This window comes from Hyalangium sp., from assembly GCF_045802625.1.
GTDB lineage: Bacteria > Myxococcota > Myxococcia > Myxococcales > Myxococcaceae > Hyalangium.
In genome coordinates this window covers 55,493-110,705 of record NZ_JBJMQP010000147.1, presented here as the reverse complement: position 1 = coordinate 110,705, position 55,213 = coordinate 55,493, and the positions used below count along the sequence as shown (strand labels likewise).

The 55,213-nt window shown below is 69.2% G+C and carries 50 protein-coding genes and 1 pseudogene (2 of these 51 cut by a window edge); 29 read left to right on the top strand and 22 right to left on the bottom strand.

Translation table 11 applies throughout. The annotated features are described in order from the left end of the window. The 4 genes from ACJ8AT_RS27060 to ACJ8AT_RS27045 all read right to left on the bottom strand — a co-directional run. Positions 1 to 893: the 5' portion of a pilus assembly protein gene (locus ACJ8AT_RS27060; RefSeq protein ID WP_407740765.1), read on the bottom strand. The gene continues 79 nt to the left of window position 1, outside the view; the window shows 893 of its 972 coding nt (coding positions 1-893); the start codon lies at positions 891 to 893; its stop codon lies beyond the left edge, outside the window. 1 nt (position 894) lies between these two features. Next, positions 895 to 2,520, bottom strand: coding sequence for a pilus assembly protein (locus ACJ8AT_RS27055; protein ID WP_407740764.1), 1,626 nt, complete (start codon positions 2,518 to 2,520; stop codon positions 895 to 897). Continuing rightward, on the bottom strand, positions 2,517 to 3,296 hold the full coding sequence (locus ACJ8AT_RS27050) for a TadE/TadG family type IV pilus assembly protein (protein ID WP_407740763.1): 780 nt from the start codon (positions 3,294 to 3,296) through the stop codon (positions 2,517 to 2,519). The genes ACJ8AT_RS27055 and ACJ8AT_RS27050 overlap by 4 nt, the downstream gene beginning before the upstream one ends. Positions 3,297 to 3,419: 123 nt before the next feature. Then, positions 3,420 to 4,865 (bottom strand): sigma 54-interacting transcriptional regulator, encoded by a 1,446-nt coding sequence (locus ACJ8AT_RS27045; protein ID WP_407740762.1) that lies wholly within the window; start codon positions 4,863 to 4,865, stop codon positions 3,420 to 3,422. Between the two features lie 75 nt (positions 4,866 to 4,940). On the opposite strand from ACJ8AT_RS27045, the gene ACJ8AT_RS27040 reads away from it, so the two are divergent. Beyond that, positions 4,941 to 5,966: a RimK family alpha-L-glutamate ligase gene (locus ACJ8AT_RS27040; protein ID WP_407740761.1), complete on the top strand. Its 1,026-nt coding sequence runs from the start codon at positions 4,941 to 4,943 to the stop codon at positions 5,964 to 5,966. Between the two features lie 126 nt (positions 5,967 to 6,092). Further along, entirely contained in the window at positions 6,093 to 6,770 is a 678-nt protein-coding gene (locus ACJ8AT_RS27035) for a DsbA family protein (RefSeq protein WP_407740760.1), read from the top strand. Between the two features lie 39 nt (positions 6,771 to 6,809). On the opposite strand, the gene ACJ8AT_RS27030 is transcribed toward ACJ8AT_RS27035, so the two are convergent. Next, the gene (locus ACJ8AT_RS27030; protein WP_407740759.1) at positions 6,810 to 7,751 is read right to left on the bottom strand and encodes a B-box zinc finger protein; all 942 of its coding nucleotides are present in this window, start codon (positions 7,749 to 7,751) and stop codon (positions 6,810 to 6,812) included. Positions 7,752 to 8,009: 258 nt separating this feature from the next. On the opposite strand from ACJ8AT_RS27030, the gene ACJ8AT_RS27025 reads away from it, so the two are divergent. The 4 genes from ACJ8AT_RS27025 to ACJ8AT_RS27010 all read left to right on the top strand — a co-directional run bounded on the left by ACJ8AT_RS27025 (position 8,010) and on the right by ACJ8AT_RS27010 (position 12,296). Next, positions 8,010 to 9,314: a hypothetical protein gene (locus ACJ8AT_RS27025; RefSeq protein ID WP_407740758.1), complete on the top strand. Its 1,305-nt coding sequence runs from the start codon at positions 8,010 to 8,012 to the stop codon at positions 9,312 to 9,314. A 78-nt stretch (positions 9,315 to 9,392) separates the two neighbouring features. Then, entirely contained in the window at positions 9,393 to 10,250 is an 858-nt protein-coding gene (locus ACJ8AT_RS27020) for a carboxypeptidase regulatory-like domain-containing protein (RefSeq protein WP_407740757.1), read from the top strand. Between the two features lie 28 nt (positions 10,251 to 10,278). Further along, on the top strand, positions 10,279 to 11,370 hold the full coding sequence (locus ACJ8AT_RS27015) for an FAD-dependent oxidoreductase (RefSeq protein ID WP_407740756.1): 1,092 nt from the start codon (positions 10,279 to 10,281) through the stop codon (positions 11,368 to 11,370). Positions 11,371 to 11,558: 188 nt separating this feature from the next. After that, positions 11,559 to 12,296, top strand: coding sequence for a metallophosphoesterase (locus ACJ8AT_RS27010; RefSeq protein WP_407740755.1), 738 nt, complete (start codon positions 11,559 to 11,561; stop codon positions 12,294 to 12,296). Between the two features lie 51 nt (positions 12,297 to 12,347). Here the strand turns inward: ACJ8AT_RS27010 and ACJ8AT_RS27005 are convergent, their stop codons facing one another. Continuing rightward, positions 12,348 to 12,572, bottom strand: coding sequence for a hypothetical protein (locus ACJ8AT_RS27005; protein WP_407740754.1), 225 nt, complete (start codon positions 12,570 to 12,572; stop codon positions 12,348 to 12,350). A 108-nt stretch (positions 12,573 to 12,680) separates the two neighbouring features. Between ACJ8AT_RS27005 and ACJ8AT_RS27000 the strand changes: the two genes are divergently transcribed. Then, positions 12,681 to 13,634, top strand: coding sequence for a RimK family alpha-L-glutamate ligase (locus tag ACJ8AT_RS27000; RefSeq protein WP_407740753.1), 954 nt, complete (start codon positions 12,681 to 12,683; stop codon positions 13,632 to 13,634). A gap of 18 nt (positions 13,635 to 13,652) precedes the next feature. Here the strand turns inward: ACJ8AT_RS27000 and ACJ8AT_RS26995 are convergent, their stop codons facing one another. After that, on the bottom strand, positions 13,653 to 15,509 hold the full coding sequence (locus tag ACJ8AT_RS26995; RefSeq protein WP_407740752.1) for a potassium transporter Kup: 1,857 nt from the start codon (positions 15,507 to 15,509) through the stop codon (positions 13,653 to 13,655). A 279-nt stretch (positions 15,510 to 15,788) separates the two neighbouring features. Between ACJ8AT_RS26995 and ACJ8AT_RS26990 the strand changes: the two genes are divergently transcribed. Beyond that, a complete protein-coding gene (locus ACJ8AT_RS26990; protein ID WP_407740751.1) occupies positions 15,789 to 18,947 on the top strand; it encodes a GAF domain-containing protein in 3,159 nt (1,052 codons plus the stop codon). 161 nt (positions 18,948 to 19,108) lie between these two features. After that, positions 19,109 to 19,399: a DUF378 domain-containing protein gene (locus ACJ8AT_RS26985; protein ID WP_407740750.1), complete on the top strand. Its 291-nt coding sequence runs from the start codon at positions 19,109 to 19,111 to the stop codon at positions 19,397 to 19,399. A gap of 30 nt (positions 19,400 to 19,429) precedes the next feature. Here ACJ8AT_RS26985 and ACJ8AT_RS26980 read toward each other — a convergent pair whose 3' ends face one another. The 4 genes from ACJ8AT_RS26980 to ACJ8AT_RS26965 form a co-directional block, all read right to left on the bottom strand. Next, positions 19,430 to 19,966 (bottom strand): hypothetical protein, encoded by a 537-nt coding sequence (locus ACJ8AT_RS26980; protein WP_407740749.1) that lies wholly within the window; start codon positions 19,964 to 19,966, stop codon positions 19,430 to 19,432. 188 nt (positions 19,967 to 20,154) lie between these two features. Next, positions 20,155 to 20,391 carry a hypothetical protein gene (locus ACJ8AT_RS26975; RefSeq protein ID WP_407740748.1) on the bottom strand — a complete coding sequence of 79 codons (237 nt, stop codon included), beginning with the start codon at positions 20,389 to 20,391 and terminating at the stop codon, positions 20,155 to 20,157. A 191-nt stretch (positions 20,392 to 20,582) separates the two neighbouring features. Beyond that, a complete protein-coding gene (locus ACJ8AT_RS26970) occupies positions 20,583 to 21,002 on the bottom strand; it encodes a hypothetical protein (protein ID WP_407740747.1) in 420 nt (139 codons plus the stop codon). 41 nt (positions 21,003 to 21,043) lie between these two features. Further along, positions 21,044 to 21,673 carry a hypothetical protein gene (locus ACJ8AT_RS26965; protein WP_407740746.1) on the bottom strand — a complete coding sequence of 210 codons (630 nt, stop codon included), beginning with the start codon at positions 21,671 to 21,673 and terminating at the stop codon, positions 21,044 to 21,046. Positions 21,674 to 21,926: 253 nt separating this feature from the next. Between ACJ8AT_RS26965 and ACJ8AT_RS26960 the strand changes: the two genes are divergently transcribed. The 7 genes from ACJ8AT_RS26960 to ACJ8AT_RS26930 all read left to right on the top strand — a co-directional run bounded on the left by ACJ8AT_RS26960 (position 21,927) and on the right by ACJ8AT_RS26930 (position 29,590). Then, positions 21,927 to 22,892 carry an acyl-CoA desaturase gene (locus ACJ8AT_RS26960; protein ID WP_407740745.1) on the top strand — a complete coding sequence of 322 codons (966 nt, stop codon included), beginning with the start codon at positions 21,927 to 21,929 and terminating at the stop codon, positions 22,890 to 22,892. A gap of 80 nt (positions 22,893 to 22,972) precedes the next feature. Further along, on the top strand, positions 22,973 to 24,166 hold the full coding sequence (locus ACJ8AT_RS26955) for a hypothetical protein (RefSeq protein WP_407740744.1): 1,194 nt from the start codon (positions 22,973 to 22,975) through the stop codon (positions 24,164 to 24,166). Between the two features lie 77 nt (positions 24,167 to 24,243). Continuing rightward, entirely contained in the window at positions 24,244 to 25,269 is a 1,026-nt protein-coding gene (locus ACJ8AT_RS26950; protein WP_407740743.1) for a hypothetical protein, read from the top strand. Between the two features lie 180 nt (positions 25,270 to 25,449). Continuing rightward, positions 25,450 to 26,154 (top strand): response regulator, encoded by a 705-nt coding sequence (locus ACJ8AT_RS26945; protein WP_407740742.1) that lies wholly within the window; start codon positions 25,450 to 25,452, stop codon positions 26,152 to 26,154. Beyond that, a complete protein-coding gene (gene kaiC / locus ACJ8AT_RS26940; RefSeq protein ID WP_407740741.1) occupies positions 26,151 to 27,569 on the top strand; it encodes a circadian clock protein KaiC in 1,419 nt (472 codons plus the stop codon). Before ACJ8AT_RS26945 ends, kaiC begins: the two co-directional genes overlap by 4 nt. Positions 27,570 to 27,644: 75 nt before the next feature. Further along, positions 27,645 to 28,508, top strand: a complete 864-nt coding sequence (locus tag ACJ8AT_RS26935; RefSeq protein ID WP_407740740.1) for a hypothetical protein — start codon at positions 27,645 to 27,647, stop codon at positions 28,506 to 28,508. After that, the gene (locus ACJ8AT_RS26930) at positions 28,505 to 29,590 is read left to right on the top strand and encodes a hypothetical protein (protein WP_407740739.1); all 1,086 of its coding nucleotides are present in this window, start codon (positions 28,505 to 28,507) and stop codon (positions 29,588 to 29,590) included. The genes ACJ8AT_RS26935 and ACJ8AT_RS26930 overlap by 4 nt, the downstream gene beginning before the upstream one ends. A 9-nt stretch (positions 29,591 to 29,599) precedes the next feature. Here the strand turns inward: ACJ8AT_RS26930 and ACJ8AT_RS26925 are convergent, their stop codons facing one another. After that, positions 29,600 to 30,037: a group II truncated hemoglobin gene (locus tag ACJ8AT_RS26925; RefSeq protein ID WP_407740738.1), complete on the bottom strand. Its 438-nt coding sequence runs from the start codon at positions 30,035 to 30,037 to the stop codon at positions 29,600 to 29,602. A 37-nt stretch (positions 30,038 to 30,074) separates the two neighbouring features. After that, positions 30,075 to 30,965, bottom strand: coding sequence for a 5'-3' exonuclease H3TH domain-containing protein (locus tag ACJ8AT_RS26920; RefSeq protein ID WP_407740737.1), 891 nt, complete (start codon positions 30,963 to 30,965; stop codon positions 30,075 to 30,077). A 241-nt stretch (positions 30,966 to 31,206) separates the two neighbouring features. Between ACJ8AT_RS26920 and ACJ8AT_RS26915 the strand changes: the two genes are divergently transcribed. The 3 genes from ACJ8AT_RS26915 to ACJ8AT_RS26905 all read left to right on the top strand — a co-directional run bounded on the left by ACJ8AT_RS26915 (position 31,207) and on the right by ACJ8AT_RS26905 (position 33,392). After that, entirely contained in the window at positions 31,207 to 31,569 is a 363-nt protein-coding gene (locus ACJ8AT_RS26915) for a DUF4398 domain-containing protein (RefSeq protein WP_407740736.1), read from the top strand. A gap of 18 nt (positions 31,570 to 31,587) precedes the next feature. Continuing rightward, a complete protein-coding gene (locus tag ACJ8AT_RS26910; RefSeq protein ID WP_407740735.1) occupies positions 31,588 to 32,682 on the top strand; it encodes an OmpA family protein in 1,095 nt (364 codons plus the stop codon). A 113-nt stretch (positions 32,683 to 32,795) separates the two neighbouring features. Beyond that, the gene (locus tag ACJ8AT_RS26905; RefSeq protein ID WP_407740734.1) at positions 32,796 to 33,392 is read left to right on the top strand and encodes a GNAT family N-acetyltransferase; all 597 of its coding nucleotides are present in this window, start codon (positions 32,796 to 32,798) and stop codon (positions 33,390 to 33,392) included. Between the two features lie 37 nt (positions 33,393 to 33,429). Here ACJ8AT_RS26905 and ACJ8AT_RS26900 read toward each other — a convergent pair whose 3' ends face one another. After that, positions 33,430 to 35,505 carry a prolyl oligopeptidase family serine peptidase gene (locus tag ACJ8AT_RS26900; protein ID WP_407740733.1) on the bottom strand — a complete coding sequence of 692 codons (2,076 nt, stop codon included), beginning with the start codon at positions 35,503 to 35,505 and terminating at the stop codon, positions 33,430 to 33,432. Positions 35,506 to 35,655: 150 nt separating this feature from the next. Between ACJ8AT_RS26900 and ACJ8AT_RS26895 the strand changes: the two genes are divergently transcribed. Further along, the gene (locus ACJ8AT_RS26895; RefSeq protein ID WP_407740732.1) at positions 35,656 to 38,247 is read left to right on the top strand and encodes a PAS domain S-box protein; all 2,592 of its coding nucleotides are present in this window, start codon (positions 35,656 to 35,658) and stop codon (positions 38,245 to 38,247) included. Between the two features lie 33 nt (positions 38,248 to 38,280). Here the strand turns inward: ACJ8AT_RS26895 and ACJ8AT_RS26890 are convergent, their stop codons facing one another. The 4 genes from ACJ8AT_RS26890 to ACJ8AT_RS26875 form a co-directional block, all read right to left on the bottom strand. Continuing rightward, positions 38,281 to 38,775: an NADAR family protein gene (locus ACJ8AT_RS26890; protein WP_407740731.1), complete on the bottom strand. Its 495-nt coding sequence runs from the start codon at positions 38,773 to 38,775 to the stop codon at positions 38,281 to 38,283. Between the two features lie 82 nt (positions 38,776 to 38,857). Continuing rightward, positions 38,858 to 42,076 carry a type 2 lanthipeptide synthetase LanM family protein gene (locus tag ACJ8AT_RS26885; RefSeq protein ID WP_407740730.1) on the bottom strand — a complete coding sequence of 1,073 codons (3,219 nt, stop codon included), beginning with the start codon at positions 42,074 to 42,076 and terminating at the stop codon, positions 38,858 to 38,860. Between the two features lie 81 nt (positions 42,077 to 42,157). Further along, the gene (locus tag ACJ8AT_RS26880) at positions 42,158 to 42,403 is read right to left on the bottom strand and encodes a mersacidin/lichenicidin family type 2 lantibiotic (protein WP_407740729.1); all 246 of its coding nucleotides are present in this window, start codon (positions 42,401 to 42,403) and stop codon (positions 42,158 to 42,160) included. A gap of 110 nt (positions 42,404 to 42,513) precedes the next feature. Further along, positions 42,514 to 42,810, bottom strand: a complete 297-nt coding sequence (locus ACJ8AT_RS26875; protein ID WP_407740728.1) for a mersacidin/lichenicidin family type 2 lantibiotic — start codon at positions 42,808 to 42,810, stop codon at positions 42,514 to 42,516. Positions 42,811 to 42,969: 159 nt separating this feature from the next. On the opposite strand from ACJ8AT_RS26875, the gene ACJ8AT_RS26870 reads away from it, so the two are divergent. Continuing rightward, a complete protein-coding gene (locus ACJ8AT_RS26870; protein WP_407740727.1) occupies positions 42,970 to 43,260 on the top strand; it encodes a mersacidin/lichenicidin family type 2 lantibiotic in 291 nt (96 codons plus the stop codon). A gap of 127 nt (positions 43,261 to 43,387) precedes the next feature. Here ACJ8AT_RS26870 and ACJ8AT_RS26865 read toward each other — a convergent pair. Both ACJ8AT_RS26865 and ACJ8AT_RS26860 read right to left on the bottom strand, forming a co-directional pair. Beyond that, positions 43,388 to 43,657, bottom strand: a pseudogene (locus ACJ8AT_RS26865) (2-oxoadipate dioxygenase/decarboxylase family protein); the annotation flags it as partial. Between the two features lie 34 nt (positions 43,658 to 43,691). Beyond that, complete coding sequence (locus ACJ8AT_RS26860; RefSeq protein WP_407740726.1) at positions 43,692 to 44,153, bottom strand: macro domain-containing protein; 462 nt, start codon at positions 44,151 to 44,153, stop codon at positions 43,692 to 43,694. Between the two features lie 378 nt (positions 44,154 to 44,531). On the opposite strand from ACJ8AT_RS26860, the gene ACJ8AT_RS26855 reads away from it, so the two are divergent. The 6 genes from ACJ8AT_RS26855 to ACJ8AT_RS26830 all read left to right on the top strand — a co-directional run bounded on the left by ACJ8AT_RS26855 (position 44,532) and on the right by ACJ8AT_RS26830 (position 52,124). Continuing rightward, on the top strand, positions 44,532 to 44,807 hold the full coding sequence (locus ACJ8AT_RS26855) for a tetratricopeptide repeat protein (RefSeq protein WP_407740725.1): 276 nt from the start codon (positions 44,532 to 44,534) through the stop codon (positions 44,805 to 44,807). Between the two features lie 176 nt (positions 44,808 to 44,983). After that, positions 44,984 to 45,658: a TetR/AcrR family transcriptional regulator gene (locus ACJ8AT_RS26850; RefSeq protein ID WP_407740724.1), complete on the top strand. Its 675-nt coding sequence runs from the start codon at positions 44,984 to 44,986 to the stop codon at positions 45,656 to 45,658. Then, positions 45,655 to 46,917 carry a hydroxymethylglutaryl-CoA synthase family protein gene (locus ACJ8AT_RS26845; protein ID WP_407740723.1) on the top strand — a complete coding sequence of 421 codons (1,263 nt, stop codon included), beginning with the start codon at positions 45,655 to 45,657 and terminating at the stop codon, positions 46,915 to 46,917. The genes ACJ8AT_RS26850 and ACJ8AT_RS26845 overlap by 4 nt, the downstream gene beginning before the upstream one ends. A 118-nt stretch (positions 46,918 to 47,035) precedes the next feature. Next, positions 47,036 to 50,413 (top strand): CHAT domain-containing protein, encoded by a 3,378-nt coding sequence (locus ACJ8AT_RS26840; RefSeq protein WP_407740722.1) that lies wholly within the window; start codon positions 47,036 to 47,038, stop codon positions 50,411 to 50,413. Positions 50,414 to 50,458: 45 nt separating this feature from the next. Next, positions 50,459 to 51,385: an ABC transporter ATP-binding protein gene (locus ACJ8AT_RS26835; protein ID WP_407740721.1), complete on the top strand. Its 927-nt coding sequence runs from the start codon at positions 50,459 to 50,461 to the stop codon at positions 51,383 to 51,385. Continuing rightward, entirely contained in the window at positions 51,372 to 52,124 is a 753-nt protein-coding gene (locus ACJ8AT_RS26830) for an ABC transporter permease subunit (protein WP_407740720.1), read from the top strand. The genes ACJ8AT_RS26835 and ACJ8AT_RS26830 overlap by 14 nt, the downstream gene beginning before the upstream one ends. A 6-nt stretch (positions 52,125 to 52,130) precedes the next feature. On the opposite strand, the gene ACJ8AT_RS26825 is transcribed toward ACJ8AT_RS26830, so the two are convergent. Together ACJ8AT_RS26825 and ACJ8AT_RS26820 are read right to left on the bottom strand one after the other, a co-directional pair. Next, entirely contained in the window at positions 52,131 to 52,928 is a 798-nt protein-coding gene (locus tag ACJ8AT_RS26825; RefSeq protein ID WP_407740719.1) for a GNAT family N-acetyltransferase, read from the bottom strand. An 85-nt stretch (positions 52,929 to 53,013) separates the two neighbouring features. Next, the gene (locus tag ACJ8AT_RS26820; RefSeq protein WP_407740718.1) at positions 53,014 to 53,523 is read right to left on the bottom strand and encodes a hypothetical protein; all 510 of its coding nucleotides are present in this window, start codon (positions 53,521 to 53,523) and stop codon (positions 53,014 to 53,016) included. A gap of 279 nt (positions 53,524 to 53,802) precedes the next feature. Here ACJ8AT_RS26820 and ACJ8AT_RS26815 point away from each other — a divergent pair, with 279 nt between their 5' ends. Together ACJ8AT_RS26815 and ACJ8AT_RS26810 are read left to right on the top strand one after the other, a co-directional pair. Then, complete coding sequence (locus ACJ8AT_RS26815) at positions 53,803 to 54,708, top strand: alpha/beta hydrolase family protein (protein ID WP_407740717.1); 906 nt, start codon at positions 53,803 to 53,805, stop codon at positions 54,706 to 54,708. 91 nt (positions 54,709 to 54,799) lie between these two features. After that, a protein-coding gene (locus ACJ8AT_RS26810; RefSeq protein WP_407740716.1) for a hypothetical protein crosses the window boundary here: on the top strand, positions 54,800 to 55,213 show its beginning. Its footprint extends 687 nt past the window's final position; 414 of the gene's 1,101 nt are visible here — the first part of the coding sequence; it begins with the start codon at positions 54,800 to 54,802; its stop codon lies beyond the right edge, outside the window.

Here is a 55,213-nt window from a genome sequence, read left to right as displayed (position 1 = left end):
GGCACCAGGCCCGGAGAGGTGGGCCAGAGCTTCCAGCCCTCGCTGGGCAGCGGCTGGACCATGCCGGTCTCCTCGCCCATGGCGCTCATCCAGAAGGCGTTCTCTCCCCCGAAGAAGAAGGGAAAGGGCATCGCGCCGACGACGCTCTGCGCCAGGCTGCTGCCGGCCACGCCCAGGCCCAGGCCGGAGGTGAGGTGCACGCTGGCCGCCATCTCCCAGTACTTGGTGTTCAGGCACGGACCGGGGAAGTCGGGGATGAGCGGGCACATGCGGCTCTCCGTACTGCCAGACAGGCCCCAGTCATCCAGCATCGTCGTGAGCTGCCCCGGACAGCCTCCTCCCGAGGCGCGACCAATGCCGCACACGTGGATGGGCGTGGGCGTGTAGTGCTTCTTCTTGAAGAAGCCCTGGTTGGCGTCCTCCAGGAAGTCGGTGGGCACCCGCACGGCGGTGATGTCCGCCGAGGACAGGCACGTCATTCCCCCGTTGTCGCTGTAGGCCAGGTCGGTGAAGAAGCTGGGGCCAAAGCCAGGACCGCCGCCGGTGCGGCAGCTCACCGTCATGCCCGTGGCCCGGGTGAAGGCCTGGGTGAGCGTGCCGCTGCCGGTGCTCGAGCGGCGGCTGTCGAAGTCCTTGTACCGCTCGTCGGCCTTCTGCCCGGCCTGGCTGGCCGCGCTGGTGGCCGGGGAATCATCGTTCGGCCAGTCGTGCAGCTTGTAGCCGGTGGCATCCAACATCGCCGAGTGCGAGGCCTCGGTCACCTTCAGCGAGATGTAGCCCACCTCCGCGAAGTGGATGGCGAAGATCAGCACGGTGATGAGGATGAGGATGCCCAGGGACAGCTCCACCAGGGCCTGGCCTCGGGTGCGGCGCGAAGCAGGGGTGCGTGCCATCTCACGGCCCTCCCTTGTAGCCATGATCCTTCAGGGCCTGGAAGGCATCCCCGGCCCAGCCCGCGCCCGCGCTGCCGAGCGACTTCTTCACGTCATCCGGCCCGCTCTTGTCCACGTCGAAGGGCACCAGGGTTGCGCGCCAGTAGGGGTTGAGCAGGTTGGGCGGCTCCGTCCAGTGGCCATGGCGGTGGTAGTAGGCGATGCCGGTGGACAGGGCCGTCTGCTTGCTGATGTCCAGGTTGCCGTTCTGCGGCCCCAGCTGGATGCCTCGCGCGTCGAACTGCGAGTTGGCCGAGTCCGAGGTGTTGGTGAAGCGGAACTGGAAGAACAGCGCCCAGGGATCCGGGTTGCCGAGCCGCGCCGCATAGTCGCGTGTGATGACGGCGTGGTTCTTGGGCTGGCCCCAGAGGTTGCCGCCGCCCGTCACGAGGTTGGCGGGGTTGTAGTCCACGAACATGGGCCAGATGCCCGGGCAGTCCGCGACGCACGCCCCCAGGGTGTGGCGCTCCTGCTCCTCGGACTCGCCCCCGGGGCTCCAGATGTGCTCGTCCGTGTCGTCGCCGCTGTCGGTGGACTTCAGCGTGGAGCTGGCACCGGAGAAGCCCACGGTGGTGGGCGGGCAGGGGGACTCTCCGCGGTTGAAGGTGACGACGTTGCCCACGCCCTCGGGGTGATCGTCCGCCCAGGAGAACGCGCCGCTGGGGAACAGCTTCCCGTGGTTGGGAGAGCTGGCGAAGTAGGCGCTGCCCATATTCGTGACGACCACGGTGTCGCGCTGGGGAAGCTTCTTCTGGAGCTGCGCGGTGAGGACCTCCGCGCCCATGGTGCGCTGCGTGGTGAAGGAGAACCCGCGGCTGCCCATGGCGGCATAGATGTGGTGCGAGTTGAAGGGGTTGACCGGCAGCGCCGCTCCGCCCAGGCCGCTGAGGAAGGGCAGCCCCACCGCCTCATCCATGGACACCCCGTCCGCGCCGCCCGGCGCGCTCCACTCGCTGGGCCAGGCGCTGCCCGCCTTGGCCTTGTCCACGATGTCGTTGGCCACCGACTGCCCCCCCAGCTTGCTGCGGAGCCGGAAGTAGCGCTCGAGCTGCGCGCCGTAGAGCGTCACCGCCGCCAGCTGCAGGTTGCGCACCTGGTCGGCCGCGTTCTTGTCGAGGTTCTCCCAGTTGGACTTGAGCTGCTGCTGGTACTGGTCCAGCTTGTCCCGCGCGTCGGCGATGTCCTTGATGGCCTTGGTGGCGCACTTGCACTCGGCCGTGCAGGGCGAGTACGGGATGCAGCAGGCCAGCGCGATGAGATCATACGGGATCTGCGCGATCGTATAGGACGAGCGCGCCGCCTCGACCTGGGCCCGGTAGTAGCTGCTCCAGCTGATGAGGCTCTGGACAGCGGCCATGGACACCATCTTGCCGATCTGCCCGCGGCTCATCAGGGCCACTTCGTTGAAGACGCGGGCGGTGACGACGGCGTTGCTGTAGGCCGCCGCGTCCGCCACCGCGTCCAGCTCCATCTTCTCCTTCACCTTGGTGCTGATGGAGAGCGTCATCAGCACCAGCAGCGTCATGAGCAGCAGCGTGAGTGCGAAGAGCACCAGCGTCTGTCCGCGGTAACGAGCATCCGTCCTCATAGCGTCTCCGGAGCCGGGGGGCAGTTCTGGGTGGTGAAGTAGCGGTTCTGCGCGGGCGTCATCATCCGCAGCGAGGCCGAGGCGTGGATGGGGATGACGTACTGCTGGCTGGCCACCCGGCCGAGCAGCTCGCCCTGGATGGCGCTCTCCAGCGTCATGGTGTTCACGGAGCTGGCCGTCCAGTTCGCCTTCTGCGTCTCCATCAGCGGGTTCTGGGCCGTGTAGCTCATGTAACCCCAGTACGAGAGCATCATCCGGCTGATCACCCAGTTGGCGAAGGGGATCTTCAGCGGGAACCAGAACACCAGCCGCGTCTCCAGCCGCATCGCGTCGTTCTGGCCCGCGGAGCGGGGCTCGTCGAACTCCTTGTCCTCGTTGGGGACGATGCCCCTGAGCGGAGACTCGCGGATGATCCAGACGATGGAGCCGTTATGGCCCTCGTCCCAGCCGGCGTTGTACGCGTTGCCCTTGCGCAGCTCGAACGCCTGGCCGAGCTTGTCCGCCGGCGAGCCGCTCAGCCCGTTGCCCAGGTAGCTGTGGAAGGTGGGCAGCAGGGCCAGGATGGCGGCGTGCGTCATCGCCTGGCAGTCGCCATGGCGCACGCTGCCGGCCCGCGTGGCGCGGAAGGCCGCGTACTCCGCCATGACGCGCGCCTGCAGCATCAGGAAGAGCTGGAGAACGCCCAGGATGAGGAACACCGTCAGGGGCAGCGTCAGCGCGGCCTCCACCGCCGCCTGCCCAGCCTCGCGTCCTCGTCTGATCCTCAGGGTACTCATCGGCAAGCTAGGAGGTATCGGGTATTTCGCGGTTGCATGACCATCCGTCATCTTGACGCGCCAGGCCCGGGCGCTCCGGGCCCTGTCACATCCCTGTTACTTTCGGGCTTGGGGGCGCGAGGCTCAGCGCGGCTTCATGCCCTTGGCGTCCAGCTGGTACTTCTTCACCAGCCGCTCGATGGACTTGCGGTGAAGTCCGCTCTCACGCGCAGCGCGGGAGAGGTTGCCCTCGCAGCGGGCGAGCACGCTGGTGATGTACTCGCGCTCGAAGTTCTCCAGCAGCTGCTCCTTGGCGTCCTTGAAGGAGAGGTGCTCGTTGAAGGGCAGTGGCCCTTCGCGGGCCTGGCCTCTGACGCGGGGCGGCAGGTGGGCCGGGAGGATCTCCTCCCCTTCCGAGAAGGTGAGCACGTGTGAGAGCACGTTCACCAGCTCGCGCACGTTGCCCGGCCAGGTGTAGGCCATCAGCAGGCTGAGCGCCTCGGGCGAGAAGCGCTTGCGGCCGTGGCGCTCCACCAGCTCCGGCTCGGCCAGCGCGCGCTTGAGGATGTTGGGGATGTCGTCCCGGCGCTGGCGCAGCGGCGGCAGGTGGATGTGGATGACGGAGAGACGGAAGTACAGGTCCTCGCGGAAGTTGCCCGCGGCGATCTCCTTCACCAAATCCCGGTTGGTGGCGGCGACGACGCGGCAGTCGATCTCGATGACGTCATTGCCGCCCACGCGCCGCACCTCGCGGTTCTCCAGCACGCGCAAGAGCTTGGGCTGCAAGTCCAGCCGCAATTCGCCCAGCTCATCCAGGAAGATGGTGCCCCCGGCGGCGCGCTCGAAGGCGCCGGGCCGGCTGGCCACCGCGCCGGTGAAGGCGCCCTTCTCGTGGCCGAACAGCTCGCTCTCGATCAGGTTGGGGGGAATGGCGCCGCAGTCCAGCACCACCATGGGCCCGCGGCTGCGCATGGACAGCTCGTGGATGGCGCGCGCCACCAGCTCCTTGCCGGTGCCCGTCTCGCCCTGGATGATGACCGACACGTCCATGGGGGCGATGCGTTTGATGAGCCCGAAGATCTGCCGCATCTTCACGCTCTGGCCCACCATGCCGCACAGCTCGCCCTCGCGGTCGGGCTCGATCGTCACCTCCTCGTCAATGGGCGAGAAGGTGATGACGCTGGAGCCGGCGCGGATCTGCGAGCTGGGCGAGAGGTAGGCCCGCTCAATGCGGCGCCCGTCCAGGAAGGTGCCGTTGGTGGAGTTCAGGTCCACCAGCAGGTAGCCGCGGTCGGTGTACTGGATCTCGAAGTGGTGCCGGCTGGCGGCGCGATCCTCCACGAGCACCAGATCATTCTGCGGGTGGGAACCCACGCGCAGCCGCTCCTTGTCCGTCACCACCGAGCGCCCCTCGTCCGGCCCCGAGGCCACGGCGAGCTTGCACTTGTGGAGCTTGACCGTGGTGACGGTGTTCACCTGGCCTAGCACCAGCGTGTGTCCGGGGGACTCGCCGCGAGGATCGGTGCCGAACTCCGCGGCGGGTCCAGGATTGGTGCCTATCTCGTCCGGGTGGGGGGCCTTGGAACTCATTTTCGCGGAAGATAGCAAATCGAAGCGGCAGATCAGCTTGGTTGCTGGCTCTCGTGGTAGGCTCACCCCCCCTCCATGCCTCCCCGCAAGGCGAAGCCGAAGAAAGCGCGAGCCCCGGCCCAGCCCGCGGACCCCGCTGCTCCCCCCGTGGCTCCGGCGCGCCCCGCGCGGCGCCGCACGAAGAAGACCGTGGTCATCCTCTCGCGGAAGCGCTCGCTGTACTCCACCCGGCGGCTGGTGGAGGCCATCAAACACCGGGGGCACCGGCCGCTGGTGCTCGACACGCTGCGATGCAGCATGATCCTGGCCAAGGGCCACCCGGGGATGATGTATCGCGGCGTGGAGATTCGTGGCGTGGACGTGGTGATTCCGCGCATCGGCGCCTCCATCACCGGCTACGGGCTGGCGGTCGTCACGCACTTCGACATGATGGGCGTGCCGGTGGTGAACGCCGCGCAGTCCATCGCGCGCAGCCGGGACAAGCTGCGGTGCCTGCAGTACCTGTCACGCGCGGGCTTGGACATTCCACGCACAGTGATGGCGCACGACCGGAGCAACGTGCGCAAGCTCGTGGAGGAGGTGGGCGGGCTGCCCCTCATCATCAAGCTCATCCGTGGGACCCAGGGGGTCGGGGTGATGATTGCCCACACGCTCCCCGAGGTGCAGACCATCGTGGACACCTTCTGGGACCTGGGCCAGGAGATCGTCCTCCAGGAGTTCGTCGCCGAGAGCAAGGGCAAGGACGTGCGAGCCCTGGTGGTGGGCGAGCGGGTGGTGGGCGCCATGCGCCGGCAGGCGAAGAAGGAGGGCGAGTTCCGCTCCAACATCCACCGGGGCGGAGAGGGTCAGCCCATTGAACTGCCGCCCGCATATATAGATGCGGCGGTGACGGCGGCGCGCATCATCGGGCTGGGCATCGCCGGGGTGGACATGCTGGAGGGCAACGAGGGGCCGCGGCTGATGGAGATCAACTCCAGCCCGGGTTTCGAGGGCTTGGAGGCAGCCACCCGCCAGGACATCGCGGGGGAGATGATTGACTACGCGCTGGCCTTCGCGGACAGCAAGCAGGCAGCCAATGGGTCCCAGCGCCAGGTGAGCTGAGGCCGTGAAGGGGTGACGGGCATGCGAGCCCTCTACTTCGCGGATCCTGCGGGAATGAGCGTGGCGACCGAATGTCAGGAGGGGATTGTCGGCGGCGGATCGCCCCTCTAATCTGCGCTCTCCCGAATGAGAGCCCTGCTGCCCAAGCCGCTGCAGATCACCGTGTACCAGGATGTGTTGTGCGCCTGGTGCTATCTGTCCGACCTCCGCCTGGAGGTGCTCCGCAAGGAGTTTGGCGATGCCGTGCGCTGGCGCACGCGTCCCTACCCACTGCGTATCCACGATACGCCGCCCACGGAGCGCGAGCTGCGCGGGCTGTCCGAGGAGGTGCAGCGCGCCAAGGAGGAGCCAGAGCCCGTGGCGCGGGTGCTGACGCCGGAGCTGTGGCTGGGCGGGGATCCGCCCCGCTCGAGCATTCCGGCGCTGGCGGCGCTGGAGGCGGCGCGGCTCCAGGGCGCGCAGGCGCGGGCATACATGGCCAGGGCCATGCAGCGCGCGGCGCTGGAGCAGGGCGTGAACGTGGCGCGCACGGACGTGGTGTTCGAGCTGGCCAGCCGCGTGGGCCTGGCGATGAATGACTTCTCCGCGGCGTTCCACTCGGAGGAGACGCGGCGGCTCATCCTCGACGAGCACCGGCTGGCGGCGGGCCGTGGCGTGCGCGGCGTGCCGACGCTGGTCATCGCGGGCCGGTGGATGGTGTGCGGCCTGCGAGATGTGACCGAGTACCGCGAGCACATCCTCACCTGCATGGGGAAGCTGGCGGCGCCGCGCTCGGGAGGTTCCTCCGAGCGCATCGTCCACTGAGGGAGCGCGGCGCCCCCGCGGCGCCGGCTCAGCGCTGGCTCAGCTCTCTATCTCCGCGCCATTGCGCAGCGCGAGGTAGAGGCCGCCCATGAGCAGGTACGTCATCCCCATGGCGGGGAGGACGCCCACGCAGCACGCCAGCATACCCACCATCGCCACGAGGATTCCCACCAGGAAGACTCCGAAGATGGAGAGCCGCTCGCCGCGCGCGTACGCGTAGCAGTTGCGCAGCACCTGCATGGGCGAGGGCTCGTCGCTGTAGGCGATCTCCGCCTGGAGCAGGAAGAGCGGAATCAAGAAGTAGAGCAGCGGGATGAAGGCCAGCACACCCAGGCCCAGGGCCACGGGCAACAGCGATTCCCACGCCATTCCGGACGCCACCCGGGCGACGCCGATGATGCCGCCGATGACGCCAACGGGGATGGCGATCATCAGGACCACCAGCAGCATGGTGAGCAGGAAGGGCCCGACCTTGTGGAGCTGGCTGAAGAGCCGCCCGATGTCGAGCTTCTGTCCCTCGAGCAGATCGAACATGACCCGCATGAGGCCCAGGCCCAGCACGCCCTGCACCGCCTGCTGAATGATCATGGTGAGAATGGTGAGGACAATGGTGGTCACCTGGCTCTTCAGCGCAGCGCCCAGGAGCGGCAGCAGGTTGACGATGAACTGCACGATGAAGGCGACGCCGAAGAAGACGAGAATCGACACGCTGAGCATCAGCCACTCGCGCTTGAAGATCTCGAAGCAGTAGTCCCACAGCGCGCTGAAGCTCCAGTTGGCGCGGTTCAGCGGGAAGCCCTGCCCCAGGCCCAGGCGCTGCTGGCAGCTGGGGCAGAGCGTCTGCGCGCCCCCCTCGGCGCAGGTGGAGCACATGAAGCTGCCGCACCGCGTGCAGGTGCTCATCGCCGGCTGATCCGGATGCAGCGCGCACTGTGCGCCTGCCACTCCGGGGCCCATGCCGCCAAATCCCATGTCCGTCATCGTCTCTCCGTCGCCTGCCTGGCCGGGACCCCACCGAGGGCCACCCCAGCCTAAGCCTTTCATATTCCAGGGGGTTCTCATGCCTCCAAACGCCGGGCGGCCTCTCAGGGGGGCTCACGCGGGCCGTGTAGGTGCACGCGATACATAGACGGGAGGAGTTTTGGAGGGCTTGAATTTCTTTATGCTGTGCTCGTCTGCTCGAATGTCGTCGCAAGCCCCGAGCGGGCCGGTTTGTTGATGGCCCGGGAGAACCTTCACATGCGTCGCCTACTCGTACTTCTCACGCCGCTGGCCCTGGTCGCAGGCACCGGCTGCGTCGTCACGCCCTACCACGGTTATGCCCGCACCTATCGGACGGTCGAGGTGACGCAGTACCGCTTCTCGGGCCCCCACCCCATTGCGGGCGGTGGCTGGTGCCTCGAGGAGTACGATCACGTCCACGACTACGCGCCGGAGATGCAGTACTACACGTACACCAACGACGTGTACCGGTACCGCGGCCCCACGGTGATCTGGTACCAGGACTACCACCCCATCCCGGCGGGCGGGTACTGCAACATCCACGGCCGGCACTCGCACGATTACTACCCGCGGCAGTACGACGGGTGGACCTACTCGTGGGACCGCAGCCACGACGTCTACGTCTACAACAACCCGCGCTACACGCACGGCGCCTCGCCCGTTTCGGGGGGCTACACGGCGCCGCCCACCTACCCCGCGCCGCGTTCCAACTACCCGCCCCCGAACAGCGGCTACAGCACCGGTGGCAATAGCGGCGGCTGGGGCAATGGTGGCTACCACTCGCCTCCTCCGGGTGGCGTGGGCACTGGCCCGTCGACGCCTCCGCCTCCTCCGAGCGGCGGTTGGGGCAACCCTCCTCCTCCGAGCGGCGGTGGCAACCATGGCGGCGGCTGGGGCAACCCTCCTCCGAGCGGCGGCGGTAACAACGGCGGTGGCTGGGGCAACCGTCCTCCCCCGAGCGGCGGCGGTAACAACGGCGGTGGCTACCCGCCTCCTCCCCCGAGCGGCGGCGGTAACAACGGCGGTGGCTACCCGCCTCCTCCCCCGAGCGGCGGCGGCAATGGTGGCGGCTCGCACACTCCGGGCACCAACCCCGGCGGCAACGGTGGCGGCAGCAGCGGCGGCGGTAACAGCGGCGGTGGCTATCCTCCTCCACCTCCTCCTCCGAGCGGCGGCGGGAACAGCGGCGGGGGCTCTCCTCCTCCTCCTCCTCCGAGTGGTGGCGGCAACAACGGTGGCGGCAATGGCGGCGGCTGGGGCAGCCACGGTGGCGGCAATGGCGGTGGCAACAACGGCGGCGGCAATGGTGGCGGCAACGGTGGCGGCAACGGTGGCGGCAACCATGGTGGCGGCAATGGCGGTGGCAACAACGGCGGCGGCAATGGCGGCGGCTGGGGCAACCCGGGCGGCGGCAATGGCGGCGGCAACCACGGTGGCGGCTCGGGGAACCCGGGCAACGGCAACAATGGCGGCAACGGGAACCACACCGGCAGCTCCACTCCTCCTCCCCGCGGTGGTACGGGCTCCAACGTCCACTGGTAGTTGATCGTCCGCAACGGGACGGTCCGCCGCGGGGTGGATTGCCACTCCGCGGGTCCATGGAAATCTTGGCGAGCAGTCATGAAGTCTTCGTGCCTGCTCGCTTCGTTTGCCCTCCTCGGGCTGAATCTCGCCGCCTGTGGCTCCGGCTCCATGCCGGATCCGGGGGCGAACACCGAGGACGCCCAGATCGTCGATCTGGACAACCTTCAAATCACCGTGCGTGGCCGGGCGGAGGTGCTGCCCGAAGCCGTGCGGTTGCTGGCGGAACAAGGCCAGCCTCCTCCCTCACTCGCCGGAGTGCCGCTCGTCATCGAGGAGCCCCTGCGCGTGGGAGTGAACGATGCAAGCGCCACCTTCGGCGCTGGCAGCGTGGAGGAGGACAACGGGTTCTCCGTCTCGGATGTCGCGGTGAAGGACATCCACCTGAGCCTCGCGGCGGGCGTCGAGCAGGAGGGCTTCGCGCGAGCCTCCACCATCATCTTCGACACGGCCTTCACGGGCTCGCGGCCACGCACGGACGTCATCGACGCCCAGGTCTGGGCGCTGCCCATGGCCTTCCACAATGCGCTCACCCGCGCCGTGGGCGACGAGAATCTGCGCACGCTCACCGGGGGCCAGTTGCTGACGCTCCAGCAGGCCGGGTTCGTGCTGGGCCGTGTGGTGGATGCTCATGGCCAGCCCGTGGCGGGGGCGCGCGTGCGGCTCGATCGGGACGAGCTGGCCCATCGCATCTACTACCCCAGTGAGGACCTCTCCCAGGTGGGCCAGGAGGGCACCAGCGCCACCGGGCTCTTCCTCTATGTGCACTCGGGAGGAGACCTGGAGACGTTCCACGTGAGCGTCCAAGGCCGGGACGAGTACGTGTGGCGCAACGCAGGCGCCATGGCGGGGCATGGCCTGGTGCTCACCTTGTTCCCGGGCACTCGCGCTCCATAAGCCACTCGCGCGTGCTAGCAGGGCCTTCATGAAACGGCTGGTCCTCGTTGGACCCGGGCACGCCCATCTTCATGTGCTGGAGGCGCTGGCGCGTACGCCGCTGCCCGAGGTGGAGACGGTGCTGGTGTCGCTCGGGCCGAGGCAGCTCTACAGCGGCATGCTGCCGGGCTGGATCGCCGGGGACTATGCGCTGGAGCAGCTCTCCTTCGAGCTGGCGAGGCTCGCTCGAGCCGCCAAGGCGCGCCTGGAGCCCAGTGGCGCGGCGGCCTTGAGAGCGGACCGGCGCGAGCTCCAGCTCGGGGATGGCCAGGTGCTCGGCTACGACGTGGCGAGCTTCGACATCGGCTCGCTGCCCGCGGGCCCGGAGCTGCCCGGCGTGACGGAGCATGCCCGGGTCCTCAAGCCCCTGGACCGCGCGCTCACCGTGCTCCCCGAGGCGACACGGCAATCCGGCCCCCTGCTCGTGGTGGGAGGTGGAGCCGCGGGCGTGGAGCTGGCGCTCTGTCTCCAGGCTCGTACCGGGCGGCCTACCGTGCTCATTGAACGAGGAGAGGAAGTCCCTCGGGGCGCGCCTCGCTCCGCCCAACGTCTCATCCGCCGGCTGCTGGCGCGGCGTGGCATCAAGCTGCGGACGAAGGCGGCCCTCGCCTCCTTGTCTGCTGGCTCCGCGCGGCTGGAGTCCGGCGAGTCCCTCCCCTTCACCACCTGCGTGTGGGCCACGGGCGCCCGGGCTCCGGAGCTCTTCGCCAAGAGCGGAGCGGCGGTGGACGCGCAAGGCTACCTCGCGGTCGAGGACACGCTGCGCAGCCCTTCACACCCGGAGCTGTTCGCCACGGGCGACTGCGCGGGCTTCATCAGCGGCCAGCGCGTCCCGAAGGCCGGGGTGTACGCCGTGCGCCAGGGGCCCGTGCTCAGCGCCAACCTGCGCGCGGCTCTCACGGGTGGAGGCTCGCTGCGCTCCTACCACGCGCAGTCCGGCTTCCTCTCCCTCATGAACGCGGGGGATGGCACGGCTGTGGGCGCGTGGAAGGGGCTCGCCTTCCACGGTCGAGCCGTGTGGCGGCTCAAGGACGCCATTGATCGCCGCTTCATGGCGCGCTTCCAACGGCTGGCAGGTTAGCGCCCATCCGGGCTCCAGCGCGGCTCGCGCCGCATCGATGGCGCTGGAGGAATTCTGCGCGGGCTCGGAGGGCTCCGGGCTCTGCTGGGGGGGGCCACAGGCAGCCAGGGAGAGGGCCGCGGCAGCGGTCATGAGCGCTTGGCGCAACGTGTACAGACATCGGCAGCGGGCTTGGGTATGAGGGTGGCATGCGCCTCTTCGCCATCGGCGACACCCACCTGCCCTCGACCCGGAACAAGGACATGCACCGCTTCGGGTGGACGGACCACCCGCTGCCGCTGCAGCGCGCGTGGGACGAGAAGGTGCGCGCCGAGGACGTGATCATCGTCGCCGGAGACATCTCCTGGGCCACGCGGCCCACGGAGGTGATGGAGGACCTGAAGTGGCTGGACGAGCGCCCGGGCCGCAAGCTGCTGGTGCGCGGCAACCATGACTACTGGTGGGGAGACTCGGCGTCGAAGCTGCGCCGGCTGCTGGAGCCCTTCAAGACGCTGGAGAACTTCCTGCAGAACACCGCAGTGGTGATGGGGCCGTGGCTCATCGCGGGCTCGCGGCTGTGGACGGCGCCCGAGGCCCCGCCCATGCCCGGCGGCGAGATGGGAGACGAGCCCGGAGACGCGGCCTACGTGGAGCGTGAGGCCCGGCGGCTGGCCACCTCCATCGAGGACGCGCTGAAGAAGGAGAAGGAGAGCGCCACGCCGCTGACGCGCGTGGTGGCGGTGCACTTCCCTCCGCTGTACGCCAACGAGAAGGCCACCGCCTTCAGCGCGCCCATCGAGGCCTTCAAGCCCAAGGTGTGCGTCTACGGCCACCTGCACTCCACGGGCATCCCCGCGGGCTTCACCGGCGAGCGCGCCGGGGTGCGCTACGTATTGGCCTCGTGTGACGCCGCGAAGTTCTCGCCCGTGTTGCTCGACGAGCAGTGAGCCCCTGCTCGCCCACGGGGATACGGCCGTGCCGCCGAGCCCCGTTCCCGCTCAGGCGCCGCGGCTGCCGCTCTCCTCGCCCACCACCAGGGTGGTGACACTGCCCGGCCGGGAGGTGCCGCTCTCCTCGCCTACCGCCAGGGTCGTCACGGGGCGGGGCTTGGGCTTGCCCTTGCTCCCCCGCTCGGCCAAGTCCTCGGGATTCGGGGGTTTCTCGCCGAACAGCAGGGGCAGCTCGTACCGGATGAACGGCGAGCCTCTGCGGTGACCCGTCATGTTTCCTCCAGAAGTGCGGGGGCTGGGTTGCCACCCACCCATCTATACGCGGAAGGTGAGTCCTGCTTGCCTGGGGCGGAAGCCTTCAGCCCAGAGGGGGACAGCACCATGCGAATCGGCATCTTCGGCGATGGCGCGGATCCACAGTGCGCCGCGGTGGCGCGCGAGGCGGCGACGCTCGGCGCGGACTCGCTGTACGTGGACAGCCGCGCGCTGGACGAGGGCCAGCCGCTGTCGATGCTCGACGGGCAGACCTTCTACCTGGGCAAGCCCGTGGATGACGTGCGGGGCTTCTACGTGCGCTCGGTGCCCTCGCCCTACGTGCCGGCGATGAAGAAGGACGACTCGCTGGTGCTCTACGAGGACTGGTTCACCCACTTCACCCAGACGCGCGAGCGCGCCGCGTACTTCATGTCCTGGCTGCTGCAGCTGTCGCACCGGGGCGCCACGCTGCTCAACGGCCCGCACGTGGCGAGCGCCCTGCAATACAAGCCCTACCAGCTCCACGCGCTGCGCAGCCTGGGAGCGAAGGTGCCGCGCACGCTCATCTCGAATGATCCGGCGGCCATCCGCGCCTTCCACGCCGAGGTGAAGGACGTCATCTACAAGCCCGTGCTGGGCGGAGCCGTCACCCGGGCGCTGGACGCCGAGGCGCTGGAGCGGCTGGGCGCGGTGACGGCCTCGCCGGTCATCTTCCAGGAGCGTGTGCCGGGAGATGACCTGCGGGTGATGCTGGTGGGCGACGAGCTCGTCTCGTGCGTGGCCATCGAGACCCCTTCGCAGCACCTGGACTTCCGGGATGACCCTGTCTACAGCGGCGGAGGGGCGCAGTACCACGAGGTGATGCTGCCCGAGCCCATCCAGCGCTTCTGCCGCTCGGCGGCGAAGGCGTGCGGGCTGATCTTCGCGGGCATTGACATCAAGCAGCGCGGCAAGGACTTCGTGTTCCTGGAGCTGAACAGCTCGCCCATCTACATGGACGTGGAGCTGAAGCTCGGCCACCGCATCAGCCGAGCCATCGCGCGCCGGGTGGTGGAGGCAGCCGCCCGCGCAGCACGGTAGCCCCGCCAGGCCTGACGCCTACAGCTCCACCTGCGTGCCCAGCTCCACCACGCGGTTGGGCGGAATGCGGAAGAACGCCGTGGCGCTGCGCGCGTTGCGGCTCATCCACGAGAACAGCGCCTCGCGCCACACCGGCATCCCCGGCTTCTTCGCCGGAATCAGCGTCTCGCGCCCCAGGAAGAATGAGGTGCTCATCAGCTGGAACTGCAGCCCCTGCTCCCGCCCCCGCTTGAGGATGTCCGGGATGCTCGGGTTCTCCATGAAGCCGTAGCGCGCGATCACTCGCACGAAGCCCTGCTCCAGCGGGTTCACCTCCACCCGCTCGTCCCCCACCACGTGCGGCACATCCTCCGCGAGGATGGTCAGCAGCACCACCTGCTCGTGCAGCACCTTGTTGTGCTTCAGGTTGTGCAGCAGCGCCGGCGGCGAGCCCTCCGGGTTGCCCGTCATGAACACCGCCGTCCCTGGCACTCGCAACGGCGCGTGCTCGCCCTTGAAGCTCTCCAGCAAGTCCTTCAGGTCCATGCTCGCCGCGCGCAGCTTGGCCGCCAGGATTTCACGCCCGCGCTTCCACGTCGTCATCAGCGTGAAGATCGCCACGCCCAACGCCAGCGGGAACCAGCCGCCGTCGGCGATCTTCACCGCGTTGGCGCCAAAGAAGGACACATCCACCGCCAGCAGCAGCCCGGCCACCGGCAGCGCCACCGCCCGCCGCACGTTCCAGCGCTCGCGGAACACCACGTACGACAGCACCGTGGTGATGGCCATCGTCGCCGTCACCGCAATTCCGTACGCCGCCGCCAGCGCGCTCGAGGTGCGGAAGCCCAGCACCAGCAGCACCACGCCCACCAACAACATGAAGTTCAGGCCCGGCAGGTAGATCTGCCCCTTCTCCTCCGCCGAGGTGTGCACCACCTCCATGCGCGGGCAGTACCCCAGCTGCATCGCCTGGCGGGTGATGGAGAACGCGCCGGAGATGAGCGCCTGCGAGGCAATCACCGTGGCCACCGTCGACAGCACCACCAGCGGATAGAGCGCCCAGCCCGGCGCCAGCAGGTAGAAGGGGTTGCGCGCCCCTTCCGCGTCCCTCAACAGCAGCGCGCCCTGCCCCAGGTAGTTGAGCATCAACGCCGGCAGCACCAGCATGAACCACGCCGAGCGGATGGGCTTGTAGCCAAAGTGGCCCATGTCCGCGTAGAGCGCCTCGCCGCCCGTCACCACCAGGAACACCGCGCCCAGCACCAGGAAGCCCTGCCCCCCGTTGGCCATGAAGAAGCGCACGGCATATACCGGAGACAGCGCCCAGAGCACCGTGGGGTTGTGTACCAGCTCCGCCACGCCCAGCACCGCCAGCGTCAAGAACCACACGCACATGAGCGGCCCGAACACGATGCCGATGCCGCCCGTGCCGTGCCGCTGCACCAGGAAGAGCACCAGCAGCACCACCAGGGTGATGGGGATGATGAAGCTCTCGAAGACGGGCGTGGCCACGCTCAGGCCCTCCACCGCGCTCAGCACCGAGATGGCCGGCGTAATCAGTCCGTCTCCATACAGCAGCGCCGCGCCGAACAGCCCCAGCGTCAGCAGCACCGGCCGCGCCGGGTGCGGCGCCCGAGCTCCCCGAGGCCGGTGCATCACCAGCGCCATCAGCGCCAGGATGCCTCCCTCTCCCCGGTTGTCCGCCCGCATGACGAACAGCAGGTACTTCACCGAGACGATGGTGATGAGCGCCCAGAAGATGAGCGACAGCACCCCCATGACGTTGTCCGGCGTCGGGTGGATGCCATGGGGGCCACTGAAGCACTCTCGCAGCGCGTACAGCGGGCTGGTGCCGATGTCCCCGTAGACGACCCCCAGCGCTCCCAACGCCAGCATGGCGGTTCGCTTGAGGGGCTCAGCCCCCTGGGCAAGATGCGAGGAAGCTTCCGTGGTCGTGTTCACGGCCCCCGCTTTAGCCGAACCCGGGCCAGGAGCAACTCGGTCCCACACCGAACGGCTCCGCTTTCCAGCCCGAGTGGAAGTCGACACGTCGGTAGGTGTGCCTCCAAGTGCTCTCTTGTATGCCTGTCAACCTTTGTACGAAAGGAGGTTGATCACCTTTGCTCATTCCGTTGTTCACATGTGCGATCGCCGTTTTTCGGGGGCCTCATCGGAATGGTTTCGGCAAGCTCCAGTCCGACGCAGCGTTACCAGTCCAGTCCGCTAGGGCTGGAGGAGCGGCTTGCCCTGCTGGCCGAGGCCTCCAAGGTCCTCACGGACGCGAGCCTGGAGGCGCCCGTGGTGCTCGAGCGGATCTGCGCGCTCGTGGTGCCCCTGCTGGGGCAGGCGTGCGGCGTGCGCCTGCTGTCCGAGGATGGCCTGTGGCTGCACCCCATGGGCACGGCCCACGCGGACCCCACGACTCGGGAGCTGTTCCAGTCCCTCACCGCGGGGCCTCAGCGGGCGGATGAGGGGCTGTCCGCCCTGGTGGTGCGCAAGGGCGAGTCCCTGCTGCTCTCCTCGCTGCCCCCCGAGGTGCTGCGCCGGGCCGTGGCGCCCACCTTCCGGATGGCCGCCGAGCGCTTCCCGTTCAGTGACTTGCTCGTGCTGCCGCTGCGCGCGCGCGGGCGCATCCTCGGCACCCTGACGGTGGCGCGAGGCCTGGGCGCGCGTCCCTTCGAGGACACCGAGCGGATGCTGCTCCAGGAGGTGGCGGACCGCTCGGCGGTGGTGCTGGACGTGGCGCGCGCCTACGAGGCCGAGCGGCTGGCCCGCAAGCAAGCCGAGGTGGCCGCCAACCGCATCCTGCGCATGCAGCGCGCCACCGCGGCCCTGTCCGAGGCCGTCACCCCGGCGGATGTGGCCGGGGTGGCCATGCGCGAGGCCATGGACGCGCTGGGCGCCGAGCAAGGCATTGTCACCGTGCCGAGCGAGGCTCCGTCCTGGCTGGAGATCCTCGGCAGCCGCAACCTGCCGCAGGGCACCCTGGAGCACCTGTCCCGCTTTCCGAGCGACGCGCCCCTGCCCGCCGCGCAGAGCTACCGCGAGGCCACTCCCGTGTGGGTGCAGACCCGTGAGGAGCTCGTGACGCGCTACCCGGCGACCTTCCAGCGCGCGGACCTGGCCGTCCAGGCCGTGGCCTGCCTGCCGCTGCTGTCCCGGGGGCGGGCCGTGGGGGTGCTCGCCCTGGGCTTCCTGGCGCCGCGGACCTTCACCGGGGACGAGCGCGCCTTCCTGAAGGACTTGGTGGACCAGACGGCCCAGGCGCTGGAGCGTGCCCAGCTCTACACCGCCGAGCAGCACGCCCGCGCCAACGCCCAGCGCGCCGCCGAGCGCACCACCCGCCTCCAGGCCGTCACCGCCGAGCTGTCCCAGGCGCTCACCCCCACGCGCGTGGCGGAGATCGTCGTGGACCATGGCGTGGCGGCCGTGGGAGCGCACAGCGGAGGGCTGTGGCTCATCGAGCCGGATGGCGCCTACGCGCGGCTGGTCCGCACCTTCGGCTATCCGCAGGAGCTGGTGGAGCGCTTCCAGCGCCTGCCCCTGGTGATGGGCGCGCCGCTCATGGAGGCCCTGCGCGAGGGCCGTCCGGTGTGGATGGAGGCGCTCGAGGAGCAGCAGGGCTCCACGGGCTTTGCCCAGACGCCGTCCATGGCCTGCCTGCCGCTGAAGGCCGAGGGGCGCACGCTGGGAGCCCTGGTGCTGGGCTTCACCGAGCCTCGCCGCTTCGACGCGGACGAGCGCGCCTTCCTGGAGCTGCTCGTCCACCCCGCCGCGGAGGCGCTGGCGCGCGCCCGCCTGCTCGAGCAACAGCAGCAGGCCCAGGCCGCGGTGCGCGAGGCCCACCAGACGCTGTCCGCCATCATCCAGGCCTCGCCCGCCGCCATCCTGTTGATGGATCAGGACGGCACGGTGCGCCTGTGGAACTCCGCCGCCGAGCGCATCTTCGGATGGACGTCGGAGGAGGCCCTCGGCCGCTCCCTGCTCGCCGTCCCCCAGGACCAGCAGGCGGAGTTCCGTGAGAGCCTGGAGCGCGCGGCGCGGGGCGAGCCGCTCATGGGCCAGGAGACGCGGCGCCAGTGCAAGGACGGCCGGGTCATCGACGTGGCGCTGTGGGCCTCGGCGGTGCGCCACGCGAGCGGCCAGGTGCAGTGCGTCTACGTCGTCACCGACATCACCGAGCGCAAGCGCGCGGAGGACTCCCAGCGCTTCCTGGCCCGCGCGGGCAGTGAGCTGGCCAGCAGCCTGGATGACGAGGTGACGCTCGAGCGCGTGGCCCGGCTGGCCGTGCCCTCGTGGGCGGAGATCTGCTCCATCTATCTGCAGGAGGACGGGGAGCTGCGGTGCGTGGCCTCCGCGCACGGGGGCTCCAGGCCCGAGAGCTCGGGAGAGCCCGAGCTGGCCGCGGTGGCTCGCATCATCGCCTCCGGTGAGCCGGAGCTGCGCTCGGAGCTCAAGCCCCATCCCCAGGCCGCGCTGCGCGTGCCGCTGATGGTGCGCGGCCAGGCCCTGGGGGTGCTGTCGCTCAGCACCACGCGGCGCCTGTATGACGCGCAGGACCTGGCGCTCGCCCAGGAGCTGGCGCGGCAGGCGGCGCTCGCCATCGACAACGCCCGGCTCTACCGCGAGGCGCAGCAGGCCATCCGGCTGCGCGAGGAGTTCCTCTCCATCGCCAGCCACGAGCTGAAGACGCCCATCAGCGCGCTCCAGCTCCAGGTGCAGAGCCTGCAGGCCACGCTCGCCCGCTCGCCCACGGGCCCCACCCCGGAGCGGCTGCGCCGCGCCCTGGACACGGTGGACCGGCAGGTGCGGCGGCAGACGCAGCTGATCAACGACTTGTTGGATGTGTCGCGCATCTCCGCGGGCCGGCTGCAGCTCCAGCCGGAGCCCATGGAGCTGTCGGCGCTGGCGCGCGAGGTGGCCGAGCGCTTCGAGCCGGAGCTCTCCCGCGCGGGCTCGGCGCTCGGGCTCCAGCTCTCGGCGGGGACGACGGGGCAGTGGGACAAGCTGCGCCTGGATCAGGTGGTGACGAACCTGCTGTCCAACGCGGTGAAGTACGGCCGGGGAAACCCCATCCAGATGTTCACCGAGACGCTGGACGACCGGGTGAGGCTGTCCGTGAAGGACGGGGGCATCGGCATCGCACAGGAGGATCTCTCCCGCCTCTTCAACCGCTTCGAGCGGGCGGTGTCCGAGCGTAACTACGGCGGCTTCGGCCTGGGCCTGTGGATCTCCCGGCAGATTGTCGAGGCGATGGGCGGCCACATCCACGTGGCGAGCCAGCCAGGCGTGGGCTCGATCTTCACGGTGGAGCTGCCTCGCCAACACGGCTGAGGGAGCGCCGAGGGCTCCTCCGGCATGCGGCAGTCCGGCACAGCGGCCAAGCCGCGCCGGGCGGCACTTCACACCGTTGTCATGTCAGGAGGCATCCGGCCTCTGCCGGGCAATGCCGCCTGACAGTACTGCCTGATTGCTGGGCAAGCGGAGGCATGATCATGGAACGCATGAGCACGGAGCGCATGAGCGGCTTCATCAAGTTTCTGGCGGCGGTGGCCATCATCGGCGCCTTGAACTGGGGCCTCATCGGCTTCTTCAACTGGAATCTGGTCGACGCCATCTTCGGCGGTGGGGCCCGCGAGCAGACCTCGGCCCTGGCCCGCCTCATCTACGCCCTGGTGGGCCTGGCGGGCCTGGCGCTGGCCGTCGTCTTCCCGTGGCAGAGCCAGGTGACGGTGGGGACTCCGACGGGGATCGGCTTCCACCGGCGCGCGGACGTGAAGCCATAGCGGCCCCACGTCCACAGCGCTTCCCTCAGCTCAGCTCAGCGTCAGCAGCAGCAGGGTGGCCTGCTCCGCGGGGCTGAGCTGCTGGAAGACCTCGGGGAGCGACACCTCCGTGTCGCGCTGGTAGGCGCGGTCACAGCTGCGGCGGCCCACATAGGAGCCCTCGGAGTCGTTCTTCAGCCGGAAGGTGCAGTCGTGGATGTAGACGGTGAGCTCCGTGGGGCTGTAGGTCAGCTCCACCGGGCCTCCGCCGAAGCCACCCTCGGCCTTGACCGTCTTGCCCTCGGTCTTGATCTTCAGCTTGACCACGGCGCCGCCGATGGTGCCGTTGGCCTCGCCGTCCTTGAACGTGATGACCGTGGGGCTCTCACCGACGCGGCCCCGCATCTCCTTGGGAGAGTGGCTGAGCTGCATCGCCTGGGAGATGATGTCCTTGCCCGTGAGCTTCACATTGTAGGAAGCAGTGGGCAGGCTCACGGAGATGACCGCATCCTGCGGTTCCGCCAGGACCACTCCGCCCGCGAGCAGCCCGAGACCCAACGTCCAACGGAAGAAGCGTGAAGTTTTCATATACCCCGGAAGATAACCACCTTGGCTCCGGGGGCTCCATGCTTCCGCGCAGGCGCTCGCCGGGCGGCGCTCACCGGGAAACTATTTCTTGCCCGAACCACCGGAGGCTGGACAGGCCGCGGCCCGGGGGCGCTCGCTCAGAACTCCGGCGGCTTCTTGGGTGGGAAGCTCACCCACCCGGTGAGCGATCAGTGCACGTCCAGGATGCGCCCTTTCTCGTCAACGGCATAGACGGCGCCAGCGTCCAGCAGGGTCTCTTGGAGGTGGCATCGCGCCATCACGGGGAAGATGCTGACAAAGAAGATGCCCTCCTCGGACCTCAGCGCCACGACATCGTAGGTGCTTCTGCTCGACAGGCACTGCTCCAAGGGCTTGTAGCCCTCGGTGAGTTTGACCTTCGCGCCGGGCGGCAAGAAGTCATTCATGGCCACCTCAATCGCGGCCCTCATGGGTCCATCGATAGCAATCCCGTGTTCAAAAGAATCAGGGAATTTTACTTTCGCGGCCTCTTCTGGAGGCGCCCGCTCTGCTTTCGGAAGTTTATAATATCCTAGCAACGAACACCCGCTCAGCAAGCTCAAGCATACCAGCGCAAACCCAATTCTCATGATCCAGGCTAATCCTTGATGCGCAGGATACGCCAGCCTTTCACATCAATCGCGTATGTTGCTTCCATATCGAGGAGGATCCCGTTCATCCTGCAAGCCTCGGGACTTAGAGTGAGGCGAACAAAGATAATACCCTCGGGTCCAGGCGCCGCGAACACGTCGTAGGACTCGCGCGAGTGCAGGCACATATCTTCGGGGCTTGCATCGCGCGGCAGTTTCAATTCTCGGGGAAGGAAATCATCCATGGCGAGCTGAATTGCAGCAGCCATCGGCCCACGGATGACTTGCTGGCCCTCTTCCGGAAGTGCCATCGGGATTTTGATTTGAGCTGCCTCTTCCGGTGGAGCACGAACTGGGCGAAAAGGCCGCTGGAAGAGCGCGCAAGCGGGTAACATCAGGCAAGCCAGCAGCAACAGTTTGCGGTTCATGGAATTCTCCTGCTTCTGCGAGGACGACCGCGGATTGCAAATCATCTTTCGACAGGCGTCATGATTCCATCGGCCTTGTGCTCAGGCTTGATGACCCCGACGAGTCTCCAGCTTTTCCCCTCCCTCGCGTAGACTTCGCCTGGCCGATCCTCCTTCTTATACGGAATCAGCTTCAACACCCGACATTCCGTATCAAACTGGACGCGGATACTGTAGAGCTGATTTGCTGCCTTCATGTCCCACTGCGACATCTCGGAACCCGCCCAAGGATGACCGTGAAAGTCAGCAACAAACTCAGGCTGGCCTCGCGAGTCGACAACCTGATTGGGCACCTGACACTGCTTGCGCCTGGACTGATGAAGCCTCACATCTTTTCCCAGCGGAGAAGCATGGCTGGCGTAATAGGTTCCGTCCTCAAGAGAGTAGATGATGCCACAATACTCTGCGCCATAATCGCCGAATGTTGCTCTGGGCAATGCCATCACGGCTGGACAGAGCTGATCAATGACCTCATCAATATCTTTGGAGGGCTTCACCGCACCCCAAGGACCCCGCACCCAGACCCCGCCGTCTTTTTCGCCATAGTTTTCGTTTGTGGCGATTATCTCCGATTGGCTCGTACACCCGGCCAGCCACAGCCATATCAGGGATACACTATGGCAAAATCGCATAAAACATCTCCTCACATAAAACGCGACATGCTCCACCGAGCATGCATACCCCCGAAGAACTGAGCTGGCCTCTGGAGTGGCATCTAACAGTTTCGGGGCGCTTACCGTCAAGGCAGGTATTTCTTGGCTTTCAGGCGCGCTGGCGACCGTCTCCCGCGTTGACAGTCCACCGTCGACACCGTGGACAGTAGAGCCGCTCCCGGGCCGCAAGTGCCCGGAATGACGGCGCCCATCCGCTGGCAGGGCGCTTGCGATGGCCTCCACTCGAAAGGAGCTGGAGGCCATGGGCGATGCGAGGCGCGCAGCAGGGGGCGAGACGCGGCTGAACCAGAGCAAGGTGCTGCGCTGGGCGTTGATCCACACGGGAGCGCTCGTGGGCGGCACGCTCTTCTTCTCGTGGAGCGCGGTGGCCGTGGCCACGGGGCTGCTCGCGGTGACGATGTGCCTGGGCGTCTCGGTGGGCTTCCACCGCGGCCTCATCCACCGCGGCTTCCAGACGTCTCGCGCGGTGGAGGCGGTGCTCGCCGTGGTGGGCTCGCTCGCGGGCCTGGGCGGCATCCTCGGCATGAGCCGCATGCACCACCGGCGCGACTACCACCAGAACCAGCCGGACTGCCCCGCCTACTTCGGCTATCAGGTCAGCTTCCCCCAGGCGATGGCGTACGCGCTCTTCTTCGACGACCACGCGCCGGATCCCTCCCTCTATCCGCCGGTGGATCCCCGCGTGGCCGAGCGTCCGCTCTTCCAGCTCCTGGAGCGCGCGGGGCTGTGGCTCCAGGTGCCGCTGGCCCTCGCGCTGTACGCGGTGGGCGGCCCGGCCTGCGTCGCGTGGGGCCTCTTCGTCCGGCTGGCGCTCACGCAGGATGGCTTCTGGGCCATCCACTACGTGAGCCACGTCTCGGGCGAGCAGCCCTATGAGCTGCCCGGCGCCGCGGAGCAGGGGCGCAACACGGGGTGGCTCGCGCTGCTGAGCATGGGCGAGTCCTGGCACAACACCCACCACGCCTACCCCCGCTCGGCGCAGATGGGCATAGGCTGGAGGCAGCCGGATCCGGGCTTCTGGGCCGTGCGCATCCTGGAGTGGCTGGGGCTCGTGTGGGACGTGAAGACGGTGGCGGACCTGCCCCTGCGCCAGGGGGCGAGGCCCACACCCCCTCCGCGCCCGCGAAAGGCCCACCGCACTGCTGTGCACCGGCATGCACAGCCCATGCGGCTCTGATCCGCTCTGACGCATGGCACCATGAGCGGCGCCTTCCTCGGCACTGAGGATGCGGAGAAGATAGGGCCACTGGAGCCCTCATGCGTGCCACTGTCGTCCTGCTGTGCCTTGCTTCCGCGGTCGCGACTGCCCAGCCCTCCCAAGCCCCCGCGGCCCCGCCCGAACAGCTCCTCACGCCTCCGCCGATGACCGCCGCGCCTCGGGAGGAGCCGCCTCCGTCCCAGGCGCCCTCCCGCCCCGAGGACGAGTTCATCACGCCCACCTTCCACTCCGCGCCCGCCGCCGAGCCACCTCCTCCACCGCGCGCCGCCTCCACGCCTCCGAGCCCACCGCCCCCGCCGCGCGCCGCCCCCGCGCCGAGCCCGCCCGAGTGGACGCCGCCTCCCCGTGCCACCGGCCCCGCCGAGTCCCCCGCGGAGCGCGCCCTGCGCTACAGCCGCTACTCCGCCGGCGCGGGCGGCCCGACGCTCGTCCTCACCGAGGGCCTGGCCGGCCTCGTCACCGGCGCGATGCTGGGCTCCGCGTTCGACATCGCCCGCGACGTGCGGAGCAGCGATGGCTACACGGGCGCCATCGTCGGCGGGCTCGCGCTCGGCACCGTCGCCACCCTGTACCAGTACTTCGTCCCCGTGGGCCGCCGCGAGGGCATGCTCGCCGCGGGCGCGGCCACGGCGGGGCTGATGGCCAGCCTCACCCTGGCCAACTCGCGCAACCTGAACGACAAGGACCGCGCGATGCTCGCCTTCGCCTCCACCCAGGTGAGCATCCTCAGCGTGCTGGTGCTCACCTCCGGCGGCGGAGACGTGAGCGCCGGAGACGCGGGGCTGGTGGGCTCCATGTCCCTCTACGGCTTCGTCTTCGCGGGGCTCATCGAGTACATCCACGCCAAGCAGACCCAGCAGCGCTACGACTACGTCCCCGTCCTCATGGCGCCCGCCGCCGGCATGGCCCTGGGGGGCCTGCTCGCCATCCCCCTGGAGCTGTCCTCCTCGAGCGCCTTCGAGCTCACCCTGTATCCGCTCGGCGCGGGCCTGACGGCGCTCTTGCTCGGCGCGCGGCTGGCCGATGAAGTCGTCGTCGCCAAGACGGTGCTCGGGACCGTCGCCGGCACGTACTTCCTCATCGCCGTGGCCAACGCCCTCACTCATGATCCCAACGAGCCCCAGGAGCGCTCCGCCAGCACCGTCCAGGCCGTGCCTGTTCCGGTGGTGCTGGCCGCGGGCCGTCACAACACCGGGCTCGCGGTAGGCCCCGGGCTGTCGATCCAATTCTGACCCGCCGTACAAATGAGTGTTGTTGGATACTGAAAACAGGAAAGATGGGAATCCATCCGCTTCGAGGAACACCCCCTATGAGGTCGATCGCCATCCTGCTGAGCCTTGTCGCCACCGTGGCCCGCGCCCAGCAGCCCGACGCCCCCACCGCTCCGCCGCCTCCGCCGACGCTCTCGCCCGCGCCGCCTCCGCCGAGCTCGGCCACGCCGGGCGCCACGGGCCCCTCCGAGTCTCCGGGCGAGCGCGCGGTGCGCTACAGCCGCTTCTCGGCGGGCCCGGGCGGGCCGCTGCTCGGCTTCACCGAGGTCATCAGCGGCATCGTCAGCGGTGCGATGATCGGGCACAGCTACGACGCTGATCACCCGGACGAGCATCGCGGTAGCAGGGCCTACACAGGCGCGATGGTGACGGGCCTCATGCTGGGCACCGCCGCCACGCTCTACCAGTACTACGTCCCCGTCGAGCGCAACGAGTCATTCCTTATCTCCGGCGCGGCCACCGCGGGCTTCACCGCGGGCCTGGCCGTCGGCCTCAACGCGGACATGTCCACGCGCAACACCGCGTGGCTGACCCTGGCCACCACGCAGCTGGGCGTGGTCAGCGTGCTGGCGCTCACCTCCGGCCCGGGCGATGTGAGCACCGGGGATGCGGCGCTCGTGGGCATGATGTCTCTCTACGCGTTCACCCTCACCGGCCTCACCCAGGCCATCATCGACGCCTCGGGCAGCGGCGACGTGAACCTGACGCCCACGTTCGTCGCCCCCGCGGCGGGCATGGCCCTGGGCGCCCTGCTCGCTTCCCAGCTGGACGTGGATCCCGGGCGCGTGGTGAAGCTCACGCTGGTGCCGCTCGGCGTGGGCGCGAGCATGCTCTGGCTCGGCTCCGTCCTCGCTGACGGCACCACCGTGCCGCTCACGGCGATGGCGGGCATCGTCACCTCGTTCGCCCTCACGCTCCTGCTGACCTCGGATCCGGGCGTGCCCACCGAGCGAGACAACGTGCGCCGGGCCGACTTCCAGGCCGTGCCCGTACCGGTAGTGCTGGCCACGGGCCACGACAAGAGTTCCCTGGCCGCCGGCCCGGGCCTCTTCGTGCGCTTCTAGACACGGCCACCGCACAGTTGGGCTCCCAACGACGACCACGCCTGGTACTTCAGTGCTATGCCCGTGCCCGGTTCAAAGGTATGGGGCCCCCAGGTGTCAACTGATCCTCAGAAACCTGAAGCCGGAGCAACCTCCCTCTCCTCCGCTTCAGCCAAGAGCGCTCTCGAAGCCTCTCTTGGGTTGCAGATCCTCTACGTCGAGGATGATCCGGACATCCAGGAGGCTCTCCAGGAGGTGCTGGAGGCCGCCGGGTACCGCGTCACGGTGGCGTCCACCGCCACGGAGGGCCTGGCCTTCCTGCGCTCGCAGAGGTTCCACCTCGTCATCACCGACTACAACCTGCCGGACCTCAACGGCGGACGGATGCTCACCCAGGCCGCCGAGGCGGGCATCCTCAAGTGCGAGTCGCTGATCCTCACGGGCGCCTCGCGGCTGGACGATGTCACCGCCTACCGTGTCATCCGCAAGCCGGTGGACGTGGACAAGCTCCTGGCCAAGCTGAGTGAGATTCTCGCCCCGGTGCGAGACGAGGAGCTCGCCAAGGCCAAGGCCCACCTCGAAGTCACCTTGGACCGGCACAGTCAGTTGGAAAGCGCGAAGCGAATCGGCTTCATCCTCTACATCAGCGAGGCCTCCACCGCCTCGCTCAGAGCCCTCAGAAACCTCCAGAAGCTCCTGGAAGGGTATGAAGCCACGCAGATCGACTTGCGCGTGGTGGACCTGTCCAAGGAGAAGCCGGCCTCGTTCGACGAGGACCGGATTACGTTCACGCCCACGCTCGTGAAGCGCAACCCCGAGCCGCGCGTGTACCTGCTGGGCACGCTGGAGCACGTCCAGGCCGTGGCTGATCTGCTCAGCGACGCGAAAGTCGAGCACAAGAAATGAGTCCAGTGGTGAAGGTGCCCACCGGGGTGCCTGGGTTGGATCGGGTGACGTACGGCGGGCTCCCCAAGGGACGCACCACGCTGATCACCGGCAAGAGCGGCGCGGCCAAGAGCATCCTGGCCCTGCAGCTGGCCAGCAACTTCGCCCGCTCGGGCCTGAAGACGGTGGTGCTCGCCGTCGAGGAGGCGCCCGAGGATCTGATCGACTCCGGCGACAGCCTGGGCTTCGAGACCTCGGCCCTGGTGGCCCGGGGCATGCTGCGCTTCGCGGACCTGACCCGGACGCCGGACACCACCACCATCGTCACGGGCGACTACGACGTGGGGGCCATGGTCCACCGCGTGGAGATGGTGGCCAAGGAGCTCGGGGCCCAGGCGCTCGTGCTCGACTCGGCCACGGCGCTGTTCAGCCCCCGCCCGTCCGAGGAGCGGCTGCGCAGCCAGTTCTTCCACCTGGTGGATGCGTTCCGCAAGCATGCGTTGACGGCGGTCGTTACGGCCGAGGCGCCGGATGACTACGGCCCGCGCACGACGCTGGGGGTGGAGGACTTCGTCTGCGACGCGGTGCTCGTGCTGCGCAACCTCATCGACAATGAGCGCCGGCGCAGGACCATCGAGGTCCACAAGTACCGGCGCAGCGCCCACCAGAAGGGCGAGTACCCGTGCACCATCACCAACAAGGGGCTCATTGTCTTCCCCTTCGGCACCCAGCCCTCCCGCGAGTCCGCGGAGACCAGCCGGTTCTCCAGCGGCTTCGAGGGGCTGGACTCGATGATGAGCGGCGGCTGGCTCCGGGACTCCATCATCATGGCGCGAGGCCCGGCCGGCAGCGGGAAGACGACGCTGGCGGGCATGTACGCACGCGCCGGAGCGCTGCGCGGCGAGCGCGTGGCGTACTACGGCTTCGAGGAGACGCGGCCCATGCTGCTGCGCAACTTCGCGAGCATCGGCCTGCCCATGGATGAGCTCGTGCAGCAGGGGCAGCTCCTGCTGGAGTGCCGCTACCCGGAGGCCACCAGCCCGGAGGATCTGCTGGTGGAGCTGCGCCGGAGCCTGGAGGAGTTCAAGCCCTCGCTCATCGTCCTGGACAGCATCTCCTCCGTCTCGCACTCCACCTCGCCGCGAGGCTTCCGCCAGTTCATGGTCGGCTTTGCCTCGCTGGTGCGCGATCACTGCCGGAGCGCGCTGCTGACCCAGGTGGTCAGCGACATGAACGAGGACAAGATCGTCGTCCCGTTCCTCTCGACGATCGCGGATGCCATCATCGCGCTGGACTACCAGCGGCATGGCAAGAAGCTCGAGCGGACCATCAGCGTGACGAAGATGCGCGGCGCGGCCCACTCGGACGATGCCTTCCGGCTGTTGATCCAGCACGGCGGGCTCGGCGTTCAGGAGCTGGACGGACCGGACACCTGAGCGGCTCCGCGCGCCGCGCGCTTGTCGGGGACGGAACGTGAGGCTAGATGGGGGGCTCAGTTTCAAGGAGAGCCCATGCCGTCGCTCGCGGTGTCCCTGTTGCTCGTCTCGAGTCTCTGCGCCCTGGAGGCCCGGGCGGAGACACCCTCGGAGATCCTCCACGTCGCCGCTCCGGGGCTCACCGGCGTGGGCATGACGGAGGCGACCGCCGCCTTCTACTCGGAGCACCTGGCGCAGCAGCTCTCCTTCGCGGGGGCGCGAGTGGTGACGCAGAAGGAGCTGCAGGCCCTGATCGGGCTCAACCGGCAGCAGCAGCTGATGGGCTGCGCGGAGGGCAACACCGGGTGCGTCCTGGAGCTCTCGAAGGCGCTGGGGGTGGACGCGATGCTGATAGGGGACGTGGCGCTGGTGGACGGCAAGCGGTTCCAGGTGACGCTGAAGCTCATCTCCGCGAAGGACGCCTCCGTGCTGGCGGCGCACTCGGCCCGCGTGGACGGAGAGGAGGCGTTGCTGGACGAGCTGACGAACGCCGCGCGGCGCATGGCCCCGGAGGCCGCGACGAAGCTCGGGCGGCGGCTGGAGCCCTCGCTCCATGAAGCCGCGGCAGGCGGGCAAGGCACGGTCCGCCGCTGGGCCTGGGTGCCCGTGGCGGCAGGCGCGGTGGCGGTAGGCTTCGGCGCGTTCGCCTATAACCGGGCGGCCCAGCGCCATGATGACCTGACCCAGACACAGGGGCTGGGTCGCGGGACGGCGAAGGATCTGCGGGACTCGGGCAAGAGTTGGCAGACAGCCTCGCGCGTGGGGTTGGGGCTGGGCGTGGCGGGGCTGCTCACCGGCGCAACGATGTACCTGCTGGGCGGCCCGTCGGCGCCCGTCACCCCTGTTGCCATGGTGGGGCGCGAGCACCTCACCGTGGGCTTCACTGGAGTCCTGCCATGAGCGCCTCTCGCCTCGTTCCCTGCCTCGGCTTCGCGCTGGCGCTCGTGTTGCTGGGCACGGGCTGCTTCGACTTCGACAAGGACTTCAAGGACTGCGTGGCGGACGGCGGCAACTGCGCCACGGATGACGGAGTGCCGGACTCGGGTACGCCGGACGGGGGCCCCTGCCTGAACCGGCTGTGCCTCATGGGCACCTACAAGACGCCGGGCAGCACCGCGCTCTTCTCGGTCTGGGGCGCGGAGCCGGACAAGGTCTGGTTCGTCGGCCAGTTCATGCACTCGGCCTACTGGAACGGCAGCCAGTTCACCCATGGGAAGATCGGCCCTGCCGATTACGACTATTACTTGTACAAGCTCTGGGGCACGTCGTCCTCGGACGTCTGGGCCGTGGGGAACGCGGGCACCATCCTGCGCTTCAACGGATCGCAGTGGGAGGACCAGAACGCGGGACCGGATCTGGGACAACTCCGTGGAGCCTGGAGCCCCGCGCCCAACCAGATCCTCATCGCCGGCCCCGAGCTGTACCAGTGGGACGCGGGGGTCGGTGAGGGAACCGCCCTCACGAGCGACGCCATCAGCTACTGGGGGATGTGGGGCGTCGCGTCGGGGCAGGCCTGGGCGGTGGGCTACGATCCGAACTCCACGGGCGCCATCTCCGAGCGCGCCCCCAATGGGAGCTGGTCCACGCCAACGCTCTACCCCAGCCTGAAGAGCTTCAACGCCATCCACGGCACGAGCGCGGACAACGTCTGGGTCGTGGGAGACTCGAACAGCCTGCTGCACCGGACGGATGCGGGCTGGCAGACGGAGACCCTGCCCGTGTCCGCCACCACGTACAACTTCTTCAGCGTCTGGGCCGCGCCGGAAGGTGACGTGTACATGACGACCGACTCACCCACGGTCGTCCGCCATGAGCGCGATGGCGGTTGGAGCACGTTCACGCCCTCCGGAGCCGACGGTGTCGACCTGCGTGGGGTCTACGGCTTCCCCAACGGGGACCTCTGGTTCTCGGGAGGGGCCTACGACGAGGCCAACGACGAGTGGGACGGCGGCTACGCCTTGCGCTACCACCGCCAAGAGTGAGCTGGCGCGTCAGCCCTCGGTGTTGCGCATGAAGTCGGCGGTCTGCGCGAAGCGCTCCTCGAGGAAGCGCCGCAGGCCGCCGGTGACGCCCCGGGCGTCCATGGCCTTGTGCATGCACCGCAGCCATGCATCGCGCATGGCGATGTCCACCGGCACGTGGCCGTGGCGCATGCGCAGGCGCGGGTGGCCGTGGCGCTCGACGTAGTGCTGCGGGCCGCCGAGCCAGCCAATGAGGAACAGGCCGAAGCGCTCGCGCGTGCCCCGGCTCACCTTGCCATCCTCCAGCACGTGCAGCCCGGCGAGCGCCGGCTCGCTCGCGTCCATCACGTCGTAGAAGGTCCCCACGAGCGCGCGCACCGCCTCCTCGCCCCCGAGCCGCTGGAAGGGGGTGTCCTCCAGCGAGGGGATCCAGTCATCGGCGGGGGGCGTCTTGAGCTGAGTGGACATGGCAGTGTTCAACCCGGGGCGAGCGAGCGTCATTCTCTCAGAGAGCCGCCGCGCCGGCCCATCTCTTGGGACGGGACTTGAGCGTCGTCACGCCCAGCCTGTCACACAGGGCCTCGAAGGGCGCGCGAGGAACCCCGGCCCACGCGAGCTGTCCCAGGGACTCCTTCAGCGGCGCATCCGTCACCAGGGTGGCGAGCTTCCGGTAGAGCAACGCGTCCTCACGGTGCTCGCGCAGCGTGGCCCCCAGCTTCTCCGCGCCCCGGGGGCGCACCGTCCACTTGGACGGATCCTCGGGGATGGCCTCCAGATGGATATACGCGGAGAGCAGCGCCGCGGCGCCCTTCTCACCGAAGCCGGGCAGCCCGGGAATGCCGTCCGCGTCGTCTCCCATCAGCGCGAGCAGATCCGGCACGCTCGCGGGGAGGACGCCGAGCTTGGCGCGCACCCCGTCCTCATCCAGCTCCTTCTGTTGGCGCCGATCCACCTGCACCACCTTCTTGCCTCGCACGCACTGGCCCAGGTCCTTGTCCGGGGTGAGCAGCCGCACCTGCTCCACCTCGTGGGCCCAGCGCGCGGCGGCGGTGGCCAGCGCGTCATCGGCCTCGTGGTCCTTCATGGACCAGACGGTGACGCCGAGCGCGCGCACGGCCTCCTCGACGAGATCAAACTGCGCATGCAGCTCGGCGGGCACGCCCTCGTCGGACTTGTAGCCGGCGAAGAGCGCGTTGCGGAACGAGCGGATGGGGTTGTCGAAGGCGACGGCGATGTGCGTCACCGCCTCGTCCGGCTCGTGCAGCAGCGCGAGCAGCGAGGACATGACCCCCACCGTGGCCTTCACATCCTGCCCGCCCGGAGCGTTGTGGCCCGGACGGGGCGAGTAGTGGGCGCGGTACAGCTCATACGTCCCATCAACGAGGTGCAGGCGCATATGCCCGAGGTGTACCGCTCCCGGTGCTCCGCCGCTACCTCAGCGCTTCTGGACGAGCCCCCCATGTCCAGCGCGCCGGGGTTGTTGTCTGGGGACTTGTGAACTGGGAGCAGGAGGCGGCCGCCCGGAGAGCAGGCGTCCTCACGCGAGTCGGATTGCCGGCCTGCCCTGGCGTACACACTCTGCCCGAGGCGGTGGGGAGCCTGGGGGGTCCGTCCACCGCATGGCTCGGAGGTGGACGATGCGCAAGATGCTCATGGCCGCGGCCCTGGCGCTGATGGCCTCCGGGTGTGCCGCGAAGCGGATCTCCGCCGATGTGCCCTCGGAGCACCTGGCCGAGTCCCAGACCGCGGTCCGCGCGGCGGAAGAGGTGGGCGCGGCGCGGGTGCCCGAGGCCGCGACGTACCTGGGCTACGCCCAGCAGCAAGTGGCCACAGGCCAACAGCTGCTGGCCGAGGGCCGGTACGAGGCCGCTGATCTCCAGCTCCAGCAGGCGGCGGCGGATGCGCAGTTGGCGCTGGCGCTGGCTCGGGCGGTGCCGATGCAGAACGAGGCGCGGCGGATGTTGGAGCAGGTTGAGGCGCTGCGCAGCAGCCCGCGGTAGGCCAAGAGGAGACGCGCCATGCACCGGTGGAAGCAACGCGTGTGGAGCTGGGCGGGGATCGCCGCCCTGATGGCAGGGTGTGCCGCGCATGTCCCGCCATCCCGGGAGTTGGTCGAGGCCCGTGCGGCCTATCAGCAAGCCTCGACGAACCCCACGGTCCAGAAGGAGAGCCCGAGATATCTGACCGAGGCGTGGCAGGCGCTGCTGGAGGCCGAGCGCGCGTACGACAATGACAACGCCTCGGCCCGGGCGCGCTCGCTGGCATACGTGGCGCTGCGCAAGGCGCAGATCGCCGAGGCGCACGCGAGCATGGTGGTGGCCGAGCGGCAGCGGGCCGTGGCCGCCCAGGCGCTCCAGTCGGAGCAGGCGGCCCAGCGCCAGCGGGCGATGGCGGAGCTGAACGCGGCGCAGCAGCAGCTCGCGGAAGCGCGGCGCATGAGGGACGAGGCAGCGCAGCTGGCCGAAGCGCGGCGGCTCCAGGCGGAGACGGCCCAGCTCCAGGCCCAGGCCCAGCGCCGGCAGGAGGAGACGGAGCGGCTGGCGCGCGAGGATCAGCAGCGGCGTGAGGCGGAGGCCCAGGCGCAGCAGCTGGCCCAGGCGCAGGCCCAGGCCCAGGCGGAGCGCCAGGCGCGGGAGGAGGCGGAGCGCCGGGCCAACGAGGCGATCGCCGGGCTGCAGCGCTCAGGGGTGGGAGTGCGCGAGGACGTGCGAGGCACGGTGCTGACGCTCTCGGGGAGCGTGCTCTTCGCCTCGGGCCAGTCGGACCTGCTGCCCTCCGCGCGCAACCGGCTCGGGGATGTGGCGGAGGCGCTGAAGCAGTCGGACAACCGGCTCACCATCGAGGGGCACACGGACTCGAAGGGACCGGATGAGTACAACGAGGAGCTCTCGCTGCGGCGCGCGGAGCAGGTGCGAGACTTCCTGGTGGCGCAAGGCGTCTCGCCGGATCGCATCTCGGTGCGAGGCATGGGCAAGGACAGCCCGGTGGCCAGCAACGCCACGGCCGAGGGCCGTGCGAACAACCGCCGGGTGGAGATCGTCCTCCAGCGCCCGCCCGCCGAGGACAACCGCACGGGCGTGGGCGGCAGCGGCCAGAAGAACGGCTCCCACTGAGTCCGCAAGGGGTATCCGCTCCTCGGCACGGATCAGGCGGGGTGGTATGCGAGCGCGGCGCCGCAGAAGAATGGGCCTCGTGCCGGTCCCCGCGCTACGCTGATCCGCCCGACATGTCGTCCGAACCGACCCCAGTCCTCCTGACCACAGACCGGCTGCATCTGACGATGCTGCCCGCCGATGCCGCCGGGCGCGTGCTGGCCTACCACCAGGTCAACTCGGAGCACCTCGGCCCCGTCTCTCCGGCGCGCCCGCCTACCTTCTTCACGCTGATGTACTGGAGGACGCGGCTGGCACAGGACCGGGAGGACTTCCGGCATGACGTGGGGCTGCGGCTCTTCCTGCTGCCGCGCGAGCAGCCGCTGACGGCGGCGCCAGTGATTGGCACGGTGAGCTTCACCAACATCCGCCGCGGGCCGCTCCAGGCGTGCGATCTGGGCTACGGGCTGGACTTCCGCTACCAGGGCAGGGGGCTGATGACGGAGGCCCTGCGAGCCGCCTGCACCTACGCCTTCAACGCCATGGGGCTGCACCGCATCCAGGCCAACCACCTGCCGGAGAACCTGCGCAGCGCGGCGGTGTTGCGCCGGCTGGGCTTCGCGGTGGAGGGCTACGCGCGAGACTTCCTGATGATCAACGGGCACTGGAGGGACCATGTCCTCACGGCGCTCGTCGCGCCGCAGGAGCCCGTCGATCCGGCGGCCTCGTGAGCCAGTCTTCACCGGGCCGCCCAGAAGCCGCCGGAGCTCACCGCTTCGGGACCTCCAACTTCGGAGCCGGCGCGGGCGCCAGGTACGTGTCGAACCACGCCACCGTGCGCCGGAGCCGATCCCGGGTGTGCTCGGGCTTGCGGAAGCCGTGGCCCTCGTCCGGGTAGATGACCATCTGCGTCTTCACCCCGAGCGCCTTGAGCGCCTTGTAGAACTCGCGGCCCTGCGTCACGGGGACCTCCGCGTCCCGCTCGCCATGCACCACCAGCGTGGGCGTGCGCACCTGCTTGATGAAGCTCATCGGCGAGCTGCGCGCGTAGATGGCCGGATCCTCGTACACGGAGGCGCCGAAGAACGGAGGCAGCCACTCGTCGATGCGGTTCGTCCCGTAGTAGCTCTGCCAGTTGGAGATGCCCGCTCCCGCCACCGCCGCTCGGAAGCGCTGCGTCTGCGTCACCGCCCACATCGCCATATAGCCGCCATAGCTCCAGCCCGTGATGCCCAGGCGGTTCGGATCCACCGGCTCGCTGGCGAGCACCGCGTCCACCCCCGCCAGGATGTCCCTCAGGTCGCCGTACCCGAAGTCCCGCCGGTTGGCCTGCACGAAGGCCTCGCCCTGGCCGAAGCTGCCGCGCGGGTTGGGCATGAAGACGTAGTAGCCCTGGCTCGCCAGTATCAAGGCCTGCGCCTGGAATGACTGGGACATGCCGGACGAGGGCCCTCCGTGCGCCACGGTGATCATCGGCGCGCGAGTCCCCGGCGGCACGAACGCGGGTGCCAGCAGCCAGCCCTGGACCTCCCACTCGTCGCTCTTCCACGTGAGGTTGCGCGCGGGCCCGGCGGGGCTCCTCACCGCCTCGTTGCGATGGGTGAGCGCCGTCCACTTCCCGATGGGCCCCGCGTACACCTCGGGCGGCTGGGTGAAGGACTCGCGCACGACGGCGCTCGTCACTCCGTCGCGCGCCAGCGACAGGCCCATGTCGTATCCATTGGTGCTGAAGCGCCCCGGTCCGCGCGTCAGCTCCGTGAGGGTGCCCCGCTCCGGCTCCACCTCCGCCACCACCCCGTCGCTCCCGGCAAGCCCGCTGAAGAGGAGCCGCTTCGGGGCCGGCCAGAACAAGTGCGTGGGAGACAGCTTCACGCCGGGCGTCACATTGCGCGCCTCGCCGCCCCGAGCAGGCACGACGAACACCTCTCCCCCGTTGGCGCCCCAGTCGCTCATCAGCCCCTCGATGAAGGCCACGGAATTTCCGTCCGGGCTCCAGGTGGGCTCGATGACCTGGAGGCCCGGCTTGTGGAGCACCTTCGCCGCGCCCGTATCCGCGGCCACCGTGTAGAGCTGCGCCACCCACCAGTGCGCGTCCCCGGGGGGCGGCGCGGCGGTCACGGCGAAGCGCTGGCTGTCCGGACTCCACGCGTACTCGTAGACGAAGAGCTCCGCGGGAGAGACGACCCGGTAGCGCCCGTCCGCCGCGCCCACCACGGCGATCCGCCTCACCGCGGCGTCCTCCCCCAACACGCCCGTCTCGCGAGCGGCGGGTCCTCTCGGCCCCTTGGCGTCCTGGGAGCCCTCGATGACGAGCAGCGAGATCCACCGGCCATCCGGCGACCACCGGGGGCTGCTCACCTGCCCGGAGATCGCGGTGAGCTTGCGCGCCTTGCGGCTCGTCACGTCCGCGACATAGAGCTGCGGCTGATCCTCCTTCTCCGCGTCGGAGAGGAACGCGAGCTGCCGCCCATCCGGGCTCCACGCGAGCTGCTCCTCCGTATGCAGGCTCGCACCCGTGGAGGCCGTGATGCGCAGGGGCTCGGCTCCGGGCCTGGAGCGCTCCACCACCTGGATGATCTGCTGGGGAGGACGGGACTCATCCTCACTCGGGACGGTCTCGACCCAGGCCACGCGCGCCCCGTCCGGCGAGATGAGCACCTCGGGGAAGCGCACGACGTGACTGAGCGCGTCGATCACGGCATCCACGGCTGGCCGGGCAGGAACCTCGGCCCGCGCGGGGGCGGCCGCCACGGGACGACGTGCCTCTCCCCCCGCCTGCTGTCCGAGCGAGGGAGACGTCCCCAATATCAGCACCACTCCTGCCATCCATGACAGCCACCGCATCTCGGGCCTCCTGTTCGAGGCCGGTGAGCCTAGCTGAAGGTTCAGCCCTATCCCGTCCAGTCCTGGTTCTTTCCTCGGATTTCACTCCATGTGATCCAGGTGGGAAGGACGTTCTTGAGCTAAAGTCACGGCTCCCGCCGGGACTCTTCAATGCCCCCCCCCTCTCCCCAGGCCAATGCCCAGGCGCAGGACCCGTCCTCGACGCGCCCTCCGTCCGCCTCCGCGCTCCCCCTGGAAGAGCAGCTCGAGTCCACCCGGCGCATGCTCAAGGCGCTCGCCCAGGTGCAGGCGGACTTCATCACCCACGGAGAGCTTCAGCCCATCTTCGAGCAGCTCCTGGGGCTGATGGTCGAGGTGACGCGGAGTGAACGGGGCGCCCTCCTGGAGGCCGCCGCCTCCCCCGAGGGCCCGCCGCGGCTCCAGCTCCACGCCTCCTTCTCCTGGCCGGACGCGGCGCAAGAGCTCCCAACGCTCGTGGGCTCCTCGCTCACCACGGGAGAGCTGGTGCTGCTCCCACGCCCCGGCGAGTCCCTCCCGAGTGAGAAGCCGCACGCGTCCGTCCCAAGGCCCTTCATCGGCCTGCCCTTCAAGCTCCAGGGCGCGGTGGTGGGCTGGGTGGGGCTCGGCCTGCGGCCTGGGGGCTATGACGCGTCGTTCCTCGAGTTCCTGCAGCCCGTGCTCACCACCTGCGGCACCCTGCTCTACGCGGCCCGGGACGCCGAGCGCCGCCGCCTGGGCAAGCAAGCCCTGCTGGCCCAGCAGGCGCAGATGCAGAAGCTGGCCCTGGTGGCCGCCCGCACCGACAACGCGGTGATCATCACCGACGCGTTGGGGCGTATCGAATGGGTGAACGAGGGCTACACCCGCATCACCGGCTTCTCCCTGGAGGAGTCCGTGGGCCGCAAGCCAGCCGAGCTGCTCCAAGGGCCGGACACGGACCGCAAGAGCATCGAGGCCATGGGCCGGGCCCTGAGCCGGGGAGAGGGCATCACCGTCGAGCTGATCAACTACGGCAAGTCCGGCCGGCCCTACTGGAACCTCATCGAGATCCAGCCGGTGCACGATGCGCAGGGACGGCTCGTCCAGTTCGTCGCCATCGAGAGCGATGTCACCGCGCGCAAGCGGCTGGAGCAGCAGGTGGCCGAGAGCGCGGAGCGGCTCCGGCTGGCCCTGGAGAGCGCCGAGGATGGACTGTGGGACTGGGACCTGCGCACGGACGAAGTCACCGTCAACCCCCGCTGGTTGACCATGCTGGGCTACGAGCCCACGACGAAGTGCACCGTCGAGTTCTGGAGGCAGCTCTGCCACCCCGACGAGTCCGCCGAGATCCAACGGCGGCTGGCCGAGCACATGGAGGGGCGCACCCCCATGTACGAGCTCGAGCACCGGCTGCGGCACAAGAACGGGAACTGGGTCTGGGTGCTGGGCCGGGCCAAGGTGGTGGCGCGGGACGAGCAAGGCCGCCCCCTGCGCATCGTGGGCACCAACTCGGACATCAGCTCGCGCAAGCGCGCCGAGGAGCAGCTCCAGGCCTTCATCCAGGGCATCCCGGACATGATCTTCCGGGTGCGCGTGGACGGCGTCTGCCTGGGCTTCAAGCCCTCGGCGATTGAGCCCATCTTCACCACCCCCGAGGAGATCACCGGCCAGAACTTCTACGCGATGCCCCTGCCGGAGAGCCTGGTGGCCAACCTCCGGGCGGCGCTCCATCGCGTCACCCACGACAGCGCCCTGGAGATCTTCGAGTTCTCCATGGAGATGCCCTTCGGGCTCCACCAGTACGAGGCGCGAGTTGTCCCCAGCGGCCCGGACGAGGGCCTGTGCATCGTGCGCAACATCACCGCGCGCAAGCTGCTCGAGGACCAGCGGCGCCGCCAGCAGGAGCAGCTCGAGGAGCGGGTGCTCCAGGCAACGCGGGAGCTGGAGTCGCGCCAGGCGCAGCTCATCCAGTCGGAGAAGCTGGCCTCGCTCGGGCAGATGGCGGCCAGCATCGCCCACGAGATCAACAACCCGGTGGGCTACGTCTCCAGCAACGTCGCCACGCTGGGCGGCTACATCTCCGTCCTGCGGCGGCTGCTGGAGCTCTACCTGCAGGCGGAGGAGGAGCTGGGCGCCGAGATCCCCGAGACGGTGGCCGCCCTGCTGGAGCGGGCCAAGATCCTTCGCGAGCAGGAGCGCCTGGAGGAGCTGCTCCAGGACATGGATGACCTGCTGTCGGACACGCGCGAGGGCACCGCGCGCATCCGCGAGTTCATCCAGGATCTCAAGACGTTCGTGCGCGAGGAGGCCGGCACGCCCCAGCAGGCGGACCTCAACAAGCTGCTGCAGGTGACGCTGCGCATGCTGCGCCACGAGCTCAAGCACAAGTGCCAGATGCGCCTGGACTTCGGGCCCATGCCGCTCATGAAGTGCTTCCCCACGCAGCTCAACCAGGTCTTCATGAACCTGCTGCTCAACGCCGCACAGGCCATCGAGCCGCGCGGGGAGATCCACATCATCACGCGGCGCGAGGGCAACGAGGCCGTGGTGCGGATCCGCGACACGGGGCGCGGCATGGAGCCGGAGACGCTCCAGAAGCTCTTCACGCCCTTCTTCACCACCAAGCCCCCCGGCCAGGGCACGGGCCTGGGCCTGTCCATCTGCTACGCCATCGTCAACCGCCACAAGGGCCGCATCGAGGTGGACAGCGAGCTGGGCAAGGGCACCACCTTCGCGGTGCGCCTGCCCCTCATCGAAGAGTGAGGCGAGGAGTGAGGCGAGCGAGGCCCGGGAGCCTCACCCGCGGCTCTTGAGCAGGTCCTCGCGCAAGCGCGTGAGCACCTTCCCCAGCAGGTTCAGCCCCCGCCAGTTCGCCGGATTCTGGATGCGCGGATCCTCCTCGCCGAGCCCCACGCCCCAGATGCGGTCCAAGGGGCTGGCCTCCACCAGCTCCGTGCCCACCGTGGCCAGCAGCGCCTCGAGCAGCTCGGGGTTCTGGGTGAACTTGGCGTGGTTGCCCTCGTAGACGATCCGCTCGCGCTCGCGGTTCCACAGCCCCTCCTCGAAGCCCCGCACCTTGCGGCCCAGCGCCTTGTGCGTCTTGGGAGCGGCGGAGGCCAGGATGCGCTCGGCCACCTCCAGGTCTCCGAAGAGCACCGCCTTGCCGTGCATCATGTACTGCTCGGCGCAGACGAACTGCTTGCCCGCCACCACGAACCGCGCGGGGTGCCACTGCGAGAAGGGAGACTCCTGCTGCCAGAAGAACGTGAACCTGCGCTGCTCGTCAGCCATGGATCTGCTCCCGGGTTGGTGTAAAGAGGACACCAACGACGGGAACTTTAGCTGGAACTGACGGACGGAGACATGCCCGCCCCTAGCGGGGAGCCTCCAGCGAGAGGACGCTGGGGATCTGCTCCGGCGCGGAGAGCCTCAGCAGTCCGTAGCCGATGCCCGCCAGCCCCATGAGCAGGCCCGGGCTCTCACTGCCTCGGGGCAGTCCGCAGCGCCAGCCGCCCTCGTGGGCCTCCTGGAGGACGACGGTCGCCCGCTGGAGCGCCGCCTTCGTCCAGCGAGGCTCGCCCAGCACCGTGCCCGCCATGTGCAGCACCTCCAGGTTGCCCAGGTCTCCATGGCACAGGCAGTGGTTGCCGCCGAAGCCGCAGCGCAGCGTCGTGTCGAGCGCCGTCGCGAGCTCCTGCCGCACCTCCGCGCCTTCCAGGTACCGCAGCGAGAGCAGCCGCCCGAGCGCGACGCCCGTGGCGCCGTGGCACCACATGGCCATGAAGTGGCTGTCCGTGGTGCCCGGGACACGCAGGTCCTTCCAGTTGCCGCGCTCCGGGACGAAGAGGGAGCGCTCGTAGGCGAGCCCCTGGCGAGCCACCTCCGCGTAGCGCGGATTGCCCGTGGCCTCGCTCAGCTCCAGCAGCGCCCAGCAGATGCCGGCCGCGCCGTGAGAGAAACCCGCCAGGGGTACCGTGCCCACCTCTCCCTTCCAGCCGACCGCGCTCTGCGAGACTGGCGCCGCCGTGGCCACCAGCCGGTCTCCGCACCGCCGAGCCACCTCCAGCAGCCGGGTGTTGCCCGTCTTGCGGTACAGGCCCACCAACGCCGCCGCGAGCCCTCCCACCCCGCTCAGCAGATCCAACCGGGCGTCACTGTCGATGAGCGCCTCCAGCGCGGGCAGCCCGGCCAGCAGCTCCTCCATCAAGGCCGGCTCGTTCCAGAGCGAAGCCAGATGGCTCAGCACGTACACGGGGGCGCCATGGCCAACGAACACGCCCACGCCTGTGCCGCCGCCCTCGCCCAGCCTGCGCCACTCCTCCCTCACCGGATCGAGGGTCGCGCGCGCGAGCTCCTCGAAGTCGGCGCGTCCCGTCCTCTTCGCGAGGTACGCGAAGAACAGCGCCAGCCCTCCCATCCCCTCGTAGAGATCCATGCCGATGGGCGACAGGCTCCAGCGCCACTGCTGCAGGTCCTCCAGGTTCAGGCCGATCCAGCACGCGTCCTTGCTCCCGCGGATGGCCTTGGCCATGAGGTCCTCTCCGATGGCGACGGCCCCCGCCAGACACTCCTCGGGGGTCGCGGCGGGAAGGGACTCCTCCCACTCCAGGGAGGAAGCCGTGCGGACAGGCGCCTTTCCCTTGTCGAGCGACACCATCGCCTTGCGGATGAAGGACACCTGGAGGGCGCAGTCCCGCTCGCTCATCCGCTCGAGCCGCTGGAGCACATCGCCCAGGCTGTCATGGGTGAAGTAGTCCGGGATGCACTCGCCGGTGCTGCTCCACAGGTGGCGCTGCCCCGGGCGCGCCGTGAAGAAGGGGATGTCTCCCAGGCGGAGATCCGCGTGCTCGAACGGCAGCAGCCTGCGCAGCGCGGGCAACTGCGTCACCTCCGCCCACAGGTGATCGAGCACCTTGTCGCGCTCCAACCCATCGCGGAGGAAGTCCGGGTGGTGGCTCTCCTGAAGCAGCATCCCGTAGCGCTGGGTGGCCCGGGCGATGAAGCGGACCTCCATGTCGGCGAAGGCGCGCAGGCGGGGCTCCAGGGCCTCTCGCCGGCTCTCCAGCAGCGCGTACGTCTCCTCGAAGCCCTGGACGAGCTCCTCGGTGAACTCGGCGGGATCCACCGGCGCATCTCCCAGCCGAGGGCGGTTGTTCGAGCCGGACATCAACCCCTGGCGGCGCACCACTCGCATGGTGTCGCTCCCCAGGTCCTCCACCATGGGCATGCGCTGGGGGGTGAGCTGTCCGGCCTCTCCTCCCAGCCCGCTCATGTCGAGCCCGGCCTTGCCCTCGCGGCCGAAGAGGAAGATGGGCAGCATGCCCACGGAGACGATGGATTGATCCAGCAGCGCCCAGGCCTTCGTGCGGGCTCGCTCAGCGCGCTCGACAGGGGCCCGGTGGTGGAACAGCGCCTCCAGGTCCACCAGGACCGGAGACTCGCCCGCGGCGATCAGGTTCTCCAGGTGGAAGTCCACGGCGGACAACAGGTGGAGCAGCGCCAGGAAGCTGCCCTGCCTCCAATAGAAGCGCTGGAGCGCCTCGCGCGAGTCGCAGCCCGTGGCGTCCACGAACTCGACCCAGCCGTAGGTGCCCCGGTCCAGCACGGTGAGCACGCGGGGCGGGTGGCGCAGCCCCTGGGCGTTGAGCCACTGGAGGAGCTGCTGGAAGCCCACGTCCACCGCCAGGGACTTCGGCTTGTAGACCAGCCGCAGCCCCGAGCTGAACTTCAGCAGGAAGACGCCTCGGCCGCCTCGGTGCGAGTCCGAGATGCCTCCTTGCACCGCCGTGAGCGTGCCGAGCTCGCGGCCCGCGAGGAAGGTCTGCTCCAGCTGCTCCCGGTCCGCCGCGATGCGCCCCAGGAACTCCAGGCTGGTCTCCCGCCAGCGCTCCAGGGTCGTGGCCATCAACCGGCCGAGCACGGGGTACTCCTCCAGCAGCGCGGCGCGGACTCGCGGCTCCCGGAGCCGGACCGTGGAGTAGAAGTGGAAGCGCTCCTGAGGCGTGCTCCCCGAGAGCTGATCCATCATCCGGGCCACGTTGAGCTCCAGGATGAGGACGCGGGAGGCAAGCTCATGGAGCCGGAAGGTCAGGGCCTCCAGCAGCGCGGTCTCGACCTCGGGGCTGGCGAGAGGTCCATCCGATGGGTAGCGCGCTCGCAGCTCCGCGAGGCCCTCGCGGAGCCGGGCTGCTCCCACCCGAAGGAACGGGTGGAGGAGGCCCGAGAACGGTAGCCCTGGCTGTCCGGAGCTGGGAGGAGCCGCGAGCGAAGGGGGGAGCGGCTCCTCTGCGTACCGGTCCGTCAGCACCGCCCGGAGGAGCTCCTCCCAGGACTGGCCAACGGAGTCGCGGGGGTCGCTCTCCGCGAGCGCCAGCACATGCAGGAAGCCCTCGCGGTCGAGCCCGATGCTCCTCAAGCGCTCCTCGAGCGTCCCCTCATCCACGGACATCACCTGGCGCCACGCGCTCGCGCGACGCTCGGCCTGTTGGATCAACGCATCGCCCTCTGGAGGAGCGCTGGCTTTCGCCGTGAGGGCTCGCTCGTGGAGGAACGTCGCCTTCTTCCAGGGGAACGCAGGGTCAAGCGCGTACATGCAGGCCTCTTCGAAAAGAACAACCAATGGAGGAGCCCTCCAGGTGAGTGGGGGCCCCTCCAGGTGAGTGGGGGGTGTGGCTCAGAACGCCTCGAGGACGGAGCACATGACGATTCCGCAGGTGGCCCGGTACGGTCCGACACAGCCCGTGCCGCCTCCAACCTCCACCACGGGACGTCCGCCGATGATGTCGCGCAGCGACTCCTCATCGAGCTCGGTCACTGGCTTGCCCGAGGGGCTGTCAGGCAGTGCGGCTCGCTGCTCGGGAGAGAGGCGGGCACGGAATTCGGGGTCCTTCCAAGCGCGGACGATCAGATCGGTATCCATTGAGTCCTCCTGTGGGTGCCCGCGTCGTGGGGCGCGGGCGTTTGGAAGGAAGGAGTGGATGGGCACCGTTTGTGATTTCGACCGGCCCTAACCCACGCGTGCGCCGGACCTCAGAACGCCTTCACGTTGAAGGCAGACACGTCCAGGGCGGGCGTGTCGAACCTCACGCTGGTGGTCCGGGTCGTGGTGAACCGCGAGGTGAGGCCGCCCGTGTAGTTCGAGCAGATGCAGCCATCCTCGGACACGTAGTTGAAGGCACCGCCGATGGCGTCCTCCAGCTCGCTCTCGTCCAGCTCGGTGAAGGCGGGGCCGGCGGGGCACTCGGGTACCGCCGAGCGCTCCTCCGTGGTGAGGCTGGCGCGGAACTCGGGGTCCTTCCAGGCGCGGATGATGGTCTCTCGCTTCATGGCACGGCTCCTTGCGTGGGCCCGGGGATGGGCACCTCGATCGAGTCGGCCCCCGCCGCTTGTGACTGGGCCGCCGCGCCCGCCGCCCGAAGCCTCACAACCTGGGCGAGCCCACTCCACCTGTACGCCCGAAGAGGGCCTCACAAGGAGAAGAGCGCCATGAAGAAGGAAATGATCATCCGAGCCTGGAAGGACCCTTCATTCCGAGCCGGACTCTCGCCCGAGGAGCGAGCGGCGCTGCCCGAGTGCCCCGCGGGTTCATCGCTCGGCGACCTGGATGAGCGCAGCCTCGCCGAGGCCGTGGGCGGCTACCTGGGCCCAGACCAGAACATCGGCGACTTCAACCCCCGGCTCACTCCGTACATCAACGTCGCCAACCTCTACGTCAATGTCGGAAACGTCGCCCGGTTCAACGGTGTCGCGAACCTGGCGGCGGTCGCGTACCGCTGAATCAGCTGCGGCCGGGAGACGCGTGTCGAGCCAGACACGCGTCCCCGGCCCAGGGCCTGTGCGAGCAGCCCGGAGTCCCTTACGTGGTCCTTGAATGGGGTGGATGAGGAGCCCCCTGCTCCTACGCGGCCGTCTGCCTCAGCTGGGTCCCCGGCGCACCTTCGATGTCTGGCTTCATGGGCACGCCCGCCTCACGCATGCGCCGCTGCCACGCTTCCACGTCATCTACCGAGCCCGTGAAGTGGTTCACCTTGCGCCCGAACGCCAGCAGCCACGCGCCGTACTGGGTCTCCTTCTCCAGCTCCAGCAGCGCGGACTCCTCGGGCGGCGGCGGATCCACCGGCAGCGTGGTCAACAGCTCCAGCAGGCGAGTGGCGGCAGGGTTCATGCGCGCTTCATAGTCGGCGCTCGCGCATGAGACGAGCCGCTCGTCACCGCCGGTAGCGCACCACCGTCACGTCCAGCTCCCCCGCCCCCGCCTCCAGCGCCGCGCCCATCACCTCCAGCGCTCGGGCCTCGTCGAAGCTGCCGCTGCCCGCGCCGATGATGGGAAACGCCAGCGATTGGAAAGCGTGCTCCCGGGCTCGCGCGAGCGCGTTCACCACCGCGTCCCGGATGGACCGCTCCGACGCTCGCCAGAGCATGTTGATGCCAGCCACGTGGATGATGCCCTTGTAGGGCAGCCGCCCCGCGGAGGTGACCACCGCCGTGCCCAGCGGCATGGGCCCCACGCGCGCCAGCTCCCGGAAGGGCTGATAGCCCGCTCGCCGCTTGATGGCTCCGGACACGCCCTGCGGTAGCAGCAGCCACCAGGGGATGATGTTCCGGTTCCACGCGTTGACGATGGCCTCCACGCGCTGGTCCAGCAGATCCCCCTCGACGACGCGCACCATCCCTCTCCTCCCGTGTCGGCGCTCACAGAAGTTCCAGGCCTGAGCCGAGCAGAAGCCCGAGAAGCTCAAAAAGAAGCGGCGGCGCGCGCTCCGAGCACCTTGGAGGGGTTTGCTGTCCGGAAGCACGCGCCGCCGCTAACCGGCGGACTGCGGGTTCGACTCTTTTGAGCGACGACGAGAACGCCGTCTTTCGAGTTCCGCACCTTGAACAACCCCTCTGACAGTCTGTATTCCACCTACCTTTAACTACCTTTCCTCCCACGTTTGGCCCCTCCAGGCATGTGCGACAAGCAACTACCCAGAGGCTTGTGAGAGAGAGCCTTTGCTGATCTGATCAGGCGCTCGGAGGACTTCTTGCGCGGCAGGCGACGACCCACGGTGACCGATTTGCTGAGCCAGGCAGACACCCACGAGCGTGACGGCATGGTGTTCAAGGCCGTATCGCTCTGGAAGCACGTGCTGAAGCTCGAGCCCAAGCGCACCGAGGTCCATGAACGCCTCGCCAGCCTGTACGAGCGAATGGACCTGCGGCCCGAGGCGCGCGAGCACCTGCAGTCCGTCACCAAGCACTACGTGGTGCTACGCAACGTGGACGGCGTGGTGCGGGCCCTGGAGCGGCTGCAGGAGCTCGACGCGCGCAACCGCGCGGGCTGAGCGCCGCTGGAGCGGGCCTGGGAGCGGGCGGCTCGAGGCTCGGCCTGACGGTGGGCCGCGGCGGCGATAGCTCGGTGCTCCCTCGGTGAAGAAGGCGTTGACTGCTCGCGTCAGGCCGTGTTACCGACCGGTCGGTAGGCCAACCGCCCAGCCATGGCTGACCGAAGGAGACACACGTGACACCCGTGGGACGGAAGCCGGACGACGGAGAGCGCTACCGGGCCATTCTGGAGACGGCGGCCCGCCTCATCTGCGAGCGCGGCTACGAGGGCACCTCCATGCAGGAGATCGCCGACGCGTGCCGGCTGACGAAGGCGGGGCTCTACCACTACATCCAGAACAAGGAGCAGCTGCTGTCGTCCATCATGAGCTACGGGATGGACCTGTTCGAGGGCCAGGTGCTCGCCAAGGTGCGAGACATCGCGGATCCGGTCGAGCGGCTGCGCTCGTGCATGCGGCGCAACATCGAGCTGGTGACGCATGGGGCGAACAAGGAGGTCATCATCATCCTCCACGAGCACGCCACGCTCCAAGGCGAGGCGCGCGAGTACATCGATCGGCGCAAGAAGCAGTACGTGCGCTTCATCGAGGAGACGTTCTCCGAGGCGGTGAAGCAGGGCCGCATGCGCCCGCTCGAGCCCACCATCGTGGCGTTCTCGTTCCTGGGCATGGTGCTGTGGGTCTACAAGTGGTTCAAGCCGGACGGGCGGCTCACGGAGGAGCAGATCATCTCCGGGATGGTGGATCTGTTCTTCACGGGGCTGGCGGTGCCTGGGGCCTCCGTGGCTGGGGCGGACTCGGCGACGGTGCTCTCCCTGGTGCCCCCCACGGCGGTGGGTGAGAAGCCATGAAGAGACACGTCGGAATCGAAGCACTGGCCATCGCCGTCCCCCGCCGCTACGTGGACATCGAGGATCTGGCGCGGGCGCGCGGGGTGGATCCCGCCAAGTACACCGCGGGGCTCGGCGCGCGGGAGATGGCCGTGGCGGATCCGGGCGAGGACTCGGTGTCGCTGGCGGCGACCGCGGCGGCCCGGCTGCTGCGCACCCACAACGTGGATCCGGCCCGCCTTGGCATGCTGGTGGTGGGCACGGAGACGGGCGTGGACCACTCCAAGCCGGTGGCCGCGCACGTCCAGGGGCTGTTGAAGCTGCCCAGGGCGATGCGCGTCTTCGACTCGCAGCACGCGTGCTACGGCGGCACCGCGGGCCTGATGGCGGCGACGGAGTGGATCGCCTCGGGCGCGGCGGCGGGGCGCTCGGCCATCGTGGTGTGCTCGGACATTGCTCGCTACGGGCTGAACACCGCGGGCGAGCCCACGCAGGGCGCCGGTGCGGTGGCGTTGCTCGTCTCCGAGCAGCCGGACCTGCTCGCGCTGGACGTGGGGCTCAACGGCGTGTGCAGCATGGACGTGTATGACTTCTGGCGTCCGGTGGGCCGGCGCGAGGCGGTGGTGGATGGGCACTACTCCATCCAGTGCTACCTGGAGGCGCTCTCGGGCGCGTACCGCGGCTGGCGCGAGCAAGCGCTGGCGCACGAGGTGGTGCGCTGGGGCTCGACGCTGCCGGGCGAGCAGCTCGCGCGCATCCTCTACCACGTGCCCTTCTGCAAGATGGCGCGCAAGGCGCACACGCAGCTGCGGCTCTGTGACTTGGAGGATGCCTCGAACACGCCCGCCGCCACGGCCGAGGCCCGCGAGGAGCTGGCCAAATCCGCCTCCAGCTACGAGGCGCAGGTGGCCTCGTCGCTGACGCTCAACGCTCGCATCGGCAACGTGTACACCGCGTCGCTGTACCTGGCGCTGGCGGGGCTGCTGCACGGCGAGGGCGCGGCCTTGAGCGGGCAGCGCATCGGCCTGCTCTCCTATGGCAGCGGCTGCTGCGCGGAGTTCTACTCCGGTGTCGTGGGCGAGAAGGCCGCCCGGCGCATGGCTCAGACGGATGTGGAGGCGGTGCTGGCCCGTCGCGAGCGCGTGTCCATCCAGGAGTACGAGCGCATCATGCAGCTGCCGTACGACGCGCCGGAGTCCATGGCCCCCGCGGCGGGGACGTTCCGCCTCGCGGAGATCCGCGACCACAAGCGCCGCTACGTCGAGGGCTCGGCGAGCTGAGGCTCTGCTCTGCCGCACTGCGTGAGGTGCGGTGCGACGGAGCACAGGTGTTCAGCACGTAGCGGCGGGCTCTCGGAACCGCTGCTGCGCGCCATGCCTTCTGTGTACGCTCCCGTCCATGCCAACGCCCATGGACGAGAGAGCCTTTATCGCCCGCGTCGAGGCCGCGGAGCCGGACCTGTTCGCCGCCCTGTTGTCCCGTCCCAGCCGGGACGAGGAGCGCGCCCTGCGGGCGTACTTCGGGGACGCGCGCTTCGAGCGGCTCCACACGATGGCGCTCCGCCGCTCCAGCGCCGCCCGTGGGGCTCGAGGCCCCCGAGGCAACGTCGTCGTGATGCCCGGCATCATGGGCAGCGAGCTGTCCGAGTACTCGGGCAACGACTCGCACCGCATCTGGGTCAACCCGCTGCGCCTGGTGGCCGGGCAGATCGGCCACTTCCGCCTGGATGACACGGGGCGCACGGAGTTCGACGTGCGCGCCTCGGGCATCCTCAAGCTCTTCTACGGCGAGCTCATCCTCTCGCTCTCGGCGAACTGGAACGTGCAGACGTTCTGGTTCGACTGGCGCAGGGACTTGCGGGACTCGGCCGCGGCGCTCGAGGAGCGGCTGCGGAATTGGTTCCCCGACGATGCCCCCGTGCACTTCGTCTGCCACTCGATGGGCGGACTGGTGGCCCGGACCTTCATCCAGGCCTACCCCCAGCGCTGGCGCTCGATGTGGGACCGGGATCCGGATCAGCCGGGCGCGCGGGGAGGCCGGCTCGTCATGCTGGGCACTCCCAACCATGGCTCGTTCGCGGCGGTCCAGGTCATCACCGGGCTGGAGACGCTCGTGCGCTGGCTGGCGCGGCTGGACTTGAAGCACTCGCTCACGGAGCTGCTGTCCATCCTCAACACCTTCGTGGGCACCTACCAGATGCTGCCCTCGCCCCGGGTGATGAAGGACATGGAGCCGCTCTACCACGCGGACACCTATGGGGACCTGCGCGTGTCCCAGGCGCGGCTGGACGAGGCCCGCGCGCACCATGAGCGCCTGGCCAACGTGGTGGATCCCGAGCGGATGATCTACGTCGCCGGCTACAACCGCCCCACCCTCCATGGGCTCACCCGCGCCGATCAGCTCCGGTCTCCCGAGGCGTACACGACGACGCTCGCGGGGGATGGCCGCGTGCCCCACTCGCTGGGCCTGATGGACGGAGTTCCCACCTGGTACGTGGAGGCAGCGCACGCCGCGCTGACGCTCGATGGGCGGGTGCTGGGCGCGGTGGAGGAGCTGCTCTCCCGAGGCACCACCACGCAGCTCGCCGACACGTCCCCCGTCCAGGTGCGCGGCCCGAAGAAGGATGATCCAGTCGCCCGGCAGATGCTGGAGGAGCAGCGCGCGCAGATGGATCAGGAGATGGATCACCTCGTGGAGCAGCTCCAGGCCCGGAGCACGCGAGGCGTAGCGCCGCCCTACCTGACCCGGGATGAGGTGCGGATGCAGGAGCTGCTCGCCAGCGCGATGCTCGGCACCACCGAGGCGTTCGTCCCGGAGGCGCAGCCCTCGGGCCCCGCGCCGCAGCGGGTGCGGGTGGAGGTGCGCGTGGCGCGTGGGTACATCCAGTCGTTCGACGGAGACGAGGCGCGGGGGCTGCCCGTGGATGCCCTCTCCGTGGGCCACTACCTGGGCGTCGTCCCCCAGCGCGCGGAGCGGGCGCTGGATGAGGAGATCAGCCGCGCGCTGCTGGCCCACCAGGGCCGCGCCAAGGAGGTGCTCGAGGAGTCGGATCTGCTGCTGACGCAGTACTCGGAGCGCGGCGTGCTCCGAGGCGAGCTGGGACAGCCCTTCTTCGTGGATGATCCGCGCTCGCCGGGCCGGCTCGTGGTCCTGATCGGCATGGGCGTGCCAGGGCGCTTCGGCATGCCCGAGCTGACCGTCACCGTGCGTGAGCTGTTCTGGTCGCTCAGCCGCATGGGCAAGAAGCACCTGGCCACGGTGATGATCGGCACCGGCGAGGGCAACCTCTCCGTGGAAGAGGCGGTGCGCGCGTGGATCCGCGGCCTGCAGCAGGCGACGTCCGGCTCGGATACCGCGTTCCTGCAGCGCGTCACCTTCGTGGAGGTGGATGCGGCCAAGGCCCAGGCGATCCAGGACGCGCTGAAGGCCGAGGTCCGGCGGCTGGAGAAGTCACCCCACCTGGAGCTCGACTTCGAGGAGCTGCGCCCGGCGGAGCTGCGCCGCAAGCTGGCGCAGCCGAAGGCCCTGACCCAGGGTGAGTACACCGAGCGCAACCCCATCCCCACGCGGGTAACGTTGGGGCTGGAGCACAAGCGCTACCGGTTCGGCGCCATCACCGAGGGAGCAGCCATCCCCGAGCGGGTGGTGCCCATTGATCCGGTGCTGGTGATGCAGGCCAACGACGAGCTGGCCGCCGAATGGAAGCCGGTGAAGCAGGTCTACCACGGGCAGTTCCTGGAGAAGCTCCTGGTCCCCGCGGAGCTGCGCTCCGAGTTCTACCGGCACCGCGACAACCCGGTGGTGCTGATGCTGGACGCGTCCACGGCGCGCATCCACTGGGAGGCGCTCGCGCAGTCGGACGCGGAGGTGCCTTCGGAGGAGCTGTCGGACGATCCAGAGGCGGCGCTGGAGCTCTTCCTGGGGACGAGCCGCGGGCTGACGCGCCAGCTCCGGACCACGTTCGCGCCGCCGCCCGAGCCCTTCCCGCCGCCCCGGCGCGTGTTGCGGGTGCTCGTGGTGGCCGACCCCGCCGAGGACAACCACCTGCCGGGCGCCGAGCAGGAGGGCCTGGAGGTGGCGGAGCTCTTCGAGAGCTTCAACCAGGTGTACGCGCAGGGCCCCAACCGCGTGGAGGTGGTGAAGCTGTTCGGGCCCCATGACGCGACGCGGACCAACGTGCTGCGCCACCTGCTGATGAAGACCGAGCCGTACGACGTGCTCCACTTCGCGGGCCACTGCGTGTACGACGAGGCGGACAAGGCCGCCTCCGGCTGGGTGTTCAGCCGGGGCGAGCGCATGACGGCCAACGAGCTGCGGCGGCTGGACCGGGTGCCGCCCTTCGTCTTCTCCAACGCGTGCGAGTCGGGGAAGACGCCGGACCGCTCGGAGCTGCGCTCGGTGGACCTGGCGCCCACGTTCGCCGAGTCCTTCTTCGAGCGCGGGGTGTCCAACTTCGTGTGCACGGCGTGGCCGGTGGACGACTTCGCCGCGCGGCAGTTCTCGCTCACGCTCTACTCCGGGCTGCTGGGCCTGCGCCGAGGCAAGGACGGCCGCTACGAGCGGGGCCCCATGCTGCCCATGCACAAGGCCATGCAGGTGGCGCGGCGGGAGATCGCCACCACCTCCTCCGGGACGCGGACGTGGGCGGCGTACCAGCACTACGGCAGCCCGTTCCTGCGCCTCTTCGAGCCCTGGTCCTTCCGCGAGCAGGCGCCCGTGAAGCCCACCCGCTCCCCACCCCAGCCGGCCCGGAGGACGCGAAAGCCTCGGCGGTGAGGCCATTCGTTTGAGTGGCCCCCGTTTCCCGGATATCTCCGAGGCATGGCGGACCGGGCTGATCCCCCTCTGGAAGTCACCAACGTCATCAAGGACTACCCGGGGAAGGTCCGGGCGCTCGCGGGTGTGAGCTTCCGCATCGCCGCGGGGGAGCGGGCGTGTCTGCTCGGCCCCAATGGCGCCGGGAAGACCACGTTGATCCGGCTGCTCACCGGCGCGCTCAGCCCCTCGTCCGGGCAGGTGCGGCTCTTCGGCCTGGCCGTGGAGGACGAGACCTTCCTCCAGGCCCGGCGCCGCGTGGGCATCGTCCCCCAGCTCCCGGGCATGTACCGGGATCTGCTCGTGAGCGACTACCTCCAGCTGGTGAGGGACCTGTACGGCCGGGGAGACATCGCCGAGATGGTGGAGGCCTTCGGGCTGGGCCCTTACACCCGCCGGCCCATGGCCGAGCTGTCCGGAGGGACGCAGCGGCGGTTGTCGCTCGCCGCCGCGCTGCTGGGCTCGCCGGAGGTGCTGCTGCTGGACGAGCCCACCGTGGGGTTGGATCCCGTCTCCATGAGAGACGTGCACGCCTTCCTGCGCCGGGTCATGGCCGGCCGCACGGTGCTGCTGTGCACGCACAACCTCGCCGAGGCCGAGGCCCTGTGCGAGAGCGCCATCATCCTCCGGCAGGGGAAGGTGGTGCTGCACGAGCGCATCTCCGACCTGCGCCAGCGCGTCCCCGTGATGCTGTCCCTGCGAGCGGCCCAAGGCCCCGAGCGGCTGCTGGCGGCGCTGACGGAGCTGGGCAACCCCGGGCGCCGCGACGAGGAGGCGGTGCTCGTCTCCATGCCGGAGCCCACCACCCAGGCCCCGGAGCTGCTGCGGCGGCTGCTGGCCCTGGGCGTGGACGTCTACGAGTGCCGGCTCGTCACGCCCAGCCTCGAGCAGCTCTTCCTGGACATCGTCGGAGACAACCATGCTCGCGCGTGAGGTGAGGCTGCTGTTCCGCAAGGAGCTGCGCCAGCTCTTGCGCAACCGGGGGGCAATGCTCACGGCGCTCTTCCTCCCGCTGCTGATGATCCTCCTCATGCCGCTGGCGCAGATCGCCAGCATGAGCTCGGCCTCCCCCAAGGATCTGCGCCTGCCCCCCGAGGTGCAGCTGCCCCCAGGGCTCGCCGAGCTGCGAGAGGATCCGCGAGCCATCCTCTGGTTCATCCTCACGCCGCTCATCGCCACGGGCAGCCTGCTGTGCCCGGCGGTGACGGCGAGCTACATCTTCATCTCCGAGCGGGAGACCCGCACGCTGGAGCTGCTGGTGGCGCTGCCGGTGCGGGTGGGGCACATCCTGCTGGCGAAGCTGCTGGCCGTCCTCGCGCTCGCCGGGCCCGTGAGCCTGGGGATGTTCTGCGTGGACGCGGTGCTCCTGCTCGAGCGGGGGCTGGGCTCGCCGGGCTACGTGCTCATGTTGGTGGGGATGCTGCTGTGCGCCCTGGCGTGCTCCACCAGCACCGCGCTGCTCGTCAGCCTGCTGGCGCGAGACTTCCGCTCGGCCAGCAACCTCAACGGCCTGGTGCTGGGCCCCATCATCCTCGGCAGCTTCGGGCTGATGACGGTGGTGCCGGGCGCCACCTTCGCCGCCGGAGTGCTCGCGGCGCTCTATGCCGCGGGCGCCGGAGTCACCACGCTCCTGGCCATGCGCGTGGTCACCTTCGAGCGGCTGCTGCGCTGACGGCGCTCAGTGCCCGTCAGTGGGCATGTAGAACGCGAAGCGCGTCACATCCCGGTAGCCCATGCGCAGGTAGATGGGCCGCCCCGCATCCGTGGCGTGCAGCACCGTGCGCTCCATTCCCCAGACCCGGCGAGCATCCTGGAGCGCCTGGCGCATGACGGCCTCCGCATAGCCGCGTTTGCGGTACGCCTCGAGCGTGGCCACGTTCCCCACGTACGCGACGCCGTGGACCTGCATGACCGCGGCCACGGACACGGCCTTTCCCTCCACGTAACCGACAAAGCCCCGGTTGTCCGCCTGGAAGAGAGCGGGGTTGGCTATGGACTGGCGCGCCACCTCCAGCGGCGAGGCGTAGGCGATCGCGTTGATGTCCGCGACGTGGGTCAGGGCCTCGACGTCCGTGGCGTGGCGGATGTCGAGGGCTGGCGGCGGCCGGGTGGGCGGCGCGAGGCGCTCGGCCACCATGCCCATGACGCTCATGGCCAGCTTCAGCCCGTGCGCCTCGATCACCTCGGGAGCCTTCGCGCGCAGGCTGGGCGCCACCCAGTCCTCGCACGCGACGTACATCCACCCCAGCTTGCGCGGGGCGAAGTACTGGACGGCGGCGGCCACGGAGCGCTCCAGCGCGGCCTCGGTCTCGACCGGCGAGGGGAGGAAGGCCGCGTTCAGGATGCCCCAGGGCCCGTTGGTGGAGGCGATGGACACGTCCGGGCTGTCGAACGCCTCGCCGTTCGGGCTGTGGACGGCGAAGTGGCGCCAGGCACCACGGAACTGGGTGTTGGACTCTTGGATCTCAGGGCTCAAGAGGAGAGGCCTCCAGGAGGGGTGGGGGGAGCCCCATCGTACCCGGGGCCACGCTCCGACACACCCTGGAGGGTCGTGTGCCTGCTCACTGACGGTGCAGGTACGCCGAATGGCAGGCGACACACGTCTCGACCAGGCGGCCGTAGCTCTCGGCGAGCGCCTTGTCGTCCTTCTTCTCAGCCGCCGTCGCCACGGCCTGGGCGCGGGTGCGGGACTCGTCCTGGAGCACGAAGAAGCGCTCGGGCAGCAGGGCGTTCAGGTCATCCTCGCCTCCGGCGATGGGGCGGACGAACCGGGGCTCGGACGCGATGCGCTGCGCCGCGGCCTTGGCGATGTCGTACTGGAGCAGCGTCACGCCGAACATGAGCTCTCGGGCGTCCTGGCCATGGCGCTCCATCTTCTTACGGAGCAGGGTGCGCGCCGTCTCGGGGATGTAGTCCGGCGCGGCCAGGCCGGGCAGCTTCGCATCGCTGGCCTTGGGTGACGGCTGGCTGCTCTTCGTCTTGGCAGGCTCGGCGGCGGAGGCGTGCAACAGGAAGCCCGCGGACAGGAAGCCCACGAGCGCGACGGAAAGGCGGGAACGAGACAGTTTCATGCGGTGACCTCACTGCGCCGAGTCTATGCATAGCGGGTGAAACGAATCTGCTGGCCTGTGGGGTAGGTGGCTCGCACGACTCTCGGACGGCTCTTCGGGAACACAGGAGGAACGATGAGGCATGAGGGCGGATGGCAACCCTGGCTCGGAGGCCTGGCGCTGCTGGCCACACTGGGAGGATGCATGGGGGCGCGGACGGGTCCAGCCTCCGAGCCCACGCGGGGGCTCCCACTCACTCGGCTCGGGCTTACTTCCTTCGAGCCCTGGGAGCGCTGGAGCTTGAGCCGCGCCAAGGCTCCCGCGCTGGACGTGTATGTGATGCACGACGAGACCCCGCGCCCCCTGCTCGTGCTGCTGGCCGGATCCGGGTGCACGCCGCTGTTCTTCCACCTGGAGCGCGAGGGCAAGCGCCTCACGGGGACGCGCCTCACCTTTGCCCTCTCGTTGATGCAAGCCCACGCCGGTCTGCACGTGGCCACGGTGGAGAAGGTGGGGGTGCACTCGTTCGAGCTCTACAGCGGAGATGGGATGAGCGATTGCTCGGAGGAGTACGAGCGGCACGTGGCGAAGCCGGAGCGGGTGCGTGCGGTGGCGGACGCCATCACCGCGCTGGCCGCACAGCCCTGGGTGACGCAGGTGCTGCTGGTGGGCCACTCGGAGGGAGCGGATGTGGCCGCGGGGGTGACGCGGCTGCTCGGGGAGAAGCGCGTGGCGGCGGTGGGGATCATGGCGGGCGCGGGGCCCTCACAGCTCTTTGACGAGGTCCTCTTCGCCCGGCGCGACGCGGAGCCGGGAGGGGTGCGAGCGGCGTTCGATGAAGTCCTGCGTGTCACGGATCCGGCGGCGCGGGGGCGCTGGAATGGCCACAGCCTGACGCGCTGGCGCAGCTACGCGGTGGACACCACACCGCTGGAAGAGCTGCGCGCCAGCCGGGTTCCGGTGTTCATCGCGCATGGGTCGGAGGATGAGAGCGTCCCCATCGAAAGCGCCGATCTCCTGGCGGTCGAGCTCATGCGCGACCGATCCCGCCCGGTCTTCTATCTGTACCTGCCAGGCCATGATCACAGCTTCCGCGGCAAGGACCGTGCGGACGACGCGCGAGCCGTCCTCGATCGGTTCCTCGAGTGGGCGCTCTCGCCCATGAAGGCCACGGGAGTGCAGGAAGGTTTGATCGGCGCGCACTGATGCCTGCGAAGTGCGGCAGTCGCGCTTCGGAGCCCCGTTCGTGTCAGCCCTCCTCGGTACGCTTCGCGCGTTGCTGAAGGAAGGAGACCCCATGGCTCCATTTCCGGACGTGCTCCCGCTCGCAGAGGTGCCTGCTTTCGTGGAGTACTTCCTGCGCGAGTTCGGCGAAGTCTCCTCCCTGCGCTCCGCTTCCGTGCGCACCGGCCCCGAGCGCTCCTCCACGGTGCCTCCCCAGGAGTGGGAGGTCTCTGTGTGGACGCCGGGGCGCTGGGAGGTGCGGCTGGCCCGGCCCCTGACTCCGAGCACGGATCCCCGGCTCCAGGTGAAGTCTCCCGAGGGCTGGTCGCTTCGCTGCACCGGGACGAAGCTGGGGCTGACCTCGTTCCGCATCGACGCGGATGGCGACACGTGGACGCGTATCGAGGAGGTCATCGAGAAGTTCTGGGCTCCGGAGCTGGAGTGGCGTTGGCCGCCCACGGTGCCCAAGAAGTGGCGCAAGTTCGCC

Bases quoted from the DNA above. Each gene is read 5' to 3' on its own strand.
- ACJ8AT_RS27055 (WP_407740764.1), bottom strand. From the start codon at position 2,520: ATGAGGACGGATGCTCGTTACCGCGGACAGACGCTGGTGCTCTTCGCA.
- ACJ8AT_RS26910 (WP_407740735.1), top strand. From the start codon at position 31,588: ATGCACCGGTGGAAGCAACGCGTGTGGAGCTGGGCGGGGATCGCCGCC.
- ACJ8AT_RS26840 (WP_407740722.1), top strand. From the start codon at position 47,036: ATGCCAACGCCCATGGACGAGAGAGCCTTTATCGCCCGCGTCGAGGCC.
- ACJ8AT_RS27020 (WP_407740757.1), top strand. From the start codon at position 9,393: ATGAAGTCTTCGTGCCTGCTCGCTTCGTTTGCCCTCCTCGGGCTGAAT.
- ACJ8AT_RS26900 (WP_407740733.1), bottom strand. From the start codon at position 35,505: ATGCGGTGGCTGTCATGGATGGCAGGAGTGGTGCTGATATTGGGGACG.
- ACJ8AT_RS26845 (WP_407740723.1), top strand. From the start codon at position 45,655: ATGAAGAGACACGTCGGAATCGAAGCACTGGCCATCGCCGTCCCCCGC.
- ACJ8AT_RS26860 (WP_407740726.1), bottom strand. From the start codon at position 44,153: ATGGTGCGCGTCGTCGAGGGGGATCTGCTGGACCAGCGCGTGGAGGCC.
- ACJ8AT_RS26955 (WP_407740744.1), top strand. From the start codon at position 22,973: ATGCGTGCCACTGTCGTCCTGCTGTGCCTTGCTTCCGCGGTCGCGACT.
- ACJ8AT_RS26835 (WP_407740721.1), top strand. From the start codon at position 50,459: ATGGCGGACCGGGCTGATCCCCCTCTGGAAGTCACCAACGTCATCAAG.
- ACJ8AT_RS26930 (WP_407740739.1), top strand. From the start codon at position 28,505: ATGAGCGCCTCTCGCCTCGTTCCCTGCCTCGGCTTCGCGCTGGCGCTC.
- ACJ8AT_RS26890 (WP_407740731.1), bottom strand. From the start codon at position 38,775: ATGGCTGACGAGCAGCGCAGGTTCACGTTCTTCTGGCAGCAGGAGTCT.
- ACJ8AT_RS26925 (WP_407740738.1), bottom strand. From the start codon at position 30,037: ATGTCCACTCAGCTCAAGACGCCCCCCGCCGATGACTGGATCCCCTCG.
- ACJ8AT_RS26820 (WP_407740718.1), bottom strand. From the start codon at position 53,523: ATGAAACTGTCTCGTTCCCGCCTTTCCGTCGCGCTCGTGGGCTTCCTG.
- ACJ8AT_RS26875 (WP_407740728.1), bottom strand. From the start codon at position 42,810: ATGAAGCGAGAGACCATCATCCGCGCCTGGAAGGACCCCGAGTTCCGC.
- ACJ8AT_RS26975 (WP_407740748.1), bottom strand. From the start codon at position 20,391: ATGAATGACTTCTTGCCGCCCGGCGCGAAGGTCAAACTCACCGAGGGC.
- ACJ8AT_RS27000 (WP_407740753.1), top strand. From the start codon at position 12,681: ATGCGAATCGGCATCTTCGGCGATGGCGCGGATCCACAGTGCGCCGCG.
- ACJ8AT_RS26995 (WP_407740752.1), bottom strand. From the start codon at position 15,509: ATGCTGGCGTTGGGAGCGCTGGGGGTCGTCTACGGGGACATCGGCACC.
- ACJ8AT_RS26880 (WP_407740729.1), bottom strand. From the start codon at position 42,403: ATGGATACCGATCTGATCGTCCGCGCTTGGAAGGACCCCGAATTCCGT.
- ACJ8AT_RS27010 (WP_407740755.1), top strand. From the start codon at position 11,559: ATGCGCCTCTTCGCCATCGGCGACACCCACCTGCCCTCGACCCGGAAC.
- ACJ8AT_RS26965 (WP_407740746.1), bottom strand. From the start codon at position 21,673: ATGCGATTTTGCCATAGTGTATCCCTGATATGGCTGTGGCTGGCCGGG.
- ACJ8AT_RS26905 (WP_407740734.1), top strand. From the start codon at position 32,796: ATGTCGTCCGAACCGACCCCAGTCCTCCTGACCACAGACCGGCTGCAT.
- ACJ8AT_RS26920 (WP_407740737.1), bottom strand. From the start codon at position 30,965: ATGCGCCTGCACCTCGTTGATGGGACGTATGAGCTGTACCGCGCCCAC.
- ACJ8AT_RS26985 (WP_407740750.1), top strand. From the start codon at position 19,109: ATGGAACGCATGAGCACGGAGCGCATGAGCGGCTTCATCAAGTTTCTG.
- ACJ8AT_RS26895 (WP_407740732.1), top strand. From the start codon at position 35,656: ATGCCCCCCCCCTCTCCCCAGGCCAATGCCCAGGCGCAGGACCCGTCC.
- ACJ8AT_RS27015 (WP_407740756.1), top strand. From the start codon at position 10,279: ATGAAACGGCTGGTCCTCGTTGGACCCGGGCACGCCCATCTTCATGTG.
- ACJ8AT_RS27040 (WP_407740761.1), top strand. From the start codon at position 4,941: ATGCCTCCCCGCAAGGCGAAGCCGAAGAAAGCGCGAGCCCCGGCCCAG.
- ACJ8AT_RS26950 (WP_407740743.1), top strand. From the start codon at position 24,244: ATGAGGTCGATCGCCATCCTGCTGAGCCTTGTCGCCACCGTGGCCCGC.
- ACJ8AT_RS27035 (WP_407740760.1), top strand. From the start codon at position 6,093: ATGAGAGCCCTGCTGCCCAAGCCGCTGCAGATCACCGTGTACCAGGAT.
- ACJ8AT_RS26870 (WP_407740727.1), top strand. From the start codon at position 42,970: ATGAAGAAGGAAATGATCATCCGAGCCTGGAAGGACCCTTCATTCCGA.
- kaiC (WP_407740741.1), top strand. From the start codon at position 26,151: ATGAGTCCAGTGGTGAAGGTGCCCACCGGGGTGCCTGGGTTGGATCGG.
- ACJ8AT_RS27005 (WP_407740754.1), bottom strand. From the start codon at position 12,572: ATGACGGGTCACCGCAGAGGCTCGCCGTTCATCCGGTACGAGCTGCCC.
- ACJ8AT_RS26990 (WP_407740751.1), top strand. From the start codon at position 15,789: ATGGTTTCGGCAAGCTCCAGTCCGACGCAGCGTTACCAGTCCAGTCCG.
- ACJ8AT_RS26915 (WP_407740736.1), top strand. From the start codon at position 31,207: ATGCGCAAGATGCTCATGGCCGCGGCCCTGGCGCTGATGGCCTCCGGG.
- ACJ8AT_RS26885 (WP_407740730.1), bottom strand. From the start codon at position 42,076: ATGTACGCGCTTGACCCTGCGTTCCCCTGGAAGAAGGCGACGTTCCTC.
- ACJ8AT_RS27030 (WP_407740759.1), bottom strand. From the start codon at position 7,751: ATGACGGACATGGGATTTGGCGGCATGGGCCCCGGAGTGGCAGGCGCA.
- ACJ8AT_RS26970 (WP_407740747.1), bottom strand. From the start codon at position 21,002: ATGAACCGCAAACTGTTGCTGCTGGCTTGCCTGATGTTACCCGCTTGC.
- ACJ8AT_RS26830 (WP_407740720.1), top strand. From the start codon at position 51,372: ATGCTCGCGCGTGAGGTGAGGCTGCTGTTCCGCAAGGAGCTGCGCCAG.
- ACJ8AT_RS27050 (WP_407740763.1), bottom strand. From the start codon at position 3,296: ATGAGTACCCTGAGGATCAGACGAGGACGCGAGGCTGGGCAGGCGGCG.
- ACJ8AT_RS26980 (WP_407740749.1), bottom strand. From the start codon at position 19,966: ATGAAAACTTCACGCTTCTTCCGTTGGACGTTGGGTCTCGGGCTGCTC.
- ACJ8AT_RS26960 (WP_407740745.1), top strand. From the start codon at position 21,927: ATGGCCTCCACTCGAAAGGAGCTGGAGGCCATGGGCGATGCGAGGCGC.
- ACJ8AT_RS26935 (WP_407740740.1), top strand. From the start codon at position 27,645: ATGCCGTCGCTCGCGGTGTCCCTGTTGCTCGTCTCGAGTCTCTGCGCC.
- ACJ8AT_RS27045 (WP_407740762.1), bottom strand. From the start codon at position 4,865: ATGAGTTCCAAGGCCCCCCACCCGGACGAGATAGGCACCAATCCTGGA.
- ACJ8AT_RS27025 (WP_407740758.1), top strand. From the start codon at position 8,010: ATGCGTCGCCTACTCGTACTTCTCACGCCGCTGGCCCTGGTCGCAGGC.